60 protein-coding genes (2 of these 60 cut by a window edge) are annotated in these 57671 nt (G+C 43.3%); 38 read left to right on the top strand and 22 right to left on the bottom strand.

Annotated elements, in window-relative coordinates; translation table 11 throughout:
* The 7 genes from GVT53_RS01610 to GVT53_RS21125 all read right to left on the bottom strand — a co-directional run.
* On the bottom strand, positions 1 to 14 hold the 5' portion of the coding sequence (locus tag GVT53_RS01610; RefSeq protein ID WP_166247120.1) for an amino acid carrier protein. The gene continues 2053 nt to the left of window position 1, outside the view; 14 of the gene's 2067 nt are visible here — the first part of the coding sequence; its start codon is at positions 12 to 14; its stop codon lies off the left edge, out of view.
* Between the two features lie 85 nt (positions 15 to 99).
* Positions 100 to 1107 carry a potassium channel family protein gene (locus GVT53_RS01605; RefSeq protein ID WP_166247119.1) on the bottom strand — a complete coding sequence of 336 codons (1008 nt, stop codon included), beginning with the start codon at positions 1105 to 1107 and terminating at the stop codon, positions 100 to 102.
* A 2-nt stretch (positions 1108 to 1109) separates the two neighbouring features.
* Positions 1110 to 1337 (bottom strand): PspC domain-containing protein, encoded by a 228-nt coding sequence (locus GVT53_RS01600; RefSeq protein WP_100817497.1) that lies wholly within the window; start codon positions 1335 to 1337, stop codon positions 1110 to 1112.
* An 8-nt stretch (positions 1338 to 1345) separates the two neighbouring features.
* Complete coding sequence (locus GVT53_RS01595) at positions 1346 to 2626, bottom strand: DUF2851 family protein (RefSeq protein ID WP_166247118.1); 1281 nt, start codon at positions 2624 to 2626, stop codon at positions 1346 to 1348.
* A 21-nt stretch (positions 2627 to 2647) separates the two neighbouring features.
* Positions 2648 to 2959 (bottom strand): rhodanese-like domain-containing protein, encoded by a 312-nt coding sequence (locus GVT53_RS01590; protein WP_166247117.1) that lies wholly within the window; start codon positions 2957 to 2959, stop codon positions 2648 to 2650.
* An 80-nt stretch (positions 2960 to 3039) separates the two neighbouring features.
* Entirely contained in the window at positions 3040 to 3672 is a 633-nt protein-coding gene (locus GVT53_RS01585) for a thioredoxin family protein (protein WP_166247116.1), read from the bottom strand.
* 6 nt (positions 3673 to 3678) lie between these two features.
* Positions 3679 to 4233 carry a TlpA disulfide reductase family protein gene (locus GVT53_RS21125; protein WP_166247115.1) on the bottom strand — a complete coding sequence of 185 codons (555 nt, stop codon included), beginning with the start codon at positions 4231 to 4233 and terminating at the stop codon, positions 3679 to 3681.
* Between the two features lie 134 nt (positions 4234 to 4367).
* On the opposite strand from GVT53_RS21125, the gene GVT53_RS01575 reads away from it, so the two are divergent.
* The 11 genes from GVT53_RS01575 (at position 4368) to GVT53_RS01525 (ending at position 14435) form a co-directional block, all read left to right on the top strand.
* Positions 4368 to 4814: a MarR family winged helix-turn-helix transcriptional regulator gene (locus GVT53_RS01575; RefSeq protein WP_166247114.1), complete on the top strand. Its 447-nt coding sequence runs from the start codon at positions 4368 to 4370 to the stop codon at positions 4812 to 4814.
* Positions 4815 to 4819: 5 nt separating this feature from the next.
* Positions 4820 to 5452 (top strand): NAD(P)H-dependent oxidoreductase, encoded by a 633-nt coding sequence (locus GVT53_RS01570; RefSeq protein WP_166247113.1) that lies wholly within the window; start codon positions 4820 to 4822, stop codon positions 5450 to 5452.
* 42 nt (positions 5453 to 5494) lie between these two features.
* Entirely contained in the window at positions 5495 to 6064 is a 570-nt protein-coding gene (locus GVT53_RS01565) for a YceI family protein (protein WP_166247112.1), read from the top strand.
* A 242-nt stretch (positions 6065 to 6306) separates the two neighbouring features.
* Entirely contained in the window at positions 6307 to 7704 is a 1398-nt protein-coding gene (locus GVT53_RS01560; protein ID WP_166247111.1) for an anthranilate synthase component I family protein, read from the top strand.
* Positions 7705 to 7706: 2 nt separating this feature from the next.
* Entirely contained in the window at positions 7707 to 8276 is a 570-nt protein-coding gene (locus tag GVT53_RS01555; protein WP_166247110.1) for an anthranilate synthase component II, read from the top strand.
* A gap of 64 nt (positions 8277 to 8340) precedes the next feature.
* Positions 8341 to 9336, top strand: a complete 996-nt coding sequence (gene trpD, locus GVT53_RS01550; protein ID WP_166247109.1) for an anthranilate phosphoribosyltransferase — start codon at positions 8341 to 8343, stop codon at positions 9334 to 9336.
* A complete protein-coding gene (gene trpC / locus GVT53_RS01545) occupies positions 9333 to 10118 on the top strand; it encodes an indole-3-glycerol phosphate synthase TrpC (RefSeq protein ID WP_166247108.1) in 786 nt (261 codons plus the stop codon). Before trpD ends, trpC begins: the two co-directional genes overlap by 4 nt.
* Positions 10119 to 10222: 104 nt before the next feature.
* A complete protein-coding gene (locus tag GVT53_RS01540; RefSeq protein WP_166247107.1) occupies positions 10223 to 10846 on the top strand; it encodes a phosphoribosylanthranilate isomerase in 624 nt (207 codons plus the stop codon).
* A 12-nt stretch (positions 10847 to 10858) separates the two neighbouring features.
* Positions 10859 to 12043: a tryptophan synthase subunit beta gene (gene trpB / locus GVT53_RS01535; RefSeq protein ID WP_166247106.1), complete on the top strand. Its 1185-nt coding sequence runs from the start codon at positions 10859 to 10861 to the stop codon at positions 12041 to 12043.
* A gap of 81 nt (positions 12044 to 12124) precedes the next feature.
* Positions 12125 to 12907, top strand: a complete 783-nt coding sequence (trpA, locus tag GVT53_RS01530) for a tryptophan synthase subunit alpha (RefSeq protein WP_166247105.1) — start codon at positions 12125 to 12127, stop codon at positions 12905 to 12907.
* A 31-nt stretch (positions 12908 to 12938) separates the two neighbouring features.
* Positions 12939 to 14435, top strand: a complete 1497-nt coding sequence (locus GVT53_RS01525; protein ID WP_166247104.1) for a M20/M25/M40 family metallo-hydrolase — start codon at positions 12939 to 12941, stop codon at positions 14433 to 14435.
* Here GVT53_RS01525 and GVT53_RS01520 read toward each other — a convergent pair.
* The 5 genes from GVT53_RS01520 to GVT53_RS01500 all read right to left on the bottom strand — a co-directional run bounded on the left by GVT53_RS01520 (position 14432) and on the right by GVT53_RS01500 (position 20460).
* Positions 14432 to 15142: a uracil-DNA glycosylase family protein gene (locus tag GVT53_RS01520; protein ID WP_166247103.1), complete on the bottom strand. Its 711-nt coding sequence runs from the start codon at positions 15140 to 15142 to the stop codon at positions 14432 to 14434. The two genes, GVT53_RS01525 and GVT53_RS01520, sit on opposite strands and share 4 nt — an antisense overlap.
* A gap of 111 nt (positions 15143 to 15253) precedes the next feature.
* Positions 15254 to 17800, bottom strand: a complete 2547-nt coding sequence (locus GVT53_RS01515; protein WP_166247102.1) for a phosphoenolpyruvate carboxylase — start codon at positions 17798 to 17800, stop codon at positions 15254 to 15256.
* A 174-nt stretch (positions 17801 to 17974) separates the two neighbouring features.
* Positions 17975 to 18736 (bottom strand): peroxide stress protein YaaA, encoded by a 762-nt coding sequence (gene yaaA / locus GVT53_RS01510; RefSeq protein WP_166247101.1) that lies wholly within the window; start codon positions 18734 to 18736, stop codon positions 17975 to 17977.
* An 88-nt stretch (positions 18737 to 18824) separates the two neighbouring features.
* Entirely contained in the window at positions 18825 to 19871 is a 1047-nt protein-coding gene (locus GVT53_RS01505; protein ID WP_166247100.1) for an RluA family pseudouridine synthase, read from the bottom strand.
* A gap of 1 nt (position 19872) precedes the next feature.
* Entirely contained in the window at positions 19873 to 20460 is a 588-nt protein-coding gene (locus GVT53_RS01500; RefSeq protein WP_166247099.1) for a PASTA domain-containing protein, read from the bottom strand.
* A 79-nt stretch (positions 20461 to 20539) separates the two neighbouring features.
* On the opposite strand from GVT53_RS01500, the gene GVT53_RS01495 reads away from it, so the two are divergent.
* From GVT53_RS01495 to GVT53_RS01475, 5 genes are all read left to right on the top strand, one after another.
* Positions 20540 to 21514 carry a D-alanine--D-alanine ligase gene (locus GVT53_RS01495; protein ID WP_166247098.1) on the top strand — a complete coding sequence of 325 codons (975 nt, stop codon included), beginning with the start codon at positions 20540 to 20542 and terminating at the stop codon, positions 21512 to 21514.
* Positions 21515 to 21547: 33 nt separating this feature from the next.
* Complete coding sequence (gene coaD / locus GVT53_RS01490; RefSeq protein ID WP_166247097.1) at positions 21548 to 22003, top strand: pantetheine-phosphate adenylyltransferase; 456 nt, start codon at positions 21548 to 21550, stop codon at positions 22001 to 22003.
* A gap of 193 nt (positions 22004 to 22196) precedes the next feature.
* Positions 22197 to 24023 (top strand): PAS domain-containing sensor histidine kinase, encoded by a 1827-nt coding sequence (locus GVT53_RS01485; protein WP_166247096.1) that lies wholly within the window; start codon positions 22197 to 22199, stop codon positions 24021 to 24023.
* Complete coding sequence (locus GVT53_RS01480; RefSeq protein WP_166247095.1) at positions 24010 to 24423, top strand: response regulator transcription factor; 414 nt, start codon at positions 24010 to 24012, stop codon at positions 24421 to 24423. Before GVT53_RS01485 ends, GVT53_RS01480 begins: the two co-directional genes overlap by 14 nt.
* Before the next feature lie 69 nt (positions 24424 to 24492).
* Positions 24493 to 26265, top strand: coding sequence for a M14 family metallopeptidase (locus tag GVT53_RS01475; protein WP_240905113.1), 1773 nt, complete (start codon positions 24493 to 24495; stop codon positions 26263 to 26265).
* On the opposite strand, the gene GVT53_RS01470 is transcribed toward GVT53_RS01475, so the two are convergent.
* A complete protein-coding gene (locus GVT53_RS01470) occupies positions 26258 to 26857 on the bottom strand; it encodes an NUDIX hydrolase (protein WP_166247093.1) in 600 nt (199 codons plus the stop codon). The two genes, GVT53_RS01475 and GVT53_RS01470, sit on opposite strands and share 8 nt — an antisense overlap.
* A gap of 7 nt (positions 26858 to 26864) precedes the next feature.
* Between GVT53_RS01470 and pyrE the strand changes: the two genes are divergently transcribed.
* Both pyrE and GVT53_RS01460 read left to right on the top strand, forming a co-directional pair.
* On the top strand, positions 26865 to 27506 hold the full coding sequence (gene pyrE / locus GVT53_RS01465) for an orotate phosphoribosyltransferase (protein WP_166247092.1): 642 nt from the start codon (positions 26865 to 26867) through the stop codon (positions 27504 to 27506).
* 6 nt (positions 27507 to 27512) lie between these two features.
* A complete protein-coding gene (locus GVT53_RS01460) occupies positions 27513 to 27911 on the top strand; it encodes an SRPBCC family protein (protein ID WP_166247091.1) in 399 nt (132 codons plus the stop codon).
* Here the strand turns inward: GVT53_RS01460 and GVT53_RS01455 are convergent.
* Entirely contained in the window at positions 27905 to 28648 is a 744-nt protein-coding gene (locus GVT53_RS01455) for a biotin--[acetyl-CoA-carboxylase] ligase (RefSeq protein WP_166247090.1), read from the bottom strand. The two genes, GVT53_RS01460 and GVT53_RS01455, sit on opposite strands and share 7 nt — an antisense overlap.
* 82 nt (positions 28649 to 28730) lie before the next feature.
* On the opposite strand from GVT53_RS01455, the gene rsfS reads away from it, so the two are divergent.
* The 6 genes from rsfS (at position 28731) to GVT53_RS01425 (ending at position 33457) form a co-directional block, all read left to right on the top strand.
* Positions 28731 to 29108, top strand: a complete 378-nt coding sequence (gene rsfS / locus GVT53_RS01450) for a ribosome silencing factor (RefSeq protein ID WP_108247160.1) — start codon at positions 28731 to 28733, stop codon at positions 29106 to 29108.
* 6 nt (positions 29109 to 29114) lie between these two features.
* Positions 29115 to 31064 carry an ATP-dependent zinc metalloprotease FtsH gene (gene ftsH / locus GVT53_RS01445; RefSeq protein WP_166247089.1) on the top strand — a complete coding sequence of 650 codons (1950 nt, stop codon included), beginning with the start codon at positions 29115 to 29117 and terminating at the stop codon, positions 31062 to 31064.
* A 65-nt stretch (positions 31065 to 31129) separates the two neighbouring features.
* On the top strand, positions 31130 to 31738 hold the full coding sequence (locus GVT53_RS01440; RefSeq protein ID WP_166247088.1) for an LUD domain-containing protein: 609 nt from the start codon (positions 31130 to 31132) through the stop codon (positions 31736 to 31738).
* A gap of 4 nt (positions 31739 to 31742) precedes the next feature.
* Complete coding sequence (locus tag GVT53_RS01435) at positions 31743 to 32546, top strand: phosphatidate cytidylyltransferase (protein WP_166247087.1); 804 nt, start codon at positions 31743 to 31745, stop codon at positions 32544 to 32546.
* Entirely contained in the window at positions 32536 to 33201 is a 666-nt protein-coding gene (locus tag GVT53_RS01430) for a phosphatidylserine decarboxylase family protein (RefSeq protein WP_166247086.1), read from the top strand. Before GVT53_RS01435 ends, GVT53_RS01430 begins: the two co-directional genes overlap by 11 nt.
* Positions 33194 to 33457: an acyl-CoA-binding protein gene (locus tag GVT53_RS01425; RefSeq protein WP_166247085.1), complete on the top strand. Its 264-nt coding sequence runs from the start codon at positions 33194 to 33196 to the stop codon at positions 33455 to 33457. The genes GVT53_RS01430 and GVT53_RS01425 overlap by 8 nt, the downstream gene beginning before the upstream one ends.
* Here the strand turns inward: GVT53_RS01425 and GVT53_RS01420 are convergent.
* The 5 genes from GVT53_RS01420 to GVT53_RS01400 all read right to left on the bottom strand — a co-directional run bounded on the left by GVT53_RS01420 (position 33454) and on the right by GVT53_RS01400 (position 40801).
* Entirely contained in the window at positions 33454 to 34722 is a 1269-nt protein-coding gene (locus tag GVT53_RS01420; protein WP_166247084.1) for a sterol desaturase family protein, read from the bottom strand. The genes GVT53_RS01425 and GVT53_RS01420 overlap by 4 nt on opposite strands.
* A gap of 56 nt (positions 34723 to 34778) precedes the next feature.
* Entirely contained in the window at positions 34779 to 35606 is an 828-nt protein-coding gene (locus tag GVT53_RS01415) for a sugar phosphate nucleotidyltransferase (RefSeq protein WP_166247083.1), read from the bottom strand.
* A 5-nt stretch (positions 35607 to 35611) separates the two neighbouring features.
* The gene (locus tag GVT53_RS01410; RefSeq protein ID WP_166247082.1) at positions 35612 to 36664 is read right to left on the bottom strand and encodes a GHMP family kinase ATP-binding protein; all 1053 of its coding nucleotides are present in this window, start codon (positions 36662 to 36664) and stop codon (positions 35612 to 35614) included.
* A gap of 13 nt (positions 36665 to 36677) precedes the next feature.
* Positions 36678 to 38066: a Gfo/Idh/MocA family protein gene (locus tag GVT53_RS01405; protein WP_166247081.1), complete on the bottom strand. Its 1389-nt coding sequence runs from the start codon at positions 38064 to 38066 to the stop codon at positions 36678 to 36680.
* 104 nt (positions 38067 to 38170) lie between these two features.
* Positions 38171 to 40801, bottom strand: a complete 2631-nt coding sequence (locus GVT53_RS01400) for a valine--tRNA ligase (RefSeq protein ID WP_166247080.1) — start codon at positions 40799 to 40801, stop codon at positions 38171 to 38173.
* 197 nt (positions 40802 to 40998) lie between these two features.
* Here GVT53_RS01400 and GVT53_RS01395 point away from each other — a divergent pair, with 197 nt between their 5' ends.
* The gene (locus tag GVT53_RS01395) at positions 40999 to 41385 is read left to right on the top strand and encodes a DUF1573 domain-containing protein (protein ID WP_417941809.1); all 387 of its coding nucleotides are present in this window, start codon (positions 40999 to 41001) and stop codon (positions 41383 to 41385) included.
* Between the two features lie 58 nt (positions 41386 to 41443).
* Here GVT53_RS01395 and GVT53_RS01390 read toward each other — a convergent pair whose 3' ends face one another.
* Complete coding sequence (locus GVT53_RS01390) at positions 41444 to 42787, bottom strand: aspartyl protease family protein (protein ID WP_166247079.1); 1344 nt, start codon at positions 42785 to 42787, stop codon at positions 41444 to 41446.
* A gap of 147 nt (positions 42788 to 42934) precedes the next feature.
* Here GVT53_RS01390 and GVT53_RS01385 point away from each other — a divergent pair, with 147 nt between their 5' ends.
* The 9 genes from GVT53_RS01385 to GVT53_RS01345 all read left to right on the top strand — a co-directional run bounded on the left by GVT53_RS01385 (position 42935) and on the right by GVT53_RS01345 (position 51732).
* Positions 42935 to 44128: a pyridoxal phosphate-dependent aminotransferase gene (locus tag GVT53_RS01385; protein ID WP_166247078.1), complete on the top strand. Its 1194-nt coding sequence runs from the start codon at positions 42935 to 42937 to the stop codon at positions 44126 to 44128.
* Positions 44125 to 45141, top strand: a complete 1017-nt coding sequence (gene murB / locus GVT53_RS01380; protein ID WP_166247077.1) for a UDP-N-acetylmuramate dehydrogenase — start codon at positions 44125 to 44127, stop codon at positions 45139 to 45141. Before GVT53_RS01385 ends, murB begins: the two co-directional genes overlap by 4 nt.
* Before the next feature lie 203 nt (positions 45142 to 45344).
* Positions 45345 to 45911 carry an RNA polymerase sigma factor gene (locus GVT53_RS01375; RefSeq protein WP_166247076.1) on the top strand — a complete coding sequence of 189 codons (567 nt, stop codon included), beginning with the start codon at positions 45345 to 45347 and terminating at the stop codon, positions 45909 to 45911.
* Positions 45908 to 46666: an anti-sigma factor gene (locus GVT53_RS01370; RefSeq protein WP_166247075.1), complete on the top strand. Its 759-nt coding sequence runs from the start codon at positions 45908 to 45910 to the stop codon at positions 46664 to 46666. Before GVT53_RS01375 ends, GVT53_RS01370 begins: the two co-directional genes overlap by 4 nt.
* 79 nt (positions 46667 to 46745) lie before the next feature.
* Positions 46746 to 46955 (top strand): membrane or secreted protein, encoded by a 210-nt coding sequence (locus tag GVT53_RS01365; RefSeq protein WP_108247176.1) that lies wholly within the window; start codon positions 46746 to 46748, stop codon positions 46953 to 46955.
* Between the two features lie 27 nt (positions 46956 to 46982).
* On the top strand, positions 46983 to 47543 hold the full coding sequence (locus GVT53_RS01360) for an RNA polymerase sigma factor (RefSeq protein WP_166247074.1): 561 nt from the start codon (positions 46983 to 46985) through the stop codon (positions 47541 to 47543).
* A gap of 63 nt (positions 47544 to 47606) precedes the next feature.
* Positions 47607 to 48482 (top strand): lipoyl synthase, encoded by an 876-nt coding sequence (gene lipA / locus GVT53_RS01355; protein ID WP_166247073.1) that lies wholly within the window; start codon positions 47607 to 47609, stop codon positions 48480 to 48482.
* 23 nt (positions 48483 to 48505) lie between these two features.
* On the top strand, positions 48506 to 49516 hold the full coding sequence (gene gap, locus GVT53_RS01350; protein WP_166247072.1) for a type I glyceraldehyde-3-phosphate dehydrogenase: 1011 nt from the start codon (positions 48506 to 48508) through the stop codon (positions 49514 to 49516).
* Between the two features lie 56 nt (positions 49517 to 49572).
* Entirely contained in the window at positions 49573 to 51732 is a 2160-nt protein-coding gene (locus tag GVT53_RS01345) for a tetratricopeptide repeat-containing hybrid sensor histidine kinase/response regulator (protein ID WP_166247071.1), read from the top strand.
* Here GVT53_RS01345 and lpxK read toward each other — a convergent pair.
* Complete coding sequence (lpxK, locus tag GVT53_RS01340) at positions 51729 to 52727, bottom strand: tetraacyldisaccharide 4'-kinase (RefSeq protein ID WP_166247070.1); 999 nt, start codon at positions 52725 to 52727, stop codon at positions 51729 to 51731. The genes GVT53_RS01345 and lpxK overlap by 4 nt on opposite strands.
* A gap of 48 nt (positions 52728 to 52775) precedes the next feature.
* Between lpxK and GVT53_RS01335 the strand changes: the two genes are divergently transcribed.
* The gene (locus tag GVT53_RS01335; RefSeq protein WP_166247069.1) at positions 52776 to 53870 is read left to right on the top strand and encodes a Nif3-like dinuclear metal center hexameric protein; all 1095 of its coding nucleotides are present in this window, start codon (positions 52776 to 52778) and stop codon (positions 53868 to 53870) included.
* A gap of 5 nt (positions 53871 to 53875) precedes the next feature.
* The gene (locus tag GVT53_RS01330; RefSeq protein ID WP_166247068.1) at positions 53876 to 54655 is read left to right on the top strand and encodes a zinc ribbon domain-containing protein; all 780 of its coding nucleotides are present in this window, start codon (positions 53876 to 53878) and stop codon (positions 54653 to 54655) included.
* Between the two features lie 165 nt (positions 54656 to 54820).
* Here GVT53_RS01330 and GVT53_RS01325 read toward each other — a convergent pair whose 3' ends face one another.
* On the bottom strand, positions 54821 to 56167 hold the full coding sequence (locus GVT53_RS01325) for an FAD-dependent oxidoreductase (RefSeq protein WP_166250387.1): 1347 nt from the start codon (positions 56165 to 56167) through the stop codon (positions 54821 to 54823).
* Between the two features lie 141 nt (positions 56168 to 56308).
* Here GVT53_RS01325 and GVT53_RS01320 point away from each other — a divergent pair, with 141 nt between their 5' ends.
* Together GVT53_RS01320 and GVT53_RS20905 are read left to right on the top strand one after the other, a co-directional pair.
* Positions 56309 to 56458 (top strand): DUF2256 domain-containing protein, encoded by a 150-nt coding sequence (locus tag GVT53_RS01320; RefSeq protein ID WP_166247067.1) that lies wholly within the window; start codon positions 56309 to 56311, stop codon positions 56456 to 56458.
* Positions 56448 to 57671 carry the 5' portion of a DASH family cryptochrome gene (locus GVT53_RS20905; protein WP_205791842.1) on the top strand. Its footprint extends 75 nt past the window's final position, so the window shows 1224 of its 1299 coding nt (coding positions 1-1224); its start codon is at positions 56448 to 56450; its stop codon lies beyond the right edge, outside the window. Before GVT53_RS01320 ends, GVT53_RS20905 begins: the two co-directional genes overlap by 11 nt.

Raw genomic sequence — 57671 nt, 5'->3', positions numbered from 1 at the left:
AGAAAATACTTCATATATTGAGATTAGTTAGTTTTTGGTGTGATAAAGGCAACAATATCCAAAAAAAAATCAACGCTATCAAATTTTATGTTTTTTTAACTATCCGATCTGAAACATTTGATTTAATTTCCGTATTTGTTCGGGCCTGCCCAATACGATCACCTTACTATTGGGCTGTAAAACCAAGTCGGCCTCGGGGTTGATGATGTAATTTCCATTGGGGTCTATGTAACCGATAATGGTACAACCGGTTTTTCTTCTTAAGTCCAAATCCCGAAGCGAGTGACAATCCATTTGATTGGTAAAGTCCTCTATACTCACCTCTTCCAAATTTGTTGTATGCTCACCTTCTATGGACAGTTGGTCCAAAAATGTGATCAGATTGGGCATTACCACCAAGGATGCCATATGGTCCCCCCCTATCTTATCGGGCATGATCACCTTATTGGCTCCGGCAAATTCCAATTTTTTCACGGAAGTAATCTGCGATGCCCTACTTATTATGAACAACTTTTTATTAAGCTGACGTGCGGAAAGCACTATGAACAAGTTGGCCGAGTCGTCCGGGACAGCAGTGATCAAATACTGCGCCCTGTCTATTCCCGCCTGCAGCAATACTTCGTCCTCATTGGCATCTCCCTCCACGAACAAAATCTCTTCCTCATGCCTCTCTATGATCTCTTTATCCTTTTCGATAACCACAAATGGCTTTTTGTAAGCTATCAATTTTTCGGCGGCCTGCATGCCGTTCCTTCCAAAACCACAGACCACAACATGGTTTGTAAGACCGTCTATCTGTTTCTTCACTCTTTTCTTTTTTAGCAGTTCCAATGAGTTTCTTCCCAAAATGTATTCGGTAACCACCGATATGGCAAAACCAAAAATAAATACACTGGTGACAATTAAAAATACGGTAAAAATCTTTGCATTGGCATCCAACGGCCTCACCTCCGAAAAACCGACCGTGGTCACGGTGATAATGGTCATGTAAATGGCCTCTATCCAGGTAAAGTCGGACAGCATTTTATAACCGACCACCCCGAACAGCAGCACCATCACCATTAAGGATAGGGCCAATACTATTTTGGAGCGCATCAGTCTAATCATGTTTACAGGTCAAATACGGATGTTCTTTTGGTATAGATCAAGTCTTTAATCCGGAGCCAGAAGGCTATAAACAAGTACAATGCAAATCCAAAACCTAAAGTAACAAAAGTTAAATAAATAAAACTGGTGCGCACCACACGGGCCCGTATGCCCAAACGCTCCGCAATTCGGCCACAAACCTCAAAGCCTCTTTTTTGAAAGTAATAAAGGGTATTATAAAACAAAGACATAACCAAAATTATGTATTTCTAATCAATAATTGCGTACCGATGGCGCATTGCATGCATTTATTTTTGGTGCAGTAACTCGTGTACAGTTCCAATTTGGCCTGGCTCTCCAAAGCATTTTGGGTTTTTAAACCTACGCTGTCAAAATTCTTGATGATGGAATTGTCCTCGCTCGCCAATTCGGATATCAACGAAATCAGTTCTTCGTTCCAATCCCTGCCCGTATGCTTTGCATAACAAAATTTTAAGGGCACCAACGTATTTATGACGACCAAATCGATAAACTTTTTGGACAATTTCTTCACGCGTGGTTTAGAGGTCTTGCCAAAGGTATAGTGTGCTTCCCAATATGGCCCTGCGGATATTTCAAAAGTTTTGTACACAGCCTCAAGTGTTCCCAAGTCCATCAATTTTGAAAAAAGATTATAATTTTCCCTGTATAAATTGACCAACTGGGAAACTCGGATGGTGGGGAAATTCATTGGGCGCAATCCAAAAAAATCAGGTTTTGATGAGGGTCCGTCCAAACCAAATTTACGTACCAAATACTCATATTCCTTTTGAAGCTGCACATAATGGGAATCCGAACATTCCTCCACGCTCAACAGTCCAAAATGACCAAAAAGCAAGGCTTCCAATTGCAAAGGCTCGTTCACCGCTTTCCTCACAATTGAAAAATCCAATTGCCGCGCCCTGTCCAAAAAGTATGGGCCGTTGACCTTGGAACCAAAATTTTTCGCCAATAGCATGAACAATACCGCCTCCCAATCATTTTTGGAAGTTTGTAAAAGCTCAAAGATCAATTTGGACTTATGTTCCAGCCGCTCAATGTACAAGCGGTGCAACCAGTTCTCCACCAAAAAGGCATCCACGAGTTTCACATCCTTTTCGCAGTTGATAAAGTTTGTGCGGGAACCGTCCATTAAGGTTCGATAGCCCTCCAACAACTTGTCGGACACGTAGCGTTTTACTTCCAAGGTGGGAATTTGGGAACCATCCTTCCTAAAAACGGCAATGTCATCCTCCCAGACTACATGGAGGATGACATTGTTATAATTTTCATCCGCTTCGTGGTGGTGCACGTACCAATCGGAAGATTTGAGGTGCATCTCCACATTGCCGGCCCAAAGCTGTCCGCCGATTTCAATTTTGGCATTGAAAAAATCCGGTCCGGCCAAGCTGTTTTGGGTTCCCGGGGCCCTGATCAAAACAGGCTCCCCATTCCCCGTACACAGGCCATCTGTCGGAAGCTTGTTATGCCTCCAAATATAATAAAGTAGGTCTTCTCGCATTGATTTGGGATAAATGGAGGACTACTCTTCTACATCGCCGTCCCAGTTCATAAAACCACCTTCCAGATTATAGGCATTTTCAAACCCAAGGCTGTTCATTATGGCACAGGCCTGTCCGCTACGGTTCCCCGACCGGCAATACACATAATAATTTTTGGACTTGTCCAACTTTTCCAGTTCGTCGACAAATTCTTGTCCCAAATAAATATCGATGTTCGTTGATCCCGGAATATATCCGTCTTCAACTTCTTCAGGGGTACGTACATCCAAAATAAAGGCGTTGTTATCATTTTCCAACTGTTCCGCCCATTCTTCTTGTGATAGATCTGACATTTTTTTCAATTTAGATTGATACAAAAATAAAAATCCGAAGCATTACTCCGGATTTACTGCTACTTTATTTTGAATGAAGTCTATTTTATACCGCATCCAATAGCTTTTGTTGTTGCTGGATTGATTTCATTTCCCGCCAACATTGCATCCACGGCATTTTCCACATATGCTTCCTCTACTTGTGATGCATCTTGATAATTGTCGTCGATGGCCCCAATATATTTTACCATATTTCCCGATGCTGTTTTCTCCAACAAGAAAACATGCGGGGTACGCGTGGCCCCGTATTGCGGATACACTTTTTGGCCCTCATCGAACAGATACGGAAATGTAAAACCTTTTTCGTTCGCACGTTCTTTCATTTTGGCAAAACTGTCGCCGGGTTTGGCACTAGGATCGTTGGGGTTGATTGCGATTACGGGAACGCCTTGGGGCTTGTATTTTGCATCCAAAGCAATAATGCGGTCCTCATACGCTTTCGCATAGGGGCAGGTATTGCAGGTGAAAATCACCAAAAAACCTTTGGCGTTATCAAAGTCCGATAGCGAGACCATATTCCCGTCCACGTTTTTCAACGAAAAATCGGCAGCGACATCGCCGACTTCGTAACCATCATCCAAATTATGTTCGGCCGCCACTTTGAATCCCATGGCGAAAGATGCCACAAAAATCAACAGCAATGCGGACCATCCTAAAATCTTAATTTTTTTCATAGCTGATCAGTTTATGAATTTGTTCAACTCGTTGTTCAGTTCTTCGTACGTGAAACCACGCTCGTAAAAAGTTCGCTTGTCCTTATTATATATTAAGGTAGCGGGAATACCACCGCCCCACTCCTCAGAAACTTTGGGAATCCAATCGTTCTGTTTGGGATCGTCCAATATCACCACCTTGGACTGTATGCCCTTGTTCGCCACGAAGGGCTCCAAACGGCTCTTCCACATGTTGGGCATGTCCAAGCTCACCAAGATCACTTCCACTCCTTTTGCTTTATATTTTGAATTGATCTCCTCAAAATGGGGCATCTCCGCAATGCAGGGCTTGCACCATGTGGCCCAGAAGTTTACCACATAAGTTTTGTCATCATCAAAATGGAGCATGGGCTCAAAACCATTGAAATCGTAAACCGGAAATTTCACGTCCTGGCTCGAATCGCTTTCCATCGCAACCGTTTCTTTGCCAGCAACCTCGGCCCCTCCTTTGTCCTCCTTCTTCCTTTCGGCACATCCAAAAAGAATCAACATCATCCAAACTCCAGTAAATAACTTATTCATTACCTGATTTTTACACCTTTAAAAATACGCACTCACAATTCTAAAATCCAGTCTTTAACAAAAATTTATCTATCAAAAATTTGGAACCGCACTAAAAATAAACATACATTTGTATATACAAATATTGTTTGTACATGAATGTTGAAGAAATTATAAAAACCTCAAAAAAGATTCCCTTGGAACCCAGAACGGTCATTCACTTGGAATTGGTTCATAACAGAATCAGTGAAATCATGACAGGCGCCTTAAAGCCTTTTGAAGTTTCTATGCAACAATTTAATGTACTACGGATTTTGAGGGGGCAACAAGGAAACCCTGCCAACCTCTCCACCATCAATGAAAGAATGGTGACCAAAATGAGCAATACCACCCGGTTGGTGGACAAACTTATTGCCAAGGGACACGTAAGCCGTTGTATTTGCCCATCTAACCGGAGAAAGGTAGAAATTTTGATCACAGAACAGGGGTTGGATGCCTTGGCACAAATGGACAAAGCCCTGGAAAAGGCACATGGCACCCTCCTTAAGAACTTTGACAAAAAGGAACTGGAACAATTAAATCAACTATTGGATAAATTTTAAATATAATGAACACCGTTTTAGAACATAGAACCTGGCGCTATGCCACAAAAAAATTTGATGCCACAAAAAAAGTTTCCGACCAGGATTTGGAGACCCTAATGGAGGCCGCGCGATTAAGTGCTTCCTCCTACGGACTGCAGCCTTATCACTTTTTTGTGATCTCGGACCCAGAAATTAGAGAGCAGTTAAAGCCCGCTTCTTGGGGACAATCCCAAATTACGGATGCATCGCATATTATCGTATTTGCAAATGCAACGGATTTTGGTGAGGAATTGGTCGATGATTATGTGTCGAACGTAAGTGAGACCCGAAGCATTCCCGCAGAAGGATTAAAAGGTTATGCCGATTTTATGAAGTCCAAATTGATGGAGCTTCCTACCGAGCACAAAAGCAATTGGACGGCCAGACAAGCCTATATCGCCTTTGGTAATTTGATGCAGGCCGCTGCGGAATTAAAAATCGACACCTGTCCCATGGAAGGCTTCGAATCTGAAAAGTACAACGAAATTCTCGGGCTCAACGACAAAAACCTGAATGCTGCTGTAGTTTTGGCAGTGGGATACCGTTCCGAAGAGGACGATACCCAACACTACGCCAAGGTTAGAAAATCAACAGAAGAATTATTTACCCTTATATAAACATTGAACCTTTAACAATTTAAAACAGAAATTAAAACAATCATGAAAAAAACAATTCTAAGCTTAACATTGGCCACCGTTTTTGGTGCCTCGGCCAACGTAAACCCGATCAAAGAAACCAAAGAGGTTAAAACTTCGGAAAGTACAGTAACCTGGAAAGGGTATAAAGTAGGTGGTTCGCACGAAGGTACCATCACCCTTAAATCCGGTGCCCTGGAATTTGACGGTGAGAACTTGGTAGGTGGAGAGTTTGTTGTGGATATGACAAGCATCAACACTACCGATTTGGAAGGCGACTACAAAGGACAACTGGACGGTCACTTGAAATCCGACGATTTTTTTGGCACGGCCAATCACCCTACAGCAAAATTGGTCTTTACCAAAGTAAAATCAACCGGAAAAAATTCTTACGACGTAACCGGCGACCTTACCATTAAAGGTACTACCGAGCCTGTAACTTTTGAAGTGTCCGTATACGGAGATAAAGCAACCGCTTCTTTAAAAGTGGACAGAACCAAATACGATGTAAAATACGGATCAGGAATCATTGGTACCGCCAAGGACAAATTGATCTATGATGAGTTTGATTTGGTAGTTGATCTACAGATGTAATCAACTCCTGTTTAGTGTGTGGAAATCCCGTCCGAGCAATTCTTGGACGGGATTTTTTATTTTAAACAAAACATTGTTGTGCCGTTAAAAATTCCTCCCTATATTTGAGCCAATGATTAACAGAATAGCAAATAACTGGTGGTGGATGAACTTACGAAAAACGTCGTGAGCTAAGTCCCCATTATAACCATACAAGAGGCTTGTCATCACGACAGGCCTTTTTTAATTTATATAAGTACCAAATGAGTTACACCCTAACCACACATTACAAAAAAATCCTCGCGGACACCATTACGCCCGTGAGCGTCTACCTGAAGATCAGGGACAAGTTTCCCAACAGCATCCTGCTCGAAAGTAGCGATTACCACGCCAACGACAACAGTTTTTCGTACATCTGTTGCAACCCTATCGCATCCATTAAAGTAGAGAACGAGACCATTGAACAACGTTTTCCAGATGGTTCAAAGGAAGTAACCGAAATTACTCCCGGCACGGATGTTACCGAAATGATTCACAACTTTAGCAAGCGGTTCAAAACCACGCAAAATGGTTTTAAATTCATTTATAATGGATTGTTCGGGTATATGGCCTATGATGCCGTGCGTTATTTTGAGGATGTAGCAATTTCCAAAAAGCAAGATTCTGCAAACATTCCGGATATCTACTACGCGGTGTACCAAAATATTATTGCCATCAATCATTTTAAGAACGAGGCCTATTTGTTCGCCCATTGTTACGATACCGAAAGCAATGTGGAAGAAATGGAGCAACTTTTCAGCGTCCGTACCTTTTCATCCTACAATTTTAATAAAGAGGGTAAACCAGAATCCAACTTGAAAGATGAGGACTACAAAGAACAGGTGGAACTTGCCAAAAAGCATTGCCAACGAGGCGATGTGTTCCAATTGGTGCTCTCCAGAAGGTTCAAACAAAAATTCAAGGGAGACGAGTTCAATGTCTACCGGGCACTTCGCTCCATCAACCCCTCCCCTTACCTTTTCTATTTTGATTACGGTGATTTTAAAATCTTCGGGAGCTCTCCCGAGGCCCAGCTCATTGTCAAGGATGGCAAAGCCGAGATACACCCCATTGCCGGAACCTATAAACGTACCGGAAATGATGAAAAAGATGCCGAATTGGCAAAAAAACTGGCGCAGGACGAAAAAGAGAACAGCGAACACGTAATGCTCGTGGACTTGGCCCGAAACGATTTGAGCCGCAACGGTAACACCGTGAATGTGGAAACCTATCGGGAAGTACAGTATTTCTCTCACGTGATTCATTTGGTGTCCAAAGTAACCGGACAAAAGAAAAAGGAAAGCACCACAATGAAGGTGGTCGCCGACACCTTTCCTGCGGGAACGTTGAGTGGCGCACCCAAGCACATGGCCATGCAGCTCATTGAAAAGTACGAGAAAACGAGTCGCTCGTACTATGGCGGCGCCATCGGGTTCATGGATTTTGACGGCAATTTTAACCACGCCATTATGATCCGAACGTTTTTGAGCAAGGATCACGAACTATATTACCAAGCAGGTGCAGGTTTGGTGGCTGCCTCCAATCCCGATGACGAACTCCAAGAAACCTACAATAAATTGGGCGCATTGACCAAAGCGCTGGAAATTGCCGAAACAATCTAAGCATGGGAAGAAAGATTTTAATGATAGACAATTACGATAGCTTTACCTACAACTTGGTGCACTATCTGGAGGATCTGGATTGTGAGGTTACCGTAAAACGGAACGATCAGCTCACCTTGGAAGAAGTGGAACCTTTTGAATATATAGTACTTTCACCCGGTCCTGGCATTCCTGATGAAGCCGGACTTTTAAAGGACATCATAAAAACCTACGCACCAACAAAAAAAATATTTGGGGTGTGTTTGGGGCTGCAAGCCATTGGAGAAGTTTTTGGGGGCACCTTGATCAATTTGGACCAAGTATATCACGGCGTGGACACTACCATAACTGTGACCAAAGACGACCCTATTTATAAGGATATGCCCAAAACCCTTCAAGTGGGAAGGTACCATTCTTGGGTGGTGGACCCGAATTTGCCCGATGTTTTGGAAACCACCGCGGTGGATGAAAACGGACAAGTAATGTCTCTGCGGCATAAAGCATATGATGTTACGGCCGTACAGTTTCACCCAGAATCCGTTTTGACACCTGAAGGAAAACAAATGCTAAAAAATTGGCTCAATAGAAAATAGAAGCGAGATATGAGAATTGAGAATTCTCTAAAATCCAACATCTAATCTCTCACATCTAAAAACAATGAAAGAGACCTTAAACAAACTGATCAATCACGAAATACTTCCCAAGGAAGAAGCCAAAAAGATATTGGTGAACATTGCCAAGGGCGATTACAATACATCACAAATTGCCGCATTTTTAACCGTTTATATGATGCGGAGCGTGACCATTGAAGAATTGGAAGGCTTCCGTGATGCCCTTTTGGAACTTTGTTTGGCCGTAGACCTCGCTGAATACGACCCCATTGACCTTTGCGGAACAGGTGGGGACGGCAAGGACACCTTCAATATTTCCACCTTGGCCTCCTTTGTCACGGCAGGAGCGGGAATCCATGTGACCAAACACGGCAACTATGGGGTTTCCTCAAAATGTGGAAGCAGCAATGTGATGGAATTTCTAGGAATCAAATTCAGTAATGAGGCTGATTTTCTAAAGAAAACCATCGAGGAAGCCGGTATTTGCGTATTGCACGCACCCCTTTTTCACCCAGCCATGAAAAATGTAGCCCCCATCAGAAGGGAGTTGGCCGTAAAAACATTTTTCAATATGTTGGGGCCTATGGTAAATCCCGCGTTTCCAAAAAATCAAATGGTTGGCGTTTTTAATCTGGAATTGGCCAGAATGTACGGTTATCTATACCAGAACACCGATAAAAAATTCACTGTTTTACACGCGTTGGACGGGTATGACGAAATCTCGTTGACAGGCGACACAAAAACCATATCCAACAACACCGAATCCATGTTGAAACCATCAGATTTTGGGGTTGAAAAAGTTTTACAGCAAGAAATCGTTGGTGGAGAAGACGTAGCGGCATCCGCCCAAATATTCATGGACATTTTACAAGGAAAAGGTACCGATGCACAAAACAACGTTGTCTGTGCCAACGCAGGTGTCGCCATTGCCACAGTAGAGGGCACCTCTCCAAAACAAGGTTTTGAAAAAGCAAAAGAATCGTTGTTGAGCGGAAAGGGATTGGAAGCATTGAAGAAATTGCAAAAATTAAGTGCCCAATGAATATCCTAGAACAAATAGTAGCCGATAAACGCAAGGAGGTCGATTTAAAAAAATCGCTCATCACCCTGCCCCAATTGGAGGCTTCCGTGATGATGGAGCGTACCTCCGTTTCATTGGCAGAAGTATTGCGCAAAAGCAATTCGGGTATCATAGCCGAGCACAAGCGACGTTCACCATCCAAATCCGTGATCAATCAAAGTTTGAGCATACAAGAGGTGGCCAAAGGGTACGCCGATGCAGGCGCCTGCGGGATGTCCGTGCTCACCGATGGCAAATATTTTGGAGGTTCGTTGGACGACCTCGTACTTGCAAGGGCATCCACCAACATTCCCATTTTGCGAAAAGAGTTCATCATAGATGAATATCAAATCGTGGAAGCCAAGGCTTACGGTGCCGATGTCATTTTATTGATCGCCGCCATTTTGTCCAAAGAAGAAATCAAGACCCTGTCCAAATTGGCCAAAGAATTAGGGTTGGATGTGTTGCTCGAAGTGCACAACGAAGAGGAACTCGAAAAATCCCTGATGCCCAGCTTGGATATGTTGGGGGTGAACAATCGTAATCTTAAATCCTTTGAGGTTGATTTGGAGATCAGCAAATCGCTGTCCAAGAAAATACCCGATGATTTTGTGAAAGTATCCGAAAGCGGGATCAGCTCGGTGGAAGCCATTCGCGAATTAAAGGAATTCGACTATCAAGGATTTTTGATCGGGGAAAATTTTATGAAGACCGATGAACCCGGTAAAAGTGCAAAAGAATTTATTAATAAGATCATCGCATAACGTCATTTCGAGTGATTTGATTTTGGTCAATCGTATTGGGAAATAGCGGTCTCGATACATTTTGAAACAACTTTCAAAACACTCGACCGGACAAAATAGCAACTATGAAACTAAAAATCTGCGGCATGAACCATAATCCTGAAGAGGTGGCAACCTTGCGACCGGATTTTATGGGGTTTATTTTTTGGGAACCTTCTTCCAGATATTTTGTGGGGGAAATGCCTCCATTGCCCAGTTCCATCAAAAAAGTGGGCGTTTTTGTGGATGCGCCTTTGGAAGAGGTTTTGGAAAAAACGGAGCAGTATCAATTAAATGCCGTGCAACTCCATGGGAAGGAAAGTGCTGATTATTGCGCTGCCCTTCGTCAGTCGAACAGTGACATCATCAAAGTATTCTCCATCAAGTATGATTTTGATTTTGATGTCCTGAAAGATTATGAAGCAGTCTGTGATTATTTCCTCTTTGACACCAAAGGAAGATTACCAGGTGGCAACGGCTACACCTTTGACTGGTCTGTTCTGGAAAAGTATCCATCCGACAAGCCCTATTTTCTGAGCGGAGGCATAGGCTTGGATTCCAAAGAGAAATTGAAAGCATTTTTAAACAGTCCAGCTTCCAAAAACTGTTTCGCCATCGACGTGAACAGTAAGTTTGAAACAGCACCTGGATTAAAAAATATGGAAGATTTAAAAATATTCATCGAATCGCTGAAGAGCGTTCGTAACTAAAAATTAAAACCAATGAAAAGCTATCATGCCGATGAAAGGGGATATTACGGTGAGTTTGGGGGAGCTTTTATCCCGGAAATGTTGTATCCCAATTGCGAAGAGCTACGGCAAAACTACCTGGGCATTATGGAGGAACCTTCGTTCAAAGAGGAGTTCCATCAATTGCTCAAAGATTATGTGGGCAGGCCCACCCCACTTTATTTCGCCAACCGTTTATCAGAAAAATACAATACAAAAATCTATCTCAAACGAGAAGACCTGTGCCATACCGGCGCCCACAAAGTCAATAACACCATTGGTCAAATCCTAATGGCCAAAAAGCTGGGCAAAAACCGAATCATAGCCGAGACAGGAGCAGGTCAGCACGGAGTGGCCACAGCAACCGTTTGTGCACTAATGGGCATTGAGTGCATTGTGTACATGGGAGAAATCGACATTGCACGCCAAGCCCCGAACGTGGCCCGTATGAAAATGTTGGGAGCCGAGGTAAGGCCGGCCAAATCGGGCAGTAAAACCTTGAAGGATGCGACAAACGAAGCCATCCGCGACTGGATCAACAATCCTGTGGACACGCATTACATCATTGGTTCCGTCGTTGGGCCGCATCCCTATCCGGATATGGTGGCACGTTTTCAATCCGTAATCTCGGAGGAAATCAAAAATCAGCTTCAAGAGAAAGAAGGCCGTGAAAACCCGGATTACGTTGTGGCCTGTGTGGGCGGTGGAAGCAATGCCGCTGGGGCCTACTATCATTATTTGGATGTTCCCGAAGTGGGTATTATTGCCGTGGAAGCTGCCGGAAAAGGAATTCACTCCGGTGAAAGTGCGGCCACCTCCGCTTTGGGAAAAGTGGGCATCATTCACGGCAGCAAAACGCTGTTGATGCAGACCCAAGATGGACAGATTACCGAACCCTATTCCATTTCAGCAGGACTGGATTACCCCGGTGTGGGACCGATGCATGCACATTTGTACGCTTCGGGCAGGGGAGAATTTATTTCGATAACGGATGATGATGCCATGCATGCCGGTTTGGAGCTTTCCAAACTGGAAGGAATCATACCCGCAATAGAAACTTCCCACGCATTGGCCATTTTTGAGAACAGGAAATTCAAGCCCGATGATGTGGTGGTGGTCAACCTGTCAGGCCGTGGCGACAAAGATTTACAGAACTATATTGATTATTTTAAATTATAGATAATGTCCCCTCGAGGGGACTTTAGGGGTGTTTTGACGCCCCTTGCCCCCTTCAAAGGGGTAATAGATACTCATTTTCTTATGAACCGAATCAAACAAAAATTACAGGAGGACAACCCGCCTGCCGGACGGGCAGGAAAAATCCTTTCCATATACTTTTCCGCAGGATATCCCAAGCTGAACGACACCGTAAAAATCATCCAAGATTTGGAGAAAAATGGAGTGGACCTCATCGAAATAGGACTTCCGTTCAGTGATCCATTGGCCGATGGCCCCACGATCCAAGAAAGTTCCACGGCCGCCCTTAAAAATGGAATGAACACGGCATTGCTCTTTGAGCAACTCAAAGATATCCGCAAATCGGTTTCCATTCCGCTTATTTTGATGGGCTATTTTAACCCTGTGCTTCAATATGGGGTGGAGGAGTTTTGTGCCAAATGCGAGGAAATCGGTATCGATGGGCTCATTCTGCCAGACTTGCCCTTGGATGTGTACACGGAAGAATACGAGCCAATTTTCAAAAAACACGGATTGATCAACGTCTTTTTGATCACCCCGCAAACCAGTGAACAACGTATCAAAGCCATTGACGATGCTTCCGAAGGGTTTATTTATATGGTGAGTTCGGCCAGTACCACGGGCGCCAAACAAGGTTTTGGACCGGAACAATCCGACTATTTTGAACGTATTGCCAAGATGGGCTTGAAAAATCCACAAATCGTGGGATTCGGCATCAGCAATGCCGAGACCTTTCAGCAAGCGACCAAAAAAGCCAAAGGAGCCATCATCGGTTCGGCCTTCATCAAACATTTAACAGCAAATGGGGTCGATAACATTGGTGACTTTGTAAAGCAAATTCGTTAAATTTCACCTCTAATAACCATTCAACGGTAACATGAAAAAAACGCTGTTCCTTATCTGCTCATTCCTCGGTTTTTCACTTTTTGCCCAAGACGATGTGGCCATTAAATCGCAAGTGGCAGACGCCATTAATGAGATCCGGGAATTTATTGCCATTCCCAATGATGCCCTCGATGCTGCGGATATTGACCGTAACATTATGTGGCTCAAACGAAAATTTGGGGACAGGGGTTTCAATACCGCGGTTTTGGATACCGAAGGACTCCCTTTGTTCTTTGCAGCGATGCCAATGGACGCAAACAAACCAACGGTACTGATCTACATGCATTTTGACGGACAGTCCGTTGATCCGACCAAATGGGACCAACTAAACCCTTATCAAGTAGTGCTCAAAAAACCGGCTGATGGTGGATTTGAGACCGTTTCATTTGATGAAATGGATGACGACATTGATTATAACTGGCGTTTGTTCGGCAGGTCCACTTCCGATGACAAATCGCCCATTGTGATGCTTTTGAACGCCATGGACCTCTTGAAGAAAGATGGCAAGGAAATACCCTTCAACATCAAGGTGATTCTGGACAGTGAAGAGGAAAAGGGCAGTAATCCCCTACCAGCCGCCGTAAAACAATATCGTGAACTGTTGGAATCCGACTTTTTGATGATCGTGGACGGTCCTGTTCATGCTTCGGAAAACCCGACCGTGGTTTATGGTTGTCGTGGCATTACCACTTTGACCCTGACCACCTACGGCCCCATAAAACCGCAACACAGCGGACATTATGGTAATTACGCGCCTAATCCGGGATTTCAGTTGGCGCAACTTTTGGCCACTATGAAGGATGTTGATGGCAGGGTTACCATTCCCGGCTATTACGACGGTATTTCCATTGATGAAAGCACGGATTCCATTTTAAAAAGTGTTCCCGATAGCGATGAGGCCATTGCGGAGAAACTACAATTTAAAACTGCCGAAAAAGTGGGCAACTATTATCAAGCCGCCTTGCAATATCCCTCCTTGAACATTCGTGGCTTGGGTTCGGGCTGGGTCGGTGACAAAGCGCGGACCATTGTGCCGGAAAGTGCCACGGCCGAACTGGATTTGAGATTGGTGGTGGAGACTGATGGCAACCGTCTCAAAAAATTGGTGAAAGACCATATCAGCAAACAAGGATACAAAGTATTGGACCACAAGCCCTCCAAAGAAGAGCGAATGCAGTTTGATAAAATCGTGACCGTGGAAGAAGGCAGTGTTACGGACGCATTCCGCACTGAGCTGGACAATCCTTATGGTAAATTTATCGTGAACACATTAAACAAAAGTTTCGGAGAAGAGGTGATTCGGATACAAACCATGGGCGGCACCGTACCCATTGCACCTTTTATCAACGAGTTGAAGATTCCTGCCTTTATTGTTCCGGTCGTCAATCCGGACAACAACCAGCACAGTCCCAACGAGAACATCAAAATTGGTCAGTTGGCGTATGGCATTAAAGCATTTTACGGGATTCTTTCTTCTGAAATGAATTAAAAAAACTCCCGATACTGCATTACCCTAAAATCAAGGGTATTGAAATCTGGATTTTTGCTTTTTAAATCTTTGTAAGCCTGTAAACTTCCCACAGCGCGATTGGCAGCTCCCGAAGGAGCTGTCAGGGAAACGGTTTTTACTGTTCTCGTCCCGATAGCTTTCGGGAGCGCTCGGACTGACATATCAGATTCAAAGTGCAGCTCCAGATGATGGATTCGAGGCACTTGGTTGGAAACAACTTTTAATTTTAGCCCATATTCTTTTAACTGTTTGCGAAAGAAATATTCGGGACCGTTTTTACTGTTTCCGCCCATGAACAATACCGTCTGGATATTGGGGTGTTTTTTTAAATAGCCTGTCAAATCCCGTAGGACTACGTTTTGCATGCCCAGGTCAGAAGCATCGATTTTTTCGCGTTCTGCACTTTCGACAATATCACAGACCCCTATGCTATTATCGATCAAGAATTCTTTTCGTTGCTCAACTGCCTCTTCCGTGGTCTCATATTTTAAACCCAAATTAAAAATTCGGTCCAAAATGGGCCAAAGCTGACCGTTGCAGCTTCCATAGCAAAAATCCACATCTTGCGGCCTTAATTCGCCCGTGGTAAACCGTGGTGGCGGCAAGGTGCCCACAATCAACTTGGTGGCCTCTTCTAACAAAAAGGGTTTATAGGGATGTGTATGCTTGAATAGTCGTGAACTCAAAATAAAGATTGTTCGTATTTGTGCAAAAATAAACAATCAGTACAATGCCATACGTTTTGCATTATACTGATTGCTGCTTTTGATTATTTTACGACCAGATCGAATTGGGCACTAAGCCGAATTCCTACTCGCATTGATGTTTCCGTATAACGAGCGGGTCACAATTTTCTCGTACAATTCTTTGTATTCGGAATTTTGGGTGATGTGGTACAGGGCGTTTTGCTGAATCACCAACAATGGCAACACGATTTTTTCCCTGATTTTCACGGATTCCCTCGATACTGCTTCATCTTCCATCAAAATCTTAAGTCCGGAAATCTGCAGAAGCATTTTCTTGGACAATTGATATTCTTCAAAAAGTATCTTCCAGAAGTCCCCAAACTCGGGATCATCCTTCATGTAACTGGTCAGGTCAAAATTGGTCTTGGCCAATGACATCATACTGTTCAGCATCAACGCTTTAAAGAAAGGAACCTCCTTGTACAGTTTTTTGACCTCGTTCAACCGTCCTTCGTCCTTTAATTTTTGGAGAGCCGATCCCAATCCAAAGTAGCCGGGCACGTTTTGTTTCAATTGACTCCAAGAGCCCACAAACGAGATGGCCCGTAAATCGGAAAGTGTCAGCTGTTTTGCACTACCACGCTTACCGGGCCTACTGCCGATATTGGCCTTTGTATAATATTTTAAGGTACTCCTATTTTCCAGGTATGGGATAAACTTATCATGCTGTTTCAGGGCGTCATATTTATCAAAGCTGAGCTCGGAAAGTTCCTCGATCAATTTTCTTTGCGAGGCCGAAATAGTAAGTTCCTTACCAAACAAGTTATTGCTCAACCCGGCCGTCAATAATTGCTCGGAGTTGTGCATAAACTGCTCTTTAGTACCGTAGGTACTGGTAATGGTCTGCCCTTGGATGGTAAGTTGGATTTCATGGTTCGCAACGTCTTTTGTCTGTGCGGCGTAGAATCTATGCGTCTTCCCCCCACCTCTAGCCGGTGGTCCTCCCCTACCATCAAAGAATATGGCTGCAATACCATTTTTCTTGCACACCTTGCTCAAGGTTTCCTTGGTCTTTAATATGGACCAATTGGCCTTTAGGTAACCACCATCTTTGGTACCGTCGGAAAAACCGAGCATTATGGTATGTATATCTCTTCTTCGTTCTAGGTGTTGTCTGTATTTTGGAATATCGAACAGGGTCTGCATCACTTCTTCGGAAGCATCCATGCCTTTCATTGTTTCGAACAATGGAACAATATCGAAAGTGATGTCCTTCTCGTTCCATCCGCACCATCTGAACAATCCGAACACGAACAGTACGGAGAAAATATCCTCCGAGTTACTGATGATGTAGCGATTGCACCCGTCCTCACCGTTCTTCTCTTGGATTGCCTTTAAATTTTGGATATTGACGATAGTGTCCTTCACGATATCATCATCAAAATCCTTTGCATCCAATTTAAAATCATTCTCCAATAACAACTTCACCAATTCCTTTTCTTTGAGCTCGTCCAAGCTTTCTTTGATGACCCCGTTCTTTTTTAAAACGGACTCTACCACCAAGGTGTGCTTGCTGTGATCTTGACGGATGTCCAACGTGGCAAAATGTGTTTTGAAAATGTGAACCTTGTCAATGAACCGGTCTAGTTCATCTAAATACAGTCCATGATAATGCTCCACCAATTCATTCTTCACCTTGCCCAAGTGACCGATGATTTCCTCATAGGAAATTGGTGCATTGGAATCGAACATGGCATGGTATAGCTTTGTGCTCAACGTATTGATTTCTTCTTGCATACTCTTGAACGTGAGTTTTTTGCGTAGATTCTTCAATTCGTTGTAGTAGCATTTCATCAAGGTGAGTCGTAGCTCGTCGGCCACCTCCTTGGTAATGTCCGCGGTCACGAACGGGTTTCCATCCCGGTCACCGCCCGGCCAAAAACCAAGCTTCATCAAATTATAGTTCTCGAACTTTTCGTCACGGATATTGCTTTTCACGTATTGGTACAGTTCTCCAACGGCATCGTAATAGGTGTTACGAAGAATATAGATAATGTTTTTTGCCTCGTCCAAAGGTGTTGGCTTCTTGGCATTGATCAGCGATGTCAATCCCAATTGTTGAAGGGTCACATCTATATCGTGAATCCTGTCTTCATGAATCAACGAGCGTAGCTCGGCAATGATATCCAAGACGGCTGGTGTATAAAACTGCGTAGGGTGCGCCGTTAATACGATACGTGCACTAAAGGTTGACAATTTTTTGGAGACCTTGTCCCAATTTTTGGTACGGTTCACCAACTCAAAATAATCGGGTATGGTCAAAGAACTGCTATATTCCTGTAGTTTGGGAAATGCGGAATCCTCAACACTATCGTAAAGCACCACTTGGCGCTCCACATATTGTACGATCCTGAACATAAAATCCAAGCGTTCCCTTTCGTCCTGAATATCCACAAAATTGGAAAAGAATACCTCCAATATTTCTTGGGGATCCTTACCTGCCTTTAATCCTTTTTCGCACTGATCTAGTAAAAGTGGAATAAGGATTCCCACGTTTTCCACATTCTTGTAGGGCAAGCTCAGGAAAAGGCTGTTATAGATATTGAACTTATTGGTTACCGATTTTTTAAACTCTTCTAACCGTTTAGTTTGCTGCATGAATCTGTTTTATGTTAGTGTAAAAAATAGTCGAACACTCAAAGGTCGTGAATAAAGTGTAACCTCTGGGTTAAATTTAAGTGTATCACAATTTAAGGCATGCGCAGTTCCAATCGTAACAACATGCCTTGTGGCTTATAACTTAAAGATTACTTCGGATTTTACCAAAGTTTTTTATCGGACAAAAACGGGTTCGTTTTTCTTGACGGTATGCTCTTCACTAAAGAGATATCCGTCATAATCAAAATTCTTGATATCGTCCAGCGTTTCGGCTCCCGTATCCAGTATATAACGGACCATGGAACCGCGGGCTTTTTTGGCAAAGAAACTGATGACCTTCAATTTATCGTTTTTCCAATCCTTGAAGACTGGGGCAATGACGGGAACCTTAAGGTTTTTGTCATCCACAGCGCTGAAATATTCGTTGCTCGCCAAGTTTACGAACAATTCGTCATCTGCAAGTTCGTTGTTCAGAAAGTTGACAATGTCCTTCTTCCAGAATTCGTACAGATTCTTTTTACGACCCACTTTCAGTTGCGTCCCCATTTCCAATCGGTAGGGCTGCATCAAATCCAAAGGTTTTAGCACTCCGTAAAGGCCGGATAAAATTCGCAGGGTATCTTGCAAGCGGTCCAATTTATCCTCTGGAATGGTGTAGGCATCCAAACCTTGGTACACATCGCCGTTGAAAGCATACACTGCCGGTCTTGCATTTTCCGTGGTAAAAGGAGTTTCAAATTTTTGATTGCGCTCCCAGTTCAGGTCGGCCAGTTTATCGGAAATGGACATCAAATCCATCAAGGCCTTGGGCTTTTTCTTTTTGAGCACGGCATTCAATTTTTCCGCTTGTTCCAAGAATTCGGGCCGGGTGTATTTTGATGTGGGCAAAGCGGTTTCGTAATCCAACGACTTTGCAGGAGATATCACAATTTTCATTTTCTTCTGATTTTTGTAAAAATAGCGAGGTTTTTCCTTTTTTGGAAGGGCATTCCAATGGTGTTTTCAATCTTAAGATTGAAGAAAGCTATGATTCGTGATGTTTGGCATAGCCACGCCACTTCTCGATTCCATTAACCATATCTTCAGGCAGTTCGGAATCAAATCGCATAAACTCACCGGTAACGGGATGCTCAAAACCGAGGGTTTTGGCATGCAAAGCTTGTCGCGGCAATGTCTTAAAGGCATTTTCAACAAATTGCTTGTATTTGGTAAAAGTGGTGCCCTTTAGAATTTTGTCGCCACCGTAGCGCTCATCATTAAAAAGTGTGTGCCCAATGTATTTCATGTGCACCCGAATTTGGTGGGTTCTACCTGTTTCCAACTTACAGGAAACCAATGTAACATATCCCAAACGTTCGATGACCTTGTAATGGGTAACTGCTTCCTTGCCATCGCTTCCATCGGGAAAGACCATCATCTGCAAACGATTTTTGGGGTTACGGGCAATATGGCCCTCAATGGTTCCTTCATCCCCTTCAACATTGCCCCAAACCAAGGCCACATATTCACGTTCACTGGTTTTATCAAAGAACTGCTGCGCCAAATGGGTCATGGCCGACTCTGTTTTGGCAATCACCAATAAACCAGAGGTGTCCTTATCAATACGGTGTACCAACCCAGGCCTATCGGAACTGTTGTTGGGAAGGTTCTCAAAATGATAGACCAATGCATTGATCAAAGTACCGGAATAATTTCCGTGCCCGGGATGCACTACCATGCCCGCAGGTTTGTTCACCACCAAGAGCACGTCATCTTCATAAACAATATCCAAGGGAATGTTCTCCGGTGTCAACAAAAACTCATAGGGCGGATGCTCGAACATCACCTTGACCTCGTCCCCGGCCTTTACTTTATAGTTCTGCTTAACAATGGAACCATTGACCCAGATATGGCCTTTTTTAGCGGCCTGTTGGATTTTGTTCCGTGTAGCGTTCTCAATAAAGTTCATCAAAAATTTATCCACACGCAATGGCTCTTGGCCCTTGGAGGCGGTAAAACCATGGTGCTCATAGAGGTCGTCCTGCGAAAGGTCGTCCTGGGAAAAGTCTTCTTGATTATCCGAAATATCCATTTTAATTGGATTCTGCCTGTACCCTTGCGCTTCCCGGAATGGTACCGTTGCCACAGATCAATTCCACTTTGGATGTTTTGGGCAATCGGTCGCCAGGTTTAATATACTTCCCCTTATGCTTCATTCGGTAAACCATATCCTTGCCCAGTTCGTCAATATAGGTCACTCGTTCCACTTCCAGTCCCACCGCCTTCAACATAGAAGCCGCATTTCTTTGGGTAACTTGCACAATATCCGGCACGCTTACCTTTTTATAACCTGATGGGTTTACGGTAAAATATATTTTACGGTTGGACTTCACCTTGTTTCCTGCGGGTGGATTTTGTTCCAAAATGGAGAACCGTGGGTAATCGGGATTATATTCCGACGAATCCAAAACTTGATATCTAAGTCCGGCATCCTCCACGGCCTTGCGCATCTCCGAAACCGACATTTTGGAAAAGTCCGGCACCTCAACAAATTCACCGTGGTTCGTGGTGCTCTTGAGCCACTGTAAAGCAACAAAGACCAAAACCAGAATTGCAACGACCGCCAATCCCAATTGAATCAAAAAAGTCTTGCTCTTTAAAAAGTTGAAAAAATTTTTCATGTAGTTCACCTTATCGGAACAAATATAGGAAAGCCAGCCCTTTTTTCTTTATTTTGGCTTTGCGTTATTTTATTATACAATGAAAAAGAACATTGCCATCATTATGGGCGGCTATTCCAGTGAGCACAATATTTCCATTAAGAGCGGAAATGTGGTGCACAAATATTTGGACAGGGAAAAATATAATCCTTACCGGATTGTGATTACCAAGTATCGATGGTACTATTTGGATGAATTGGAACAGGAACATGCCGTAGAGCGGTCCGATTTCAGTGTTGGGATACATGGCAAAAAAGTTCAATTTGATTGTGTTTTCAATGCGATCCATGGAACTCCGGGAGAAGATGGGCTCATGCAGGCGTATTTTGAGCTTCTGGGAATGCCGCATACCTCTTGCGATCATTATGAAGCTGCTCTCACGTTCAACAAACGTGATCTTTTGAGCACTCTAAAACCCTACGGAATACCTTGCGCCACATCCTATTATCTGAACAAGGGACAAACAGTGGATGACGATGCCATTGTGGACAAGGTTGGGCTGCCCTGTTTTGTAAAAGCCAATAGGGCCGGAAGCAGCTACGGTGTTTCAAAAGTGCACAACAAAGCAGACTTGGCCAATGCCATAGCAACGGCTTTTAAGGAAGATTCACAAATCATCATCGAATCCTTTTTGGACGGCACGGAAGTTTCGGTCGGTGTGATCACTTTCAACAACGAGGTTACCGTACTGCCGGCCACAGAGATTATCTCGGAGAACGATTTTTTTGATTTTGAGGCCAAATATTTGGGCAAATCACAGGAGATAACCCCTGCAAGGATTTCAGAAAAGCAGGAATCGAACGTAAGGCAATTGGCTGAATTTATTTATAAGACCCTTGGGCTGAAAGGCTATACCCGTAGCGAATTTATTTTTATCGGCGATGTGCCTCATCTGCTCGAAATAAACACGACCCCTGGGTTAACGGAAGAGAGCCTATTGCCGCAACAGGCAAAAACCGCAGGAATTTCACTTGAAGAGTTATTTGACAGTGCCATTGTTGAAGCTTTGCGATAGAAACCGTATTTTTAAGAAACTTTAAACCACAACATGAGACGCGCATTGTTCCCCGGTTCCTTCGACCCACTCACTTTAGGGCATTACGATATTATTAAAAGAGGCGTGACCCTTTTTGACGAACTGGTCATCGCCATAGGAATCAATGCCGACAAAAATTACATGTTTACCTTGGAAGAAAGGGTAAAGTTCATCGAGGATGCATTTAAAGATGAGCCTAAAATCAAAGTGACCACCTACAAGGGCATGACCGTCGACTTCTGTAAAAAAATAGATGCCACCTTTATTCTCAGGGGGTTGCGCAATCCGGCGGATTTTGAGTTTGAAAAAGCGATTGCCCACACCAATAGAAAGCTCTCCGAAATCGAAACCGTGTTCCTGTTGACATCCTCCGGAAAATCCTACATCAGTTCATCCATTGTTCGCGATGTAATACGAAACGGTGGAGATTATACGGGATTGGTTCCCGAAACCGTGGTGGTCAAGTAATTACAAAAGTTCATTTGGTCGATTTTTTTTGTAGGTGGTTTCTTTCTTTTCTATATTTAGTAAACCATGTCCAGCCTTTTGAATACCACATGAATTATTGCTTTCGCAACATTAAGTGCGTTGTGTTGGTCAATAATCATAGTTTAGTCTGAAATTTCTGAGAGGTAGAACGTTTTTTAAACACCCCCGAGTTTTGAAAGCAGTTGAAAGAGTTGACCAGTTTTATTTATTGAAACAGTTGCCAAAGGCAACTGCACTTCTATGCAAAAAAGGCATCCTGTTGGACGCTTCCAGTTCTTGGCTCGATATTTTTGGACTGCCCCCGCAGGACAACAATCACCAAACCAAGATTTTTCCGCTCTATCCCAAGGCTTTGGACCTAAAGCAACAGCTTAAGAAAAGTAAGACCTTTACCGTTGAACATACAGTGGTGAAAAATAATCTTAGTAGACATTACAAAAGTTATTTTGCCCCTTGGTTCGATGAAAAAGAGAATGTGGTAGGCACCATTGTACAGACGGATGATATTACTTCCGAAGTAAAAAAACAACAGGAAATCGATTGGCTCAACAACATTCTTGAAACCAAGGTAGAAGTATCCAAAACCGGATGGTGGGAATATGAAACTGAAACCGAAAAACTGACTTGGTGCAAGGAAACAAAACGGATACACCAAGTTCCGGTGTGTTATGAACCCACCACAATCGAGGCGATTGAATTTTTCCAGCCGGGATACAGCAGGAACAAAGTTTCCATGCTTTTCCACAAGGCCATCACACAACATCAATCCTACGATGCCAAATTATTGATCACCACCTTCAACGGTGAGGAAAGATGGGTCAGAATTACAGGAAAGCCCTTTCTTAGCGATGGAAAAGTCGTCAAATTGTTCGGCACCATCAAGGATATTCACGATCATGTAGAGGCAGAGACCAAAGTAAAGGAACACCAACAACTATTGTCTACCATGGTCGATAGCCTTCCATTGAACGTTTATGTGAAGGACTTGGAATCCAGAAAAATATTGGTCAATAAAAGTGAGTGCACATATTTGGGCAAAAAGGCCGAAGACATTGTGGGCAGGACAGATTTTGAATTCTACACAAATGAAGTCGCCAACATTTCGAGGGAAGAAGACCTGGCTGTAATGAAAAACCTGACCCCGATGATCGGGAAGGAAACCAAAAGCACCCTTAACGGTAAGGCCACCTATTTTTTAACATCCAAAATTCCATATTTTGATCTGGATGGAAAAGTATGCGGGCTCATTGGCATGAGCCTCGACATTACCTCCATGAAGAAAAAAGAGGAACAATTGCGCAACTTGATCGATGTTGTCTCTAACCAAAACCAAAAACTTATCAGTTTTGCGCACATCGTCTCCCATAACCTAAGATCACATTCCGCCAACTTTTCCATGCTATTGGAGTTTTTGAACTCGGAAAAAGATACCGACGAAAGAAAACGCATCATTGCGATGCTCTCCCAAGCTTCCGACAACCTTTTGGAGACCCTTGGCAACCTTAATCAAGTGGTCGATGTAAACACCAATGCATCAGTGACCAAAAAACCGGTCAACCTAGACCAAAGCATCCAAAAGGCCATACAGAACCTATCCGCCCTATTGGAAAAAAGCAATGCCGAAATCATCAACAACATAGACAAAAGCATAGAGGTAAAAAGTGTACCCGCCTATCTTGACAGTATTTTAATAAACCTAATATCCAACGCAATAAAGTACAAAAACCCCGACCGGCCACCTTTGATAACCATTAACGCAGTCAAGTCCCCAGAGGGAACCCAACTGAGCATTTCCGACAACGGCATGGGCATTGACCTTGACAAGTACGGGAATAAAATTTTTGGAATGTACAAGACGTTCCATAACAGAAAAGATGCCAAAGGTTTTGGTCTTTACCTGGTAAAGAATCAAATTGAGGCCATGGGCGGAAGTATAACAGTGCAGAGCGAAGTTGATAGAGGCACTACATTCAATGTAAGTTTTAATGAAGAAAATTAGTTCTATTTTTATTGTGGATGATGACCCCATCACGGTATTTGGCATAAAAAAAATGTTGAAATCCGCTGCTGAATGTGAGGATATACAGATTTTTCAGAACGGCAAAGAAGCCTTTGATGCGCTGTTGGAAAGGCACGAATCAAAAAAACCGATTCCCGATGTCATATTTCTGGACATCAACATGCCCATTATGGATGGCTGGGAATTTCTTGACGAGCTCATAGAATTGGACATCAATGATCATATCATCATCAACATGATCACTTCTTCCATTGATCCACTGGACCACAAAAAGTGGAACAGTTTCAAGGACAGGTGTCCCTATGCGCTCAACTTTACGAACAAACCCCTTTTTAAAATCGAACCAAATCATCTTGGCTGTATCAATGTAGCTTCATAAATTATAATATTCCGTATTTTTGGCGCAGCAAAACAGATGTTTGGCACCAACCAAAGTTCCCGAGTTATTGTGAAGTACATTGTTTTTTTTACGGCCCTGTTTCTATTGATCTCCTGTGAATCCGAAACACAGGACGAAAAATCATCGTACCCCACCCATTTTGAGCTGTCGGACGGGAAAGAAACCGCTACCTATAAACAGACCATTGACTACTACATCACCCTGGCCCGCGATTTTCCGGAGATCAATATTCATACGATAGGGAAAACGGATAGTGGTTTGCCGTTGCATACGGTCACCTTTAATCCTGATGGGGATTTTAATTATGAGAACATCCGCAAGGAAAAATCGATCATCCTAATAAATAACGGCATACACCCCGGGGAAAGCGATGGCATTGATGCCACCATGATGCTATATCGTGACCTTGCCACCGGCAAACTGGAAATGCCCGAGAATACCGTACTTGTTACCATACCCATATACAATGTTGGTGGTTCGCTCAACCGAAACTCCACCACAAGGGCCAACCAGAACGGCCCGTTGGAATATGGTTTCCGTGGCAATGCCCGCAATTATGACCTTAATAGGGATTTTATTAAAATGGATACCGAAAATGCCAAGACCTTCGCACAAATATTCCATACGGTAAAACCCGATGTTTTTGTGGACAACCATGTGAGCAATGGCGCGGATTATCAATATACTTTGACCCATCTTTTTACCCAGCACAACAAATTGGGCGGTGAAATGGGCAAATACCTTCATGATACCCTTATGCCGAACCTTGAGGATTCGTTGGCCGATAAGGAATGGGGCATTACACCCTACGTAAATGTTTTTAATATGCCCCCAGAGGAGGGATTCAGCCAGTTTATGGACCATCCAAGATATTCCACGGGATACACCACATTATGGAGCACATTGGGGCTAATGGTGGAAACGCACATGCTAAAACCTTACAAACAACGTGTGGAGGGGACTTACGCCCTAATGCAGAGTTTGATAGAGGTAGTCGAGGCAGAGCACGAAAAAATCAAAACCTTACGAAAAGAGACACTGGAGAACAATCTGGACCTTTCCGAATACTATTTTAATTGGCAGGTGGACACCACAAAAACCACCATCCTTAACTTTAAAGGGTTTGAAGCCGAACAACTTACCAGTGAAGTCACCGGGCTTCCAAGGCTAAAATACAATAGGGACAGACCGTTTACCAAGGAGACCGTTTATCAAGATCATTTTTATCCGGCAGATACAGTGCAAGTCCCTGCCGCCTATATTGTCAAGAAAAGCTGGAAACGAGTGATAGAGCGACTGGATGCCAATAAAATTCAATACACGGCCATCAAAAAAGACACCACACTTTTGGTGGAAGAGTACACCATTGAGGATTACGATACAAGAAATGCCCCTTACGAAGGACATTACCTTCATTCCAACACCAAAGTCACAAAGCACACCAAAAAAGTCCATTTTAGGGAAGGTGACCTATTGATACCTACCCATCAGCCAGGAATAAGGTACCTTATGGAAACCTTGGAACCGCAAGGCGTAGATTCCTTCTTTAATTGGAACTTTTTTGACACCGTTCTGCAACGCAAAGAAGGTTTTTCTCCCTACGTTTTCGAAGATGTTGCACTTAAAATGCTCCAGCAAGACTCATTGCTATCAAAGGAGTTCGAGGCCAAAAAAGAAGCCGAGCTCAATTTCGCCAATAACTGGTACGCACAGCTCAATTGGATTTTTGAACGCTCCGAACATTTTGAGGAAGCCTACATGAGCTACCCCATATACCGAGTTGCAAAAGGCAGCGAAGCCGCAGGTCTGCTCCCTAATTAAAGGGCCAGTCCTCGAACAATATCTTTATGTTATGGTAAGAATTTTTTAATGCCTTCTTGGTCTTTCTAGCGCCTTTCCACTTTACTTTTTTGATACCTTCGGACTTTTCTGGCAACAATTTGCCCGTGTAATCGGTGGACATAATGAACCAGTGCGTCTGTTTTAACCGGTATTCCCCGTTGCGCTTAAAAATATGGTAGGTGGTGTGTAGAAATCTTTCGATCACCAGGTTTTTAACGCCAGTTTCCTCCTCAACTTCGCGAATTGCGGCATTCTCGATCGACTCGCCTTTATCTACCTTTCCCTTGGGCAGGTCCCATTTTCCATTCCTAAAGATAAAAAGCACCTTGCCCTTTCTATTGATCACAAAACCTCCGCCAGCGACAACCACAGGTATTTTATGCATAAAAAGTTTCAGAATCTTCTTCTCATCCGGATGGTACAGGTAAGCCTTTTTTACTTTCTTTTTGGACAAAAGTTTTATGGCCTCAACAATGGAATCACCATCCAAAGAAAACAAATTACCATTGGAATCCTGGGGGCGCTCGTTTGTTAAAATCAGTGGAGCCTCATTAACAAAAACTTCATACATTTGCGCAATGGTTTTAGATAAGCAAATCGCAAAAAAAACAGCTGAGCTGTTATTACAAATTAATGCAATTAAGTTGGAACCTGAAAATCCTTTTACATGGGCTTCGGGTTGGAAATCCCCTATTTATTGCGACAACAGGATCATGCTGTCCTATCCGCAGGTTCGGAATTTTGTAAGGGAAGAAATAGCCAAACAGGTAGAGAACCTGTACGGCAAACCAGATGTTATTGCCGGCGTTGCCACAGGTGCCATCGGGATAGGTATTTTGGTGGCCGAAGCCTTGGGGCTGCCCTTTGTTTACGTAAGGCCAAAACCTAAGGAACACGGCAGGCAAAATCAAATCGAAGGCTATTTTGAAGCCGGACAGAGCGTTGTGGTCATCGAAGATCTGATAAGCACCGGCAACAGTAGCCTTAATGCCGTACAGGCCCTCAAGGAACAAAATGCAGATATAAAGGGAATGATCGCCATTTTTACGTATGGTTTTCCAGTATCCACGGAAAATTTTGATAAAGAAGGCATTGAACTCCATACCCTATCGGATTATGAGCATTTGATCGAACAGGCATCTGAGACCAATTACATCAAAGAATCACAATTAAAGACCCTGTTGGAGTGGAGATCTAATCCACAAGAATGGAAACAATAATTTACCATGCACATTGAAGCCTCCAAAAAGAAAGTAGCCAAAAGCGACAAAGAAGTATTTGAGTTCTTGACGGACATCAAAAACTTTGAAACCTTAATGCCCGAGAACATAGACAAGTTCGAGGTGTTGGATGAAAAAACCTTCAAATTTGCCCTAAAGGGCATGCCCGAGATTGTACTCCGGTTAAAGGAACAAAACCCTTACGATAAAGTGGTATTGGGAGCTGCCAGTGATAAATTGCCGTTTACCCTAACCGCCGATATTGTGTCGCTTGGAGAGAACGAAAGTGAGGTGGCACTTAGCTTCGAGGGACAGTTCAATGCCATGATGGCCATGATGATCAAGGCGCCCATCACCAACTTTATGGGCACATTATCCGATAACATGGATAAAATCGGTCAGTAGAGCAAGGTAACCTCCTTTAAATCGAATTCTTTCAGAACCTGATTCTCCAGTTCTATGACAAGTTTACCCGTTGGCGAAACCTTACGGATAAACCCCATGAACATTTCGTTGTTCGCATTTGTAAAGGTGGAAGGTTTATCTTTCCTAAAAAGCAATTTCTCGTAAGGAGTCAATACTTGTTTCACGGTTTTCGACTCAATGTCCTCCAGATGATGTTGAAGTTTGAGCAGCACGGCATACAAAAGTTCGTCCAGATCAAAATTACGGCCCGTAATCTGTTTCAATGACGATGCCTTTTCCAAATCGGCAAAATCAGTTTGGTTCACATTTAGGCCGATACCGATAATCGATTGCCCTACCTTTTCCCCCTTTAGGACATTTTCTATCAAAATGCCACAAATTTTTTTGGAACCTGACATTATGTCGTTGGGCCATTTCACCTTAATATCCGGTATCGAAAGCTCTGTCAATGCATCAAAAACAGCCATGGAAACGGCAATGTTCAAAACAAATTGATGCTTGACATGCAACGCACCAAACCTCCTCAATACGCTAAACGTAAGGCTTTTACCCCCCTCCGACCGCCAGACCGTTCCCATTTGCCCCCTGCCCTTCAGTTGTCGTGCGGTAACAACCACGGTATAATCCATAGGATTTTCCGAACGCAACAAATCCTTTAAATATTGATTTGTGGAGTCCGTGGCATCAAGTTTGAGTATTTGAAATTGTTTTCCCAATATGACAAGCCTTTACGATTTGTTAAAAACTAGGGCTAAGAAAACAAAAAAAACATAACTTTGTAAAAACTAAACTTTTTGAATGCAGAAAAAGAAAGCTAGCGCAGATGAATTGATTGCCTTGATCCTGGAAGGAATAGAAGACGTTAAAGGAGTTGACATAAATCTACTGGACCTTAGGGAAATCGAAAATACAGTTTGCGACTACTTCATCATCTGTAACGGTACTTCCAACACACATGTTAACGCAATAGTATCCTCCGTACAAAAAAAGGTGAGCAAGGCCATACAAGACAAGCCATGGCATGTCGAAGGCTCCGAGAACGCCGAATGGGTGCTGATGGATTATGTAAACGTTGTGGTACATGTATTTCAAAAACACATTAGGGAATTCTATGATATTGAGGGACTTTGGGGAGATGCCAAGGTCACTATGGTGGAAAGCAGTTACAATTCTTAAGAAAAAATGGCAAAAGAAAACAACCCAAATAATGCTCCGAAAAAGCCACGTTTTAGCTCGTGGTGGATATATGGTGTGGTCATCGCTTTGATTATTGGCTTCCAATTTTTTGGTGGAAGCAGTTTTTCGAGCACCGAAAAAACCACAACTTCTGAATTACAGGAATTCTTACGTAATGGAGACATCTCCAAGATCGTCATAATTACGAACACACGGCAAGCCAAGGTCTATTTAACCGAGGAAGCCCTGAAAAAGGACGTACACAAAGGAGTGGCCGAAAAACCCCTCCTACCGTCCAGCGGACTTGTCCCACAATACGTTTTGGATTACGGAGACTTGCAGATTTTCCAAAATGAAATCACTGAAATAAAGAAAGAGAACAACTTGGATACCATTGTCGAGTTTGACACGGAATCCAATGTGCTGGGTGAAATATTCCTGACCCTGCTTCCTTTCGCTTTGATCATCGGTATCTGGATTTACCTGATGCGGAGAATGTCAGGTGGTGGTGCCGGAGGCGCAGGAGGACAGATTTTCAACATAGGAAAATCCAAAGCCAAATTGTTCGACGAAAAAACCGACACCCGCACTTCTTTTAAAGATGTGGCAGGCCTTGAAGGAGCAAAGGAAGAAGTACAGGAAATTGTGGAATTCCTTAAAAATCCGGACAAGTACACCTCTCTTGGTGGTAAAATTCCAAAGGGAGCCCTATTGGTAGGCCCTCCCGGAACAGGTAAGACCCTTTTGGCAAAAGCCGTCGCAGGTGAGGCAAAAGTACCTTTCTTCTCCCTATCAGGTTCGGACTTTGTTGAAATGTTCGTGGGTGTGGGAGCATCAAGGGTCCGCGATTTGTTCAAACAAGCGAAGGACAAATCCCCGGCCATCATATTTATTGATGAAATCGATGCCATTGGACGTGCAAGGGGCAAGAACAACTTTACAGGTTCCAATGACGAACGTGAAAATACATTGAACCAGCTATTGACAGAAATGGACGGGTTCGGCACCAACACAAACGTGATCGTGCTAGCTGCCACCAACCGTGCCGATGTACTGGACAAAGCACTGATGCGTGCAGGTCGTTTTGACCGTCAAATTTATGTGGACCTTCCCGATCTGAACGAAAGAAAAGAGATATTCGAAGTACACCTTCGTCCCATAAAAACAGCAGAAACTTTGGACTTGGACTTCTTGGCCAAGCAAACACCAGGTTTCTCCGGTGCCGATATTGCCAACGTCTGTAACGAAGCTGCACTTATTGCAGCCCGTAAAGAGAAAAAAGCCGTAAACAAGCAAGATTTCTTGGATGCCGTGGACAGAATCGTTGGTGGGCTTGAAAAGAAAAATAAAATCATTACCCCGGACGAAAAGAAAACCATCGCCTTCCACGAAGCAGGTCACGCAACCGTAAGCTGGATGCTGGAGCATGCGGCACCTTTGGTAAAAGTTACCATCGTTCCAAGAGGGCAATCCTTGGGAGCAGCTTGGTACTTGCCAGAAGAGCGTTTGATCGTTCGTCCAGAACAAATGTTGGATGAAATGTGTGCTACCATGGGCGGTAGGGCCGCAGAAAAGGTAATGTTCAATAAAATTTCTACCGGCGCACTGAGCGATTTGGAAAAAGTGACCAAACAAGCACGTGCCATGGTCACCATTTATGGACTCAACGACCAATTGGGGAACATCACTTATTACGATTCGACCGGGCAGAACGAGTATGGGTTTACCAAGCCATACAGTGAGGAAACGGCGCAAAAAATTGACCAGGAAATATCCAAAATGATCGAAGAGCAGTATCAGCGGGCCATTAAATTGTTGCAGGACAACAAGGACAAGCTCACCGAACTTGCCGAAAGACTTTTGGACAAAGAGGTTATCTTTAAGGACGATCTGGAAAAGATTTTTGGCCAAAGACCTTTTGAAAAAGAAGAGGAGAAATTGGAGCCTGCCGAATAAAATCATTCAGAAAAATCTAATTAAAAGAATTATATTGATTCAATAGAAAAGAACACATGCCATAAATGGGAGTTTTTAAAAAACTTTTCGGAGGAGGAAAAAAGGTTTCCAAGGAAACTGCGGAAACCCGTGGTGACCACATGCCCGATTTAAAAATTCCCGTAGATGAAAAATTCACCATCTACTTTAAGAAAAATGGCGGAAAGTTTATCTATTGCGAAGACTTTGCCGAGGTCTCCGAAGCCCTTAAAAATATTATTTCGGAAAACGATTGGCAAAACCATCTTTTCTATTCCTTGGACCCAAGGCTCGAGACAAAATTTGCATCCGAAAAACTAGAGTTTACGGACAATCGCAACGAAAGCAATATTTTCTTTACCACTTGCGAACATCTTGTGGCCCATAATGGCTCCATATTGGTCTGTTCCAATCAAATCAAGGAAAAAAAGTTGGACGAACTGCCATCCAACTTGGTGGTCTTTGCCACAACAAGCCAGTTGGTGGATTCCATAAGTGAAGCCCTAAAAATTATCAAGGAGCGCTATCAAAAAAATATTCCCAATAATATCACCACATTAAAGCACTTTCAACCTACAGCAGAAAACAAGGATAATTTTCTTTCGTACGGAAGTGCCTCAAAAAATGTATACCTTTTGCTCCTAGAAGATTTCTAAGTACATGAGAGAAATTTTAAGACGCTCCTTAACCGGGGTGATGTATGTGTTGCTTCTGCTAGGTGCTGTTTTTCTAAGCTCGGATGCGTTCGATTTCCTATTTATGACCTTTGGGCTGGCATGCCTGTATGAATTTAAGCGCATAGTAAAGCTAAAGGGTTACCATATATTCATGGCCTATCTGGCCCTTTGGTGGATCTTTATTTACCTTACTAACGACTCAACGGCAATAAACCTCCTGATGCTCTGCACCATTACCGTGGACTTGGCATTGCTCATGTTCCTGTTCTCCAAAAGGCCCAAGAGCTTCAGTACGTTTCAAAAATTCATCATAGGACTATTTTACATTGGCGGAGGATGCATTTTTTTGACGATGATCCCGTACAAGCACGATGATTTTGCCCAATTTCTTATCATGGGCATCTTTATTTTGATTTGGGTAAACGATACTTTTGCCTACGTAACGGGACGCGCTTTTGGGCGTACCAAACTTTTTCCTTCAGTTTCACCAAAAAAAACCATTGAAGGTTCTGTAGGAGGTCTTATTTTTGCACTGGTGGCCGCTTACTTTTTATCATGGTACGAAACAAGGTTATCCATCACCGAATGGATGGCAATGGCCTGTTTGATAGTAGTAGCGGGGAGTTTGGGCGATTTATTGGAATCCAAGTTCAAACGAATGGCCGGAGTTAAAGATAGCGGTGCTATTTTACCCGGACATGGTGGAATTTGGGACCGTTTGGACAGTCTGGTATTCGCTGCGCCTTTTGCTTATTTGATTTTAAATATTTTCTCCTATGTTTCATAAAGAGGGTCAAAAAATTATCATCATCACTTTCTGTATCGTGGTCGCAGCCGTTCTTGCGGCGCATTACTACGTTAATTTGGAATGGATACGGTTTTCACTTCAAGTTGCCGCATTGATTTTCCTGATTGCGATCCTTCAATTTTTTAGGAACCCAAAAAGACGCGTTACCCGTAGTTTCGATGAAATATTGGCCCCTGTTGATGGAAAAGTAGTGGTAATCGAAGAGGTAGATGAACCTGAATATTTCAAAGAAAAAAGAAAGCAGGTATCCATATTTATGTCGCCCACCAATGTTCATGTAACCCGATACCCTGCCAGTGGAACCGTAACCTATTCCAAATACCATCCCGGAAAATATTTGGTGGCCTGGCACCCAAAATCCAGTACAGAGAACGAACGCACCACGGTAATCCTGCACACGCCAAAGTTTGGTGAAATAGGATACCGACAAATTGCAGGTGCCATGGCCCGTAGGATTGTAAACTACGCGGAAGAAGGTGAACAAGTGACCCAAGGCGAGGATGCAGGCTTTATAAAGTTTGGGTCACGTGTTGATTTGTTGCTCCCTTTAGACTGTGACATTACCGTAAAGCTCAATCAAAAAGTAGTAGGTGCGCGCACTTGTATAGCTTCTGTAAGACCTTTGGATGATTAACGAAGACCTACATAAAAGATTCAACGATGCCGTTAACTTTGTTAATGACTACACAGATCCTTTGCCAGCCGATCTACTTCTCAAATTATACGCCTATTTTAAGATTGCCAACAAAAACTTTGACAATCCCGGAAGCAGAACCCCGCTCATCAACGCATTCAAGGCCAACGCCTTGTTCCAAGCCAAGAGGATAAGCATAGAGGAGGCCATGGAGAAATATGTGGAATTGGTGGAGAAAGAGTTAAAAACGCTCTAAGAAACCAAATCTGGAGCGGCAAACGACTTCTCAACATACGTAAAGTAGACACCTCCGAAAATTGTGACCAGAAAATAAAGTGCAACCACATAACTTCCCATGGCAAGGTACGTATTGAGGCCGAACCAATCGCTGGTAAAATAAATCAAGGCCAATCCCCCCACCCCTCTGATCACTTCAATCCAAATGGCATAATTTTTACGGTCCATTAAGGTGGTGTACCCATAAATTCCAACAAAAATAAAGGCACCGAACAGCAATAGACCATCAAATCCGATTTCTGCATAGTTATAGAACATGAAGAGCATCAAAAAAGTGGTTATGACCAATTGAAAAAGCGAATATGCTTTCAGCGCAGCTGAGGCTTCAGGCTGGTATTTTCTAAAATTATATACATTTTCAATAATCGTGACAGGATACTTTTCCTTCACATCCGCCGGGCGCCAACCCGTGGGCATAAACCAAATCCGGAGTTTGTCCCAATAATTTTTGGTCCTCCAGGCATCCTGCACCAACCGCCATAAATGTTGAAAGTTGATAATGATCGGATTCCAAGTATTTGCAGGTTTTAGTACGCCGTATTGGGGCGGAACCTCATCCAGTTCTTCTTGAAAGGTTCCGAACATTCTGTCCCATACACAAAAAATCTGTCCGAGGTTTTTATCAATATATTCCTTGTTGATGGCATGGTGCACACGATGCTGCGAAGGGGTAACGATAACGTACTCCAAAAAGCCCATCTTCCCAATGTGCTGGGTATGGTACCAAAACTGTGCAAATAGATGTAAGGGCGCCAGAACGGCTATCACCTTGTGCGGCACGCCCAAAAGCGCGGCCGGAATCAATAAAAGTGCATAATAGCCCAACAAATTTGAAATGGGCTGTCGAAGTGCACAGGCCAAATTGAACTCCTCACTGCTATGATGGATCACGTGCTGGTTCCAAAAAAAGTTGATATGGTGGCTCAACCGATGGTTCCAGTAGCCCGCAAAATCAAGGGCGATAAAGGCCACGACCCACACCAACCACGTTGCCTTGATCTCCAATAACGCCAAATGCTCCAATAAAAAAGGATAACTGATCAAAATCAGGACCAGACCAAGAGAATCCTTCACCACATTGGTAAGCCCGGAGCTAAGGCTGCTCACGGTATCCATAAGGTTATGTTTCTGATCTTTTACAAATCGGCCATAAAGAATCTCGATCAACACCAGGCCTATAAAAAAAGGGGTGGCATATAACAATGCCGTTGCATATGATTCCATATCAAGAAAAATTTAAAATTTTGCTCGATGCAAGAATGGGGTTATATGCCTTTAAGTTACTCTAAATTTTTAAATAACTGAATATCATTTGCATCCGTTAGATCAGGAATGTGTTCGGAGCGGGGTATGCAAAGAACGCTTCGCGGTTCCTCCTCCACCAATACAGCCACAGCCTTGGGGAGTTCCTTTTCGTCACGAACAGCATCAATGGGGCAATTTTTTAAGTATGGATAAATCTCTTTCCCCGAAAAACTAAAAATGTTCATGCTTACCCTGAGCTGTCCGGACGCATCCTTGTATTTGGGAACATCTTCCACATTTGGTTTTTCAACGATTTGCTGTAAAAATCCATCCGCGGAAATATCCATTACAGCGAACTTGGCAATACGCTCCTCGGTATAGTCAAAACCTGAGCTTCCGTAACTGATGAGGGCATGAGGTGCTTTTCTATCATCTCTTAAATCTTGCAATGCACCGACGGAGTATAGGTTATCGCCATTGCAAACCGTAAAGGTGCCCTCTTTTAATTCAGGATACTGGTCCAAACATTGCTGAAGGGCATCGGCAGTCCCCAACGGCTTTGATCGTCCTTCGGGAACCGATTGTATAGCCAAAAACACTTCCATTCCATCGGGAAAACCTCTTTGATCTTTCAAGTTTTGAAATGCTGAATTTTCGGGGCTCGTGATCAAATATAATTTGGTGTATCCTGCATCCGCAGCGTTCTGAACCAAATAGTACAGGAAGGGTCTCCCATTTTTTCCGACGGGAATCAGACTTTTGTGGGGAATATGGTCCATAACTTGGTCATCCCGCTGTTTCAAACTACGTTTCATTCGTGATGATGCACCACCCACCATGATGATCAAACTTGTATTCTCCATTTATATCAACTTGTTAATTCTACCGTATAGACCGTTTTGGCGCCTTTGTCCAAAAATGCCTGTTTTACCTTTTCCTCGACACTGTCCGTTATCATGGCCACCATACAGCCACCGCCGCCCGAGCCTATTATTTTTGTTCCCAAGGCCCCGGCATCACGTGCGGCGTCCATCATGTGTACCATTTCCAAGGGTGTATTTTGAATTTCATTTTGAAGAATGATTTGGTGTTGGTTCATCAAATCTCCTAAAATTTGGATATTGGGATTAACTTTCAACAGCTCCTTTTTGGCCTCCAACGTTATGTGATAGTTGTAAATAGCGGCATACCAATACCCTTGAAGCTCCTCTGGCACCAAATCAATATACTTTTCATAATCTTCCAAAGCAGCTTGCTCCAGTTCAAAAGCGGGATGGACCTTTTTAATGGCCTCGACCGCCCGTTGTTGATAGACCCTGGCATTCTTTAGTACTTCCAAGGTTTTCTTTGGCACGCCAGATTCCGCAACCAATAACTTCCCCAAATTAGCACTCAAGCGAGTGCTCTCCCCACTTTGGGTATCGATATAGATCAGTCCTTTCTGGGCGATTGTGTACTGGTCCATCAACCCACCGGGCTGATCAAAAAACAACACTTCGGCTTCGTAGGCCCATCTTCCTATTTGATAATCACTGATCTCTTCTGATTTTCCCTGCGTAGCCAGCAAAAATCGAATCCATGCGACCACCAATGCCGAAGAGCTGGAGAGTCCGGCGTTCACAGGAATATTTCCCGAGATTTCGATATCATAACCTTGGTCAAATTGAAAACCTTCCTTTTTCAGCACGGACATCACCGACCTGAAATAATCATCAGGTTGAACCTGCATTAAACCATCATCTACTGCAATGGACAATTCTTCATTAAGATCTAACAATTTTAAGCGATAATCAGCATTAGAATTGGGCTGTGCCTTTAAATTGATATATCGGTCAATGGTCCCTGCTATCACGGGAAGCCCCAAATAATCTTGATGGTCTCCGTAAAAACAGATTCGGGCGGGCACTTTTATTTCAATCATTGATTTTGTGTGGTTAACTTATAATTTGCAAGGGTTCGGTGTCCTTCCAATTGCCCCGGGTAAAATCCGGGAAAGGCTGGGGCGCCCCATTACTTGCCACTGAACGTTCGCTCAATGGGGAAACGGCGCTCCATAAGCACCCCTCGTATACATTTTGATCTAAGGGGAGTCCCTTCTGAAGACATTCAACAATACGGTACACCATGATTCCGTCCATGCCGCCATGCCCACTGCCCTTCGCAGCTTCATTCAGTCGTTTGTAAAGTGGGTGGTCGTACTTTTCATATAGTTTTTCCAGTTGCTCGCCCTGCACCCACGAGTGATGGTCTTCCGTAAGTCCTTCCACGCCACCTTCCAAAGCTACGCGGGTCGGGAACCCGGCTAAAATTCCTTTGGTTCCCTGTACCAAGTTCAACCGAGAATAGGGTCTAGGACTGGTTTCGTCCCATTGTACCATGATGGTTTTTCCCAACGCGGTTTTAATGATGGATGTATTTAAATCCCCTCCCTTAAAATCGAGTTGGTTCCATTTGTGGTCGGCGGGATAATTTTTTTCAGCATACAGTTCACGACCTCTTGATGGCGTAGAAAAGGAGACCAAACTACCAAAGGTATCCTCTTGCCTTGCCAAATTCATGTATTGGGCCACGGGACCCAAACCATGGGTGGGATACAAGTTCCCGTTACGGTTGGCATAATGGGGTGTTCTCCAAGAACCCGTGCCCCGCTCCTGCTCTTCCATCTGCCAGCGTAGTTCGTGGATATAGGCTGCCTCGCCATGAAGAATCTCACCAACTAAACCTTGGCGGCACATATTGAGAAACATCAGCTCATCACGGCTGTAGTTGACGTTTTCCAACATCATGCAATGTTTTTGGGTACGCTCACTGGCGTCCACAATATCCCACATCTCTTGAATAGTGGTCGCGATGGGCACTTCAACAAAGGCATGGGCACCACTTTCCATGGCCCCGATGGCCATTGGTGCATGGTTGGCCCAATTGGTTGCAATAAAGACCACATCGGGCTTTACTTCTTTGAGCATGGTTCGCCACTTATCCTCATCTCCCCAGTATTGGGCTATGTTTTTATGTCGATTTTCACCAGTTGCCTCTTTTACCCATTTCGTTTTTTCCTTGACCAAATCCTCATAAAGGTCACAGATGGCGACCACTTCGGTTCCTTCCAAGGCGGCAAAGAACTTGGCATGTGTGCCTCCCCGGGCCCCCACTCCAATAAAAGCGGCACGCACCTTTTCCAATTTGGGAGCCGCAAAACCACCCATGTAGCTTGATGAAAATGGTCTTTCCGTATTGGCTTTTAAATAACTTGGAACAATGGAAACTGCAGCAGCGGTCAATGAAGTCTTTTGGATAAAACTTCTTCTATTGAGGTTTTTCATGGGTATTTGCGTTGTTGGTTCTTTACCGTGTCAAAGTATGAAAAATAATAAGAAAAGGGAAGCTGGCTTCCCTTTTCAATTTCAACATAATCTGTAGTAAGAGTTTATTTCAAACTTGCCAAGCTCTTTTCCAAAGTTTCGATTTTGGCTTCTGCATCGGCAGCTTTTTTACGTTCCATGTCCACCACTTGTTCCGGGGCATTGTTCACAAAACGCTGGTTGCTCAATTTCTTTTCCACCGATTTTAAAAATCCTTTGGTGTAATTGAGCTCTTCCGTAATCTTGGCTATTTCTGCCTCAACATCAATGGCGCCACTGATAGGAATAAAATATTCGTTGCTCTTCACCCTGAACGTAAGTGCACCATCCAAACTAGCATCTACGACCTCCATTTTTGAGAGGTTTCCTAATTTGAGAATAATGGCATCCATTTGCGAGCCCACTCCTTCGGCATTCAACACAAAAAGTTCCAAAGCATCCTTTTGTGGAATGTTCTTTTCTTTTCTGATGGTTCTTATTCCTGAGATCACTTCGGAAGCAAAATCAAATTCAGCAATCAATGCGGAATCCACCTTTTTAGTTTCGGGCCATTGGGAAACGATCAAGGCATCTTCTGGGGTACGTTCGGCAATATGCTGCCAAACTTCTTCCGTCAAAAATGGCATAAATGGGTGGAGCAACTTCAAGTTTTCCTCAAAAAGACCCAATACTTCATTGTATGTTTTCTGGTCGATTGGTTTTTGATATTCCGGTTTTACGATTTCCAGCAACCAAGAGCAGAAATCGTCCCACACTAATTTATAGGTCGCCATCAAGGCATCGGAAATACGGTATTTGGAGAAATGGTCTTCAATCTCCACCAAAGTTTGATTGAACTTGGCCTTATACCATTCGATTCCCTTTTGTGCTGCTTCGGGCTGTGGAATATCTGCCACTTCCCATCCCTTTACCAATCGGAAGGCGTTCCAAATTTTATTCGCGAAGTTGGCCCCTTGCTGGCAAAGGGCTTCATCAAACAACAAATCGTTGCCTGCTGCAGAACTCAACAACAATCCTACGCGAACTCCATCGGCACCGAAATCCGATATCAGTTTAAGGGCATCTGGCGAGTTGCCCAAGGATTTGGACATTTTTCTGCGCTGTGCATCACGTACCAAGCCTGTGAGGTATACGTTCTCGAAAGGGCGTTTACCTCTATATTCATAACCGGCCATGATCATTCTGGCTACCCAAAAGAACAAAATATCGGGACCCGTGACCAAATCGTTGGTCGGGTAATAATAGTTCACCTCGTCGTTTTCCGGTTCCAAGATGCCACCGAAAACGCTTATGGGCCACAACCAAGAAGAGAACCAGGTATCCAAAACATCGGGGTCTTGAGTTAAGTCTGAAGCCCGAAGTCTGGGGTCCGAAGTTTTTTCCCGTGCCAGTTTAAGTGCTTCTTCCAGGGTTTCGGCTACTACAAAATCCTCCTTGCCATCCCCATAATAATAGGCGGGAATTTGCTGTCCCCACCACAATTGGCGGGAAATGTTCCAATCACGGATGTTCTCCATCCAATGGCGATAGGTGTTATCGAACTTTGAAGGGTACAATTTTACATCCTTGGTCTCCAACACACTTTCGATGGCCGGTTTGGCCAAATTTTCCATTCTTAGGAACCACTGATCAGACAATCTCGGCTCGATTACGGCCTTGGTTCTTTCGGAAGTCCCCACTTTATTGGTATGCTGTTCCGTTTTTACCAAAAACCCTTTTTCTTCAAGCTCTTTTGAGATTTCTTTGCGCACCACAAAACGGTCCTTGCCTTCGTAATGAAGGCCGAAAGAGTTCAAGGTGGCATCTTCATTGAAAATGTCAACAACCTCTAGATTGTGCTTATCCCCAAGGTTTTTATCGTTCTCATCGTGGGCCGGGGTTACCTTGAGGCACCCTGTACCGAATTCTACATCCACATATTCGTCCTCAATAATGGGAATTACCCTGTCACAAATCGGAACTATGGCCTTTTTACCTCTTAAATGATGGTATCTCTCATCATTGGGGTTGATACAAATGGCGGTATCGCCCAAAATGGTTTCTGGGCGGGTGGTGGCAATGGTCACTTTTTCATCCGAACCTTCAATGGCGTAGGACAAATAATATAGGTTGCCCTGCCTTTCTTCGTAGATTACCTCCTCATCGGATAGGGTGGTTTTGGCTTCAGGGTCCCAGTTCACCATTCGGTACCCCCTGTATATCAAACCTTTATTATATAAATCAACAAAAACCTTAATCACCGAGGCTGACATATCGTCATCCATGGTAAACTTGGTTCGGTCCCAATCACAGGAACAGCCGAGTTTTTTCAATTGTTGAAGAATTACTCCCCCATACTCATTGGTCCAATCCCAAGCGTGTTTTAGAAATTCATCACGGGACAATTTGGACTTGTCGATGCCATCCGCCTTTAGCTTTGCAACCACTTTGGCCTCAGTGGCTATGGATGCGTGGTCCATTCCAGGAACCCAACAGGCGTTTTTCCCCAAGAGGCGTGCTCTTCGGATAAGAACGTCTTGAATGGTATTGTTGAGCATATGCCCCATATGTAGCACCCCTGTCACGTTTGGTGGTGGGATTACTATGGTGTACGGCTCCCTTTCGTCTGGTTTGGAGTTAAAATAGTTATGCTCCGACCAATAGGCATACCAGTGTTCTTCAACCCTTTTTGGGTCATATTTTGATGGAATCTCCATTTTTCGGTATAGTTTTTGTTAATAAGACTGTGATTGGTTTTTTTGAAAGGAAAGCTAAATGTTAATTTTACGCTATTCTTCGGCTTAGGACCAATTCAGAAATACGAAACAAAAATAAGTAACGTTATTCTATAACAAAAGAATTTTGGATGCAGGTATCAAAACATCTACATTTGAAGTTCACCCAAAAACCAAAAATGATGAAAAAAACTGTACTCATGCTGTTTGTAGGGCTTTTATCCTTAGGGGTATATGCTCAAGAAACCGCTAAAATCGAATTTAAGAGCGAGACCATTGATTACGGAGAAATTGAAAGAGGTAGCGATGGTGTCCGTGTATTTGAATTTACCAATACAGGTGATGCTCCTTTGGTAATCAGCAACGTTAAATCTAGCTGTGGATGTACTATCCCCAAAAAACCAGAAGAGCCGATTATGCCCGGAAAGGTTGGTAAAATCGAAGTAAAATATGACACAAACAGAGTTGGCCCTATCAGAAAGGCCATTACTGTAACCTCAAATGCTGACACTCCAACCAAGGTACTCAAAATAAAGGGTAACGTAAAAAGTCCTGGAGCTAAGTAAGAAGAAGAGAATTATATTTTAAAAGCCCCAAAATCGATTGATTTTGGGGCTTTTCCTTTTATTCGTCGTCGAACATTTTTTTAAGGACAAAGGTAAAAAGCAGGTCGGTGTTGTATCTTTCAATGAGTACTTTTATCCGCTTTCCTTCCCGTTCGTTTATCATATTAAGTATTTCCTGCAGTTTGTACTTATGTATCCGCTTACCGTTCACGGCCAAGATCACATCGCCTTCACGTATACCGGCCTCCGCGGCGGGGCTACCGGCACGGATACCGGACACCACTATTTCGGGCACCAGACTCAATCTGGTCTTATTTTCCAGCAAAATCTGAACATTGCCAAAAGTATCGGCATTATCTTCCTTTACGATTCCGTTCACATCCGCAATGCTCTCTGCAATGTACCTTAAGCCATTGTGCTGCAAATCGATTCCCGCCAAGTTATACTGAAAGGGGTCTTTAAAATTACCGTTCTTTTTTAGGGTGACAAGACCTCTGCCATAGTCAAAAATCATATTGAAACGTTTGAGCACCTCGCCGCCCAAACTACCGTTACGGTCACCCAAGCTATCCAGTCCCTGAAAAGATTCCCGATATGGAAAGGCCACTTTGGCCTCATCAAGTTTAAAATCTCCGATCTGAACCCCATTGATCTTACTTCTTTTTCCAAAAATATCACCGCTCAACCCTCTTCCCAGATGGTCTTCATAATTTTTTTCGGGTATTTCCAATCCCTTTTCGGGTTCGGGAAACAACCAAAGTGCATCGCTACTCCCAGTATCGACAAGCAATTTTACAGGAACATTGGCTGTATCTTTCATTAACACCGTTCCTTTCACATAGGCCTTTCTTCTTTCCACATGCAAGGGAATGGTCTGTCTGTTCCTTCTTTTCCTGTAGGTATAAAGTTCTGGATTGTGCAGTTTCAGCTTTTCCGCGTTGTAGTTCACCTCAACAATAAAATCCCGAAAAAGGTCGTAGCCCATGATTCCATGCACAGGAATTCCCAATGTGGTCGAAAAATTGATGCCCCTGTCCATAACCACATACAGATCTTGGGAAAGGTTCCTTGCTTGTCCCAATCTAAATACATTGCCCTTTGAGCTCAGTGCTTTCATGGGTTCTCCACCACCAAGGCCCCGTATGGTAACTTCGGAAACGTTGTTGATGGGTATGGAATCAGATTCTGAAAGGTTGAACAAAATGGGTTTGCTAACACCGGAATCAAGAATAAAGGTAAGTTCCACCCCATTGATCTCCACTGGAATGATAATCAGATTGTTTATCAGCTCAAAGCCTATTCGCTGAAACTTTTTATCCTTGGGCAATTCAAAACCTTGTGCCAAAATGAATATCGGCACCATTAAAAGAAGCGTAAAAACCAAACATTTTTTCTTCGACATAAACAAAATAATTACCTTCCCATTAAGAAATATACAAAATAAGCGCTAGACTTTATCATATTTTAACATTTCCCCAACCAATTAATTTATGTTAGATCTTGTTGTTTTCGATACAAGGTTTTCTCATTTTTGCCAAAACTTTAGTTCATGCCAAGTATCTCAAAGAAAGGGGGCCAAATGCCCGCATCGCCTATACGAAAATTGGTGCCCTACGCGGAAGCTGCCAAAAAACGTGGAACCCATGTAATCCATCTTAATATTGGACAACCCGATATTAAAACACCCAAAGTGGCATTGGACGCGGTTCGCAACCACACCATCGAGGTTCTTGAATATAGTATGACCCAGGGCTCCGAGGAGTACCGTACAAAAATTGCGGATTACTACGCCAAGCAGGATATTTTTGTCGGTGCCGAAGATATTATCGTGACCACCGGCGGTTCCGAGGCATTGTCGTTTGCCATGGGTACCATTATGGACAATAATGATGAAATTATCATACCCGAACCATTTTATGCCAACTACAACGGTTTTGCCACTGCTGCAGGCGTGAAGGTAAAACCGATTGCCTCGTCTATAGAAAACAACTTTGCCCTACCTCCTATTTCCAAGTTTGAAGACCTTATCACTCCAAAAACGAAGGCCATACTAATTTGCAACCCTGGAAATCCGACAGGATACCTGTATAGTAAGGAAGAAATTCATCAGTTGGCGGATTTGGTCAAAAAGTACAATCTTTTCCTAGTAGCGGACGAAGTGTACCGTGAATTTACCTATGACGGCAGGGAGCATTACTCCATTCTACAGGTCGAGGGACTGGAAGAGCACGCCATTGTGGTCGATTCGGTATCCAAAAGATACAGCATGTGCGGCGCCCGTATCGGATGTCTGATTTCAAAGAACACCGAGGTTATTGGCACTGCGCTAAAATTTGCCCAGGCCCGCTTATCCCCACCCACTTTTGCCCAAATTGCCAGCGAGGCGGCTTTGGAAACACCCCAATCCTATTTTGATGATGTAATCGAGGAATATGTTTCCCGTAGAAATCTTTTGATCACCGAGCTCAACAAATTGGAAGGCATAAAAGTGGCCACTCCGCAAGGTGCCTTTTATTGCGTTGCCGAACTCCCCATTGAAGATGCGGACCACTTTGCACAATGGCTGCTGGAAAGTTTTGAAGTCGACGGAAATACAGTGATGGTAGCTCCCGCCGCAGGTTTTTACGCAACGCCGGGCTTGGGAAAAAATCAGATTAGAATTGCCTATGTGCTGGAAAAAGACCAACTTGTAAAGGCCGTCCATATATTAGGGAAGGCTTTAAGACAGTACAACGCCCAGTGAACATACAGGAGAACATATCCTTAAAAAACTACAATACCTTCGGCATTGACGTTAAGGCTCGGTTTTTTGTTGAAATAACCGGCCTGGTACAGCTTCAAAAAGTATTGGAGCTCAAGGCGTACCCAAAAAAATTCATTATCAGCGGAGGCAGCAATATGTTGCTCACCAAAGATATCGATGCGCTTGTGGTCCACATCAATTTAAAGGGCATCACCGTTGTAGAAGAAAATGAGAATTTTGTGGAAGTTAAGGCAATGGCGGGCGAAAATTGGCACGAACTTGTTATGTGGAGCTTGGAGCAAGGGTATGGCGGACTTGAAAACCTATCGCTCATCCCCGGCAACGTTGGCACGGCACCTATCCAAAATATTGGCGCATACGGTGTTGAACTTAAAGATGTTTTTGTGAGCTGCGCGGCCATGGACGTAAAAACAGGTGAGCTAGAAGGTTTTGATAACGAGGCCTGTGAATTTGGCTACAGGGAATCGATTTTCAAAAATGAGGCAAAGGACAAATATATTATTACTTCGGTAGTATTAAAGCTTACGAAGAAAGACCATGTGCTTCACACAGGCTATGGCTCCATTGAGAACGAATTGAAAAACAAAGGAATCGTACATCCGACCATTAGGGATATTTCTGACGCAGTGATCGCCATCCGCAGAAGCAAACTGCCCGACCCGAAGGAAATAGGCAATAGTGGCAGCTTTTTTAAAAATCCCGTAATTTCCCAAAAGGCGTTTGATAGGTTCATCAAAAAACACCCCAATGCGCCCTTTTACGAGATGGACGACAATGAGTTTAAGATTCCCGCAGGTTGGTTGGTAGAGCAATGTGGATTTAAGGGAAAACGCTTCGGCGATGCCGGTGTGCACGATAAACAGGCCCTGGTTTTGGTAAACCATGGCACTGCAACGGGCAAAGAGATTCTTGACCTAAGCAAAAAAATTCAGGATGAGGTACAAAAAACCTTCAAAATAAAAATCCAACCAGAAGTGAACATAATAAAATAACCCCCGCATTGAAATCAATAACGAGGGTTATACCAAACCAAACTAACCAAATTTATGTATATCTTCAGGGCCTTTGCGCCCCTTATTTCTATTCAAAATTCACAAGACAAAAAAGCTTTTTCTGTCTTAGCTTTGTTTTATATACGAGATAAATCCTATTTTAGATTTTGGTCCCATAAAAAATTTTACCAAAAGCATCATTAATGAGCACATTGATAGAGAGACATATTGTTTCACTCCTTGAGGAAAAAGACGATAAAGCTATTTCCCTACTTTATGAAAATTATGGGGATACGCTCTTCGGGGTTGCCTTTAAGGTGGTAAAAGATGAGGATTTGGCCCAAGATGTGCTACAGGAAAGTTTTATCAAAATCTGGAAAAAAGCCGACACCTACGATGCTTCCAAGGCAAAACTTTTTACATGGTTGTTCCGGATCGTTAGAAACACGGCCATAGATAAATTGCGCAGCGTGAATAATAAATCGGACAAGGAAATCCAAATCGACGTTTCAGACGTATATAATGTTGGAGTGAAGGCCATTAACCCGGAACATCTGGACATCCAAGAAAACTTGGACAAAATCGAAGATAAGTACAGAATTGTTTTAGAGGCCCTGTTTTTTGAAGGAATGACGCAGCAGGAAGCGAGTGATGAACTGGACATCCCTTTGGGTACCATAAAATCCCGGCTAAAAATAGGACTTAGGGAACTTGGAAAGATTTACGGCACAACAATGTCCTTGCTCTTAATCTTAAATTTGTTGTCATGAAGGAAAAAGTTAAAATATTTTTAGAGTCCGACATTTTAGAGAAATACCTTTTGGGAGACACCACTAAGGAAGAGTCCCAAAAGGCGGAAAGATATATTGCCATGTACCCCGAAGTACGGGAAACCTATGAGGTACTCCAGAAAAACTTGGAGACTTTTGCCAATATGTATGCAAAAAAGACCCCAGAAGGCCTAAAGGACATCATCATTGCGAGTGCAAGAAAAGAAACCATGGTAAGCAAAAGGTATATGAGATATGCCGTTGCCGCCAGTATCGCCATCATGATTTTCGCCGGCTCCTCCCTATTCTTTTGGAACCAGAACAAAACATTACAAGAAGAAAATACGCTGGTCACCAACCAAATCAAGTATTTGGAGGACAACATGAAGGACCAATTGGCCGATATGAGGAACCAGTTTATCGTTCTTAACAATCCCGCCACCAAAAAATATCAGGTAAGAGGTGAGCGTGAGGCTAAGGAACTTAAGGCCATCGCATATATCAACCCTGTAAAAAAACTGTCGTACATCAATGTGAGCAACGTCCCGGAACTTCCCGAGGATAAATGCTTCCAAATGTGGGCAGAGGTGAATGGGGAATTGGTAAACTTGGGCGTCATCAAAAATTTTGATGAAAAAGACAAACTGCTCGCCCTGCCCTATGCCGATAATGCCGTAGGCTACATCACTATAGAACCAAAGGGTGGGAACAACATTCCATCTGTCGACAATATCGTGGCCAACATAAATTACTAATAAGGCTTTTAAGGTAAAGAAACTTTAAACACCCATACCTTTAGCGAGCTATTTTGTACCTTTGTACAAAAGTTGGATTATGAAGTTAGTATTGGTCACCATAGGATTGTTAGCACTTGCATTTGCAGGAATCGCCATTAAAATCTGGGGGAAAAAGAACGGCGAATTTGCAGGAACATGCGCGAGCCAAAGTCCTTTTTTGAACAAGGACGGCGAAGCTTGTGGTTTTTGTGGAAAACTACCGGAAGAACAAGATTGCAAGAAAGATACCGTTACGAATACCCAATAAATTTAATTTTTAGGTAAGCCTCATTTTTTGGAAAAAACCGACGATTCCATCAACGAGATCATACAAAGGGCAAAAGAGGGAAACCAAATTGCCTTTAGTAACCTCGTAGACACTTTTTGGAACGATGTTTATGGTTTTCAGGTACTCCGCACCAAAAACGAGAACGATGCAGAGGACATTACCATAAGAACATTTTCCAGGGCTTTTGATAAAATTGACACCTACGACGAAAACTACGAGTTCAAAACCTGGCTCATCACCATTTCCAAAAACCTTCATGTAGACCTGCTTCGAAAACGCAAGCGTAGCCTCATGAACGAAATGGAGTCGCGCGGAGACGAGGTAAAAAGGGTTTTGGACGAGACACCCACCGTGGAGGACCGTTTGATTACAGAGCAAAATCTGGCCAATCTTTTGCAGGATATCAAAAAATTAAAACCGCACTACCAAGAAGTCATCAACCTACGCTATTTTCAGGAAATGAGCTATGCCGACATCGCCAAGGAGCTCAATGAGCCTGTCAATAATATTAAGGTAAAATTGCTCCGTGCCAAAAAACTTCTGGCAGAAGTCATCAAAAAAAAGTGACCCCGTTCAAAGGCACAAAGTTTCCTTCCCAGTTTCGTATCTTTGTACATCTAAATTTGTTCTATGAGCACAAGCGTAGCAGAAAACGTAATACCGCCCAAAGGAAAGCCCAAGTGGCTAAGGGTTAAGCTCCCAACGGGTAAAAAATATACCCAGCTAAGGGGGCTTGTGGACAAGTACGACCTACATACCATCTGTACCTCCGGTAGCTGCCCCAATATGGGCGAATGTTGGGGAGAGGGAACAGCTACTTTTATGATCTTGGGAAACATCTGTACCCGCTCCTGCGGATTTTGCGGTGTAAAAACCGGCCGTCCGGAAACAGTGGACTGGGCAGAACCGGAAAAAGTGGCCCGTTCCATAAAAATTATGCAAATAAAGCATGCCGTGCTCACCTCCGTGGACAGGGACGACCTTAAAGATATGGGTTCCATTATATGGGCAGAAACGGTGAAAGCCGTAAGACGGATGAACCCAGAAACCACAATGGAAACACTGATTCCCGATTTTCAGGGCATCTCCACCCATTTGGACAGAATATTAAAAGTGGCCCCTGAAGTGATTTCCCATAACATGGAAACCGTAAAAAGGCTGACACGCGAAGTAAGGATTCAGGCCAAGTACGATAGAAGCCTCGAAGTATTGGACTATTTGAAGAAAAATGGGGCGAACAGGACCAAATCGGGCATCATGCTGGGCTTGGGCGAAGAAGAAAGCGAGGTAATCGCCACCATGGAAGATCTTAGAAAGGCAAATGTTGATGTAATCACCATTGGACAGTACCTTCAACCATCCAAAAAACACTTGCCCGTAAAACAGTTCATACTTCCGGAACAATTTAAAAAATATGAGGAACTAGGACTGGAAATGGGTTTTAGGCATGTGGAAAGCGGGGCCTTGGTCCGCTCATCCTACAAAGCCCACAAGCATATACACTAGAACAGTACCCGCCCCATATCATCATGAAAAACATCACTGTTGGAATAAATGGCTTCGGCCGTATTGGCAGAACACTTTTCAGACTTTTGCTCGACCATCCGAACATCAATGTCGTAGCGATAAACGATCTGGCCAATGCCGAAACTTTGGCACATCTGCTAAAATATGATAGCATCCACGGGGCGTTGACCATTGATATCTCCCATAAAAACGGTCATATTATTGTTGATGGAAACGAAATACCCATAATCAATCACCATCATCCCAAAGAAATAGATTGGAAGTCCCACCGAGTGGATATTGTAGTGGAATCCACGGGGAAATTCAAAAAAAGGGAAGATTTGGACTTCCACCTTAAAAATGGGGCCAAAAAAGTGATTCTTTCCGTTCCACCGTTGGACGACTCTATCAAAATGGTGGTCATGGGCGTCAATGAAGGGATTGTCAATAGTGAGGACCAAATCATCTCTAACGCTTCCTGCACCACCAACAATGCAGCGCCAATGATCAAGGTCGTCAACGAGCTGTGCGGCATAGAACAAGCTTACATTACAACCATACATTCCTATACATCGGACCAAAGCCTCCACGACAGCCCGCACAGGGACCTTCGCAGGTCCAGAGCTGCCGGACAATCCATTATCCCCACCACTACCGGGGCTGCAAAGGCATTGACCAGTATTTTCCCCGCATTGTCAGATGTAATTGGCGGATGTGGTATCCGAGTGCCCGTACCCAATGGTTCGCTTACCGATATCACCTTTAATGTAATCCAGGAAACGTCCATTGAAGAAATAAATGCTACCTTTAAAAGGCAAGCGGAAAACAACCTTAAAGGAATTCTCAATTATACCGAAGACCCTATTGTTTCTATCGACATAAACAATAGTTGTTACTCTTGTACGTTTGATTCATTGATGACCTCCGTGATTGGCAAAATGGTGAAAATCATTGGGTGGTACGATAACGAGACTGGATATTGCTCCAGAATTATTGATTTAATAGTTTTGCTCATAAAGAAAAAATACGTTTGATCTCAACCTTGGCAAACAAAAGGACCGGCCTAAGATGGCTGTTTTTTCTGTGCATCATGTGCACACAAATCCTTTTTGCCCAAAATGACGGCAATTCCACGTCCAACATCAAAGCGATTTTTAATGATTTTATGAAATATCGCCACGAGAACAACGTGGACAAGGCCCTTGAAACGCTAAACCAAGCGGCCAATATTGCCGAAAGCAATGAAGATTCCAAGCTTTTGCTGGACACATACCATCAATATGCCAGGCTTTATTTGGAAGAAGGGGACCGGGAAACAGCCGTATTTTACTGGGACCGTGCAAGCATATTGTTAAAGGATACCTCATATTCCTTCGGGCAAGCCTTCCATTTATACCTGGACGCCGCACTTAGGTTCAATGAAGGAAACAACTTCCAAGCCCTTAAACAATTGGAAGAATCCAAAAAGCTCAGCAACAACAGGAACCTTACCAACAACATACTCCTGCAAGAGGCATACATCTATACCAATATAGAAAAGTACAACGATGCCATAAAAAATCTTCATGCACTCATTGTAAATTCCGACGATAAGGAACGTGCCTATTTGGCCACCAAGGCCAACCTGCAATTGGCAAATATCAGCGTAACCTTAAATGACCCCGAAGAAGGCATCATCCATTCCAAAGCTGCTTTGGAACTTGCCGAAAAACATGGTTTTTCCAAAGAAATCAAAAATGCTTACGAACAATTGTCGGGCATATATGAATCAAAACAAAATTACTCGGAATCCCTGTTTTACACCAAGGGACTGGCAAAAATAAAGGACTCCATATTCAATGTTGAAAAGGCCAAATTGGAAGCCAATACAGCAGACAAAATACGGTTCGACCACCAAATGAACGAGCTGAACAAGCTCCAGGCAAAAAACGAGGAATTGAGCGAATCGAAAAACCGTTCGGAGATCACCGCCATTTTAACCTCTGCCTTTTTGACCATAATCTCCCTTTTGGCGGTCTCCCTGTTCCGGAACAACCAAATAAAACTAAAGACAAACGACCTGCTCTACACCAAAAACAAAGAGCTGGAGGTGGCCAGGGATGCGGCCGTATCGGCCATGGAGGCCAAAACCAATTTCCTTTCCACCGTTACCCACGAATTGCGCACACCTTTGTACGCAGTAACAGGGCTTACGCATCTTTTATTGGAAGAAAACCCTTCCGAGCACCAAAAGGAACATTTAAAATCCTTGAAATTCTCCGGGGAATATCTTTTGAACTTTATCAACGATATTCTACAGATCAATAAAATCGATGCAGAAAAATTGGAGCCGCTCAGCATCGAGTTCAAATTGCACAAAGTGCTGGACGATGTAGTAGAATCGCTGCAACAAAATGCCCACGAGAAAAAAACAGAGCTTATACTGGATTACGACCCCACCATCCCTAAAAAATTGATGGGAGACCCCATAAAATTGTCCCAAATTTTCATGAACTTGGTCGGGAACGCCCTTAAGTTCACCAAAAACGGTAGGGTCGAGGTCATTGCCAAAATGCTCAGAAAGGAAGAGGACCAAGTAAAACTCTATTTTGAAGTAAGGGACAACGGAATCGGGATTTCGGAAGACCAACAACAGAACATTTTTGAAAGCTTTGAACAGGGATCTATCCAGATCAACAGGGAATATGGAGGCACAGGCCTTGGTTTGACCATTGTTAAAAGTCTTCTGGGACTATTTGGAAGTACCATTCACCTTGAGAGCGAACTCGGCCATGGAAGCTCCTTTTACTTTGAAATGGACCTGGATTACGAAAGCAAAGAAGGAGAGGATATTTCGTTCGAGCTCAATCTTGAAGAATTCCAATTTAAAGGATTGCACGTACTCGTGGTAGAGGACAACAAGATAAACCAGGTGATCACCAAAAAAATGCTCACCAAAAAAGAAATCACCTGCGACATTGCCAACAATGGCAACGAAGCCATTGACATGGCCAAGAACAACACCTACGATGCCATTTTAATGGACATACACATGCCCGGCATCAGTGGTGAAGAGGCCACAAGGCAAATACGAAAGTTTGACGAAGTTATCCCCATTATCGCCCTAACGGCCATTTCGTTGGATGATAGTTTGGACAGCTTTTACGAAGCAGGCTGCAACGATGTGGTCACCAAACCCTTTAAGCCAGAAGTGTTCTACCATAAAATCGGAGAAAATATCTTTAGGAGCAAAATGGAGGGGCCCGTCTAAAACAAGCCTTCAATGGCAAGTTTCAGCACTTTTTCATCCGTTGCTGAGAAACTATGGGCAATTTCCAAATAATACAGCTTGTCGACCCTACCTTTTAATCTTACGAAGTCTTTTTCCGTGGTCAGAATCAGTTCGAACCCTTTGAACTGTTCAATGTCCCTATCGGTGAAGTGATGATGGTCGCCAAACTCGAAATGCTTAAAACCAATTCCTGCCCCTTCCAAGTATTGAACCAAAGGTTTGGGCGAGGCAATGCCCGTGACCAAGGCCAGTTCTTTATCTTTTAAGTTGGATAATGAGATGTTGTCATCTTCTCCATCCGTTACAAAATCTTGATACTTTAAACTTGCAAACAAAACATTTTGATGTGCTTTTGGACCTAACTTGTCCACCACCTTGTGCTTTTCAATTTCATCCAATGATTCAGGGCATTTGGTCACAATGATCACATCGGCCCTTTTGGCCTCTTTTTTGGCATCACGAAGGTTTCCCGTGGGCAAATACCAATCATCCGCGTATAAATTTTGATATGTGGTCAACAAAATGGCATAAGTCGGTTTCACCTTTCTGTGCTGAAATGCATCGTCCAAGACAATCACCTCTGGCCTTACCATTGCTTCCAACCGCTCGATGCCGTTTCGCCTGTCCGCATCTACAGCAACGGCCACATCGGGAAATTTTTTATGGATTTGATAGGGCTCATCCCCCAACTCCAAAACAGTACTTTCAACATCGGCCAAATAAAACCCTTCCGATCTACGCTTATAGCCCCTGCTCAAAACTGCAGTCTTCCGATGCTCCAAAATCCGAAGCAAATATTCCGTCATCGGGGTCTTTCCAGTACCACCAACACTTAAGTTGCCCACACAAATGGTCGGTGTTTTGTACGATTTGGATGAAAAAATACCCACATCGAACAAGAAGTTTCGAACATAAACCACCAGGGCATAGACCAACGAAATGGGGAACGCTATTTTCCGAAGCAATTGAAGCATTGAACGAAAATATAATATTTTATCTTTAGGCCACTTAACATTTTTAAAATGACCGTTACCGAGATAGCAAAAGTGCTTGAAGAATTGGCGCCCCTGGCACACGCCGAGGATTTTGACAACGTGGGTCTGTTGGTGGGCGACCCCAAAATGAACGTTAAAGGTGTCTTGGTTACCTTGGACACGTTGGAAAATGTAGTGGACGAAGCCATTGAGAAAAAATGCAATCTGATCGTAAGCTTCCATCCCATCATTTTTAAAGGATTAAAAAGATTGACGGGAAGCAACTATGTTGAGCGTGTTGTGCTGAAGGCCATTGCCAATAACATTGCCATTTACAGTATGCACACTGCGCTGGACAACAGTAAAATGGGGGTGAATGCCAAAATTTGTGAGGTTTTGGGGCTGAAAAACCCCGAAATCCTGATTCCAAAGGCCAATAGCATCAAAAAACTGACCACCTACGCTCCTTTGGCCGATGCCGAAAGTATAAAATTGGCACTCTTTAAAGCCGGTGCCGGTGAAATTGGCAAATACAGTAATTGCAGCTACAGTTCGGAAGGCATTGGTAGCTTTAAGGCCGAGAGCGGTGCCAATCCATCTGTAGGAAAAGTTGGTGAGGTCCATTTTGAAAAAGAGGCACAAATCAATGTAATTTTCTCTTTTGAAAAGGAGAAAGGCATTTTAAAGGCACTTTTTGATGCCCATCCGTATGAGGAAATTGCCTATGAAATACTGACCTTGGAGAATACCAATCAGGATTTGGGCATGGGAATGATCGGCAATCTTGAAAATGAAATGGACGAAGAACAGTTTCTCCTTATGGCCAAGAAACGCATGGACGCCTCCGTGGTGAGGCACTCCAAACTATTGGGAAAAAGGGTAAACAAAGTCGCCGTATTAGGGGGTAGCGGGGCATTTGCCATTGGGGCCGCAAAGCGAGCCGGGGCCGATATTTTGGTAACCGCCGACCTGAAATACCATGATTTTTACCAAGCCGAAAACCAGTTGGTAATAGCCGATATGGGGCACTTTGAAACTGAGCAGTTTACAAAAGATTTATTGGTTGATTATCTTACGAAAAAAATTCCTAATTTTGCAGTCTCTTTATCGGAGAGTATAACGAATCCCATCAAGTATTTATAAAATATATGGCGAACAAGAAAGAAAGCACTGTAGAGGATAAATTGAGAGCATTGTACGATTTGCAGCTTATTGACTCTAGGGTGGATGAAATCCGCAACGTTAGAGGCGAATTGCCTTTGGAAGTACAGGACTTGGAAGACGAAGTCCTAGGTCTTAAAACCAGAATGGACAAATTGAAAACTGATGTTGAAACGGTCAACTTTGAGATCACTGCCAAGAAAAATCTTATCGATGAGTCCAAGGCGCTTATCAAAAAATATAGCGAACAGCAGAAAAATGTAAGGAACAGCCGCGAGTTCAATTCCCTGAGCAAAGAAGTGGAGTTCCAAGAGCTGGAAATTCAATTGGCCGAAAAGAACATTAAAGAGTTCAAAGCACAAATTGAGCAGAAAAAAGAAGTGATCGCCACCACCAAGGAAAAACTATCCGAACGTGAAAGCCACTTAAAGCACAAAAAAGGCGAACTGGACGCTATTCTTGCGGAAACAGAGAAAGAGGAAAAAGCCCTTTTGAAGAAATCCGAAGAATATGAGGAAAAAATTGAAGATCGCTTGGTGCAGGCCTACAAAAGAATTCGCCAAAATGTGAAAAACGGTTTGGCAGTCGTTCCAGTGGAGCGTGGCGCTTCCGGAGGTTCGTTCTTTACCATTCCCCCACAGGTACAGGTTGAGATTGCTTCCCGCAAAAAAATAATTACCGATGAGCACAGTGGAAGGATTTTGGTCGACCCACTTTTAGCTGAAGAGGAGCAAGAAAGAATGGAAAAACTTTTTGCAAAAATCTAAGCTCGCTTATCATATTAAATCTATAAAGCCACCTCTTTCGGGTGGCTTTTTTTATGAAGTTGTCATTAAAAAGTGAAAGTGAACGAAGCTAAAAGTGGTTTTTCCTTATATACAATTTGTTTCAAGAAATTTTTGCTGCGCTCAAAATCCAAGCTATGCCACCTCTTAATCTCTTAAAAGTTCCAGAATTTTGTTCTCCACTTCCTTGGAATCCCATTGCGACTCGATATTGGGTGTTTGCATTATTTGTTGCATAATGGCCTCCTGTCTATCACCGATTGCCAGTGCTTCGGCATAAGGTCTGTCCGAAAAAGTGACACGACTGTATACGGGCACCCACTTTTCCGGGTGTTTGCTTGCAAAGTGTTTTTCAATCTTCTTTTGCAACAGAAACTTTGGATCAGCTGTTTTACTGCTCATTTCCATAAAGTTCCTATAGCTGAGCTCTGCAATGGCATCTGCATTGGGTTTGCGTTCTTCCTGATATTCGGAAAAAATGGTTTCCCAGTTATCCCCGTGTTTTTCCATAAGTTGGTTGAGCACATAGATATCCTCAAAACCAGCGTTCATGCCCTGCCCATAAAAGGGAACGATGGCATGGGCCGAATCGCCCACTAGAGCCACTTTGTCCCAGTACGTCCAAGGGTAGCACTTCATGGTTACCATGGCACTTGTGGGGTGGTTGAAAAAGTCCTTGGTCAGGTCTTCGATATCTTTCCGCACGTTCGGGAAGTACTTTTTAAAGAATTCCCTGGCGTCATCCTCCGTTTTCATGCTCTCAAAAGAAATCTCGCCTTCAAAAGGCAAAAACAGCGTACAGGTAAAACTGCCATCAATATTGGGCATGGCAATGAGCATAAATTCCCCCCGCGGCCATATATGGAAGGAGTTCTTGTCCAATTTGTGCGTGCCATTCTCATTGGCAGGTATGGTAAGTTCCTTGTACCCGACATCGATAAAGTTTTGGGAATAATTGAACCTACTACGGCGTTGCATTTTATGGCGAACTCTTGAAAAAGCACCATCACAGCCAAAGATCAAGTCATACTGATACTCCTTCCATTCACTTTTTTCCGTATCGCCCGTATAGATTTTGGCATCTGGTAAATCAACGTCCCAAACCTTTTCATTAAATCGAAAAACAGCTCCCTCCTCCTCTGCCAAATCGATCATACGCTTGTTAAGAATTCCCCGCGAAATGGACCAAATGGCCTCACCATCCTTACCATATTTCTGAAAATACACGGGTTTATCGTTCACGTGCATGGCCCTTTTATCCAGTGGAATGGCAATCTCCTTGATTTTCTTACCGATACCGACCTCATCTAAGGAGCGCCAACCGCGGTTGCTCATGGCCAAGTTAATGGACCTCCCCGAAAACTTGATGGTCCTAATATCCGGTCTTCTATCAAAAACGGTAACCTGATGTCCAATTCTTCGAAGATATATTGCTAATAGGGAACCCACCAATCCGGAACCGATGATGGCTATATTTTTTGGAGTCTGTGCCATAAATGCCCCAATGGGCCTAATTCTGATTAAAGCAGTAAAAATAAGCATTTTGCTCGTTAAACCGATCCGGCAACCAGGTTTCACTTAACACAATTCATTTTTGTTTAATTTTTTATTATTTTTATTAAACAATAAATTGAATTGGTGCACAAGAAACCGTATTTGGCCACTAAAACATGTCCCATTTGTAAAAGACCCTTTGCTTGGAGAAAAAAGTGGGCGAAAGATTGGGAACAGGTCATTTATTGTAGTGAAAGATGCAGAAAAAATAAAAACAAGAATGAACACTAGCCTTATTTGGTTCGGGAACAACCTTCGGATTCATGATAACGAAGCGCTACATTTAGCGGGCCGGGCCGATAGATTGATAGCCGTTTATTTTTTTGACCCCAGACAATTCCAAATAGGGCCGTTTGGATTTAAAAAAACAGAACGTTTTCGGGCCAAATTCTTATTGGAATCGGTGCATCAATTAAAAACAAATCTCGAACAACACAACATTTCCTTATTGGTTTATCACGAAAAACCAGAGGACAGAATTCCCGAGTTGGTGGAACACTTCAACATCAGTCAAGTTTTTCTGCAAAATGAATGGACTTCCGAAGAGGCACATGTGATTCAAGAAACTCAAAAGCGCGTTTCTGAAACGGTCACTTTCCACAAAACCTTTGACCAGTTTCTTTTTCACCCCGAAGACATTCCTTTTGATTCCTATGAACAGATTCCACAGGTATTTACGGCTTTCCGTAAAAAATGCGAAAAACAAGCTCAAGTAAGACCATGCTTTGATAAACCAAGAGCATTCGGCATAGAAAATCGAGTGGAACCGACAACGGAGATACCTACATTGAAACAACTTGGCTTCTCCAATTTTGAAACGGACCCCAAATCGGCCTTTCCGTTTAAAGGAGGTGAGGACAATGCCTTAAACCGTATGCAGCACTATTTTTGGGACACCAAAAAGCTGGCTTATTATAAAAAAACAAGAAATGGACTGGTAGGTGCCGATTACAGCTCTAAATTCTCACCTTGGTTGGCCAATGGCAGTATTTCCGCCCGTACGATATATTGGGAAATAAAACGTTTTGAAAATGAGATCAAAAAGAATCAGGATACCTATTGGTTGATTTTTGAGCTTATTTGGCGGGACTATTTCAAATATGTTTCCCTAAAGCACGGTAACCAAATCTTTAAAATTGATGGTATTCTCCACAAAGCTTATGATTGGAACTCCAATGAAGCTGCCAAACACGACTGGATCAACGGAAATACGGATGACGATTTTGTAAATGCCAATATGATAGAGATTCAACAAACAGGCTGGATGAGCAACCGTGGCCGACAAAATGTAGCAAGTTATTGGTCCAAGCACCTTAAAGAGGATTGGCGCATTGGAGCTTCTTATTTTGAAGCGATGCTCATTGATTACGATGTGCACAGCAATTGGGGCAATTGGATGTACAACAGCGGCGTGGGCAACGACACTCGCAACAGAATTTTTAAT

The sequence above is a fragment of the Flagellimonas oceani genome, from assembly GCF_011068285.1.
In the GTDB taxonomy this organism is placed as follows: Bacteria; Bacteroidota; Bacteroidia; order Flavobacteriales; family Flavobacteriaceae; genus Flagellimonas; species Flagellimonas oceani.
This window is presented reverse-complemented; position numbering and strand designations above follow the sequence as displayed.

What these genes read in the sequence shown, in the direction of transcription:
- GVT53_RS01605 (WP_166247119.1), bottom strand. Translation starts at nt 1,107, where the DNA reads ATGATTAGACTGATGCGCTCCAAAATAGTATTGGCCCTATCCTTAATG.
- GVT53_RS01600 (WP_100817497.1), bottom strand. Translation starts at nt 1,337, where the DNA reads ATGTCTTTGTTTTATAATACCCTTTATTACTTTCAAAAAAGAGGCTTT.
- GVT53_RS01595 (WP_166247118.1), bottom strand. Translation starts at nt 2,626, where the DNA reads ATGCGAGAAGACCTACTTTATTATATTTGGAGGCATAACAAGCTTCCG.
- GVT53_RS01590 (WP_166247117.1), bottom strand. Translation starts at nt 2,959, where the DNA reads ATGTCAGATCTATCACAAGAAGAATGGGCGGAACAGTTGGAAAATGAT.
- GVT53_RS01585 (WP_166247116.1), bottom strand. Translation starts at nt 3,672, where the DNA reads ATGAAAAAAATTAAGATTTTAGGATGGTCCGCATTGCTGTTGATTTTT.
- GVT53_RS21125 (WP_166247115.1), bottom strand. Translation starts at nt 4,233, where the DNA reads ATGAATAAGTTATTTACTGGAGTTTGGATGATGTTGATTCTTTTTGGA.
- GVT53_RS01575 (WP_166247114.1), top strand. Translation starts at nt 4,368, where the DNA reads ATGAATGTTGAAGAAATTATAAAAACCTCAAAAAAGATTCCCTTGGAA.
- GVT53_RS01570 (WP_166247113.1), top strand. Translation starts at nt 4,820, where the DNA reads ATGAACACCGTTTTAGAACATAGAACCTGGCGCTATGCCACAAAAAAA.
- GVT53_RS01565 (WP_166247112.1), top strand. Translation starts at nt 5,495, where the DNA reads ATGAAAAAAACAATTCTAAGCTTAACATTGGCCACCGTTTTTGGTGCC.
- GVT53_RS01560 (WP_166247111.1), top strand. Translation starts at nt 6,307, where the DNA reads ATGAGTTACACCCTAACCACACATTACAAAAAAATCCTCGCGGACACC.
- GVT53_RS01555 (WP_166247110.1), top strand. Translation starts at nt 7,707, where the DNA reads ATGGGAAGAAAGATTTTAATGATAGACAATTACGATAGCTTTACCTAC.
- trpD (WP_166247109.1), top strand. Translation starts at nt 8,341, where the DNA reads ATGAAAGAGACCTTAAACAAACTGATCAATCACGAAATACTTCCCAAG.
- trpC (WP_166247108.1), top strand. Translation starts at nt 9,333, where the DNA reads ATGAATATCCTAGAACAAATAGTAGCCGATAAACGCAAGGAGGTCGAT.
- GVT53_RS01540 (WP_166247107.1), top strand. Translation starts at nt 10,223, where the DNA reads ATGAAACTAAAAATCTGCGGCATGAACCATAATCCTGAAGAGGTGGCA.
- trpB (WP_166247106.1), top strand. Translation starts at nt 10,859, where the DNA reads ATGAAAAGCTATCATGCCGATGAAAGGGGATATTACGGTGAGTTTGGG.
- trpA (WP_166247105.1), top strand. Translation starts at nt 12,125, where the DNA reads ATGAACCGAATCAAACAAAAATTACAGGAGGACAACCCGCCTGCCGGA.
- GVT53_RS01525 (WP_166247104.1), top strand. Translation starts at nt 12,939, where the DNA reads ATGAAAAAAACGCTGTTCCTTATCTGCTCATTCCTCGGTTTTTCACTT.
- GVT53_RS01515 (WP_166247102.1), bottom strand. Translation starts at nt 17,800, where the DNA reads ATGCAGCAAACTAAACGGTTAGAAGAGTTTAAAAAATCGGTAACCAAT.
- yaaA (WP_166247101.1), bottom strand. Translation starts at nt 18,736, where the DNA reads ATGAAAATTGTGATATCTCCTGCAAAGTCGTTGGATTACGAAACCGCT.
- GVT53_RS01505 (WP_166247100.1), bottom strand. Translation starts at nt 19,871, where the DNA reads ATGGATATTTCGGATAATCAAGAAGACTTTTCCCAGGACGACCTTTCG.
- GVT53_RS01500 (WP_166247099.1), bottom strand. Translation starts at nt 20,460, where the DNA reads ATGAAAAATTTTTTCAACTTTTTAAAGAGCAAGACTTTTTTGATTCAA.
- GVT53_RS01495 (WP_166247098.1), top strand. Translation starts at nt 20,540, where the DNA reads ATGAAAAAGAACATTGCCATCATTATGGGCGGCTATTCCAGTGAGCAC.
- coaD (WP_166247097.1), top strand. Translation starts at nt 21,548, where the DNA reads ATGAGACGCGCATTGTTCCCCGGTTCCTTCGACCCACTCACTTTAGGG.
- GVT53_RS01480 (WP_166247095.1), top strand. Translation starts at nt 24,010, where the DNA reads ATGAAGAAAATTAGTTCTATTTTTATTGTGGATGATGACCCCATCACG.
- GVT53_RS01470 (WP_166247093.1), bottom strand. Translation starts at nt 26,857, where the DNA reads ATGTATGAAGTTTTTGTTAATGAGGCTCCACTGATTTTAACAAACGAG.
- pyrE (WP_166247092.1), top strand. Translation starts at nt 26,865, where the DNA reads ATGGTTTTAGATAAGCAAATCGCAAAAAAAACAGCTGAGCTGTTATTA.
- GVT53_RS01460 (WP_166247091.1), top strand. Translation starts at nt 27,513, where the DNA reads ATGCACATTGAAGCCTCCAAAAAGAAAGTAGCCAAAAGCGACAAAGAA.
- rsfS (WP_108247160.1), top strand. Translation starts at nt 28,731, where the DNA reads ATGCAGAAAAAGAAAGCTAGCGCAGATGAATTGATTGCCTTGATCCTG.
- ftsH (WP_166247089.1), top strand. Translation starts at nt 29,115, where the DNA reads ATGGCAAAAGAAAACAACCCAAATAATGCTCCGAAAAAGCCACGTTTT.
- GVT53_RS01440 (WP_166247088.1), top strand. Translation starts at nt 31,130, where the DNA reads ATGGGAGTTTTTAAAAAACTTTTCGGAGGAGGAAAAAAGGTTTCCAAG.
- GVT53_RS01435 (WP_166247087.1), top strand. Translation starts at nt 31,743, where the DNA reads ATGAGAGAAATTTTAAGACGCTCCTTAACCGGGGTGATGTATGTGTTG.
- GVT53_RS01430 (WP_166247086.1), top strand. Translation starts at nt 32,536, where the DNA reads ATGTTTCATAAAGAGGGTCAAAAAATTATCATCATCACTTTCTGTATC.
- GVT53_RS01425 (WP_166247085.1), top strand. Translation starts at nt 33,194, where the DNA reads ATGATTAACGAAGACCTACATAAAAGATTCAACGATGCCGTTAACTTT.
- GVT53_RS01420 (WP_166247084.1), bottom strand. Translation starts at nt 34,722, where the DNA reads ATGGAATCATATGCAACGGCATTGTTATATGCCACCCCTTTTTTTATA.
- GVT53_RS01415 (WP_166247083.1), bottom strand. Translation starts at nt 35,606, where the DNA reads ATGGAGAATACAAGTTTGATCATCATGGTGGGTGGTGCATCATCACGA.
- GVT53_RS01410 (WP_166247082.1), bottom strand. Translation starts at nt 36,664, where the DNA reads ATGATTGAAATAAAAGTGCCCGCCCGAATCTGTTTTTACGGAGACCAT.
- GVT53_RS01405 (WP_166247081.1), bottom strand. Translation starts at nt 38,066, where the DNA reads ATGAAAAACCTCAATAGAAGAAGTTTTATCCAAAAGACTTCATTGACC.
- GVT53_RS01400 (WP_166247080.1), bottom strand. Translation starts at nt 40,801, where the DNA reads ATGGAGATTCCATCAAAATATGACCCAAAAAGGGTTGAAGAACACTGG.
- GVT53_RS01395 (WP_417941809.1), top strand. Translation starts at nt 40,999, where the DNA reads ATGATGAAAAAAACTGTACTCATGCTGTTTGTAGGGCTTTTATCCTTA.
- GVT53_RS01390 (WP_166247079.1), bottom strand. Translation starts at nt 42,787, where the DNA reads ATGTCGAAGAAAAAATGTTTGGTTTTTACGCTTCTTTTAATGGTGCCG.
- GVT53_RS01385 (WP_166247078.1), top strand. Translation starts at nt 42,935, where the DNA reads ATGCCAAGTATCTCAAAGAAAGGGGGCCAAATGCCCGCATCGCCTATA.
- GVT53_RS01375 (WP_166247076.1), top strand. Translation starts at nt 45,345, where the DNA reads ATGAGCACATTGATAGAGAGACATATTGTTTCACTCCTTGAGGAAAAA.
- GVT53_RS01370 (WP_166247075.1), top strand. Translation starts at nt 45,908, where the DNA reads ATGAAGGAAAAAGTTAAAATATTTTTAGAGTCCGACATTTTAGAGAAA.
- GVT53_RS01365 (WP_108247176.1), top strand. Translation starts at nt 46,746, where the DNA reads ATGAAGTTAGTATTGGTCACCATAGGATTGTTAGCACTTGCATTTGCA.
- lipA (WP_166247073.1), top strand. Translation starts at nt 47,607, where the DNA reads ATGAGCACAAGCGTAGCAGAAAACGTAATACCGCCCAAAGGAAAGCCC.
- gap (WP_166247072.1), top strand. Translation starts at nt 48,506, where the DNA reads ATGAAAAACATCACTGTTGGAATAAATGGCTTCGGCCGTATTGGCAGA.
- GVT53_RS01345 (WP_166247071.1), top strand. Translation starts at nt 49,573, where the DNA reads ATGTGCACACAAATCCTTTTTGCCCAAAATGACGGCAATTCCACGTCC.
- lpxK (WP_166247070.1), bottom strand. Translation starts at nt 52,727, where the DNA reads ATGCTTCAATTGCTTCGGAAAATAGCGTTCCCCATTTCGTTGGTCTAT.
- GVT53_RS01335 (WP_166247069.1), top strand. Translation starts at nt 52,776, where the DNA reads ATGACCGTTACCGAGATAGCAAAAGTGCTTGAAGAATTGGCGCCCCTG.
- GVT53_RS01330 (WP_166247068.1), top strand. Translation starts at nt 53,876, where the DNA reads ATGGCGAACAAGAAAGAAAGCACTGTAGAGGATAAATTGAGAGCATTG.
- GVT53_RS01325 (WP_166250387.1), bottom strand. Translation starts at nt 56,167, where the DNA reads ATGGCACAGACTCCAAAAAATATAGCCATCATCGGTTCCGGATTGGTG.